The organism is Pseudomonas sp. SJZ079, from assembly GCF_007993865.1.
GTDB lineage: Bacteria > Pseudomonadota > Gammaproteobacteria > Pseudomonadales > Pseudomonadaceae > Aquipseudomonas.
Genome location: NZ_VIUH01000034.1, coordinates 1 through 47,036, shown reverse-complemented (window position 1 = coordinate 47,036; position 47,036 = coordinate 1). Strand labels below are relative to the sequence as shown.

At 64.5% G+C, this 47,036-nt stretch carries 35 protein-coding genes and 1 pseudogene; 24 read left to right on the top strand and 12 right to left on the bottom strand.

Annotation, left to right across the window (positions count from 1 at the left end):
• Positions 1–328: 328 nt before the first annotated feature.
• From putA to FBY03_RS21115, 14 genes and pseudogenes are all read left to right on the top strand, one after another.
• A complete protein-coding gene (putA, locus tag FBY03_RS21175; RefSeq protein WP_147174326.1) occupies positions 329–3,508 on the top strand; it encodes a bifunctional proline dehydrogenase/L-glutamate gamma-semialdehyde dehydrogenase PutA in 3,180 nt (1,059 codons plus the stop codon).
• Between the two features lie 215 nt (positions 3,509–3,723).
• Positions 3,724–5,241 carry a sodium/proline symporter PutP gene (putP, locus tag FBY03_RS21170; protein WP_147174325.1) on the top strand — a complete coding sequence of 506 codons (1,518 nt, stop codon included), beginning with the start codon at positions 3,724–3,726 and terminating at the stop codon, positions 5,239–5,241.
• 345 nt (positions 5,242–5,586) lie between these two features.
• The gene (locus FBY03_RS21165) at positions 5,587–5,877 is read left to right on the top strand and encodes a GYD domain-containing protein (protein ID WP_147174324.1); all 291 of its coding nucleotides are present in this window, start codon (positions 5,587–5,589) and stop codon (positions 5,875–5,877) included.
• Positions 5,878–6,243: 366 nt separating this feature from the next.
• A complete protein-coding gene (locus FBY03_RS21160) occupies positions 6,244–7,401 on the top strand; it encodes a redoxin domain-containing protein (RefSeq protein WP_147174323.1) in 1,158 nt (385 codons plus the stop codon).
• A gap of 110 nt (positions 7,402–7,511) precedes the next feature.
• Positions 7,512–8,447: a LysR substrate-binding domain-containing protein gene (locus tag FBY03_RS21155; protein WP_147174322.1), complete on the top strand. Its 936-nt coding sequence runs from the start codon at positions 7,512–7,514 to the stop codon at positions 8,445–8,447.
• 738 nt (positions 8,448–9,185) lie between these two features.
• Complete coding sequence (locus FBY03_RS21150) at positions 9,186–10,376, top strand: aromatic ring-hydroxylating dioxygenase subunit alpha (RefSeq protein WP_178090739.1); 1,191 nt, start codon at positions 9,186–9,188, stop codon at positions 10,374–10,376.
• A 10-nt stretch (positions 10,377–10,386) separates the two neighbouring features.
• On the top strand, positions 10,387–11,832 hold the full coding sequence (locus FBY03_RS21145; RefSeq protein WP_147174321.1) for an aldehyde dehydrogenase family protein: 1,446 nt from the start codon (positions 10,387–10,389) through the stop codon (positions 11,830–11,832).
• Positions 11,833–11,837: 5 nt separating this feature from the next.
• Positions 11,838–12,002 (top strand): annotated as a pseudogene (locus FBY03_RS23345) (rubredoxin); the annotation flags it as partial.
• A complete protein-coding gene (locus FBY03_RS21140; RefSeq protein ID WP_256678013.1) occupies positions 11,991–13,256 on the top strand; it encodes an FAD-dependent oxidoreductase in 1,266 nt (421 codons plus the stop codon). The pseudogene FBY03_RS23345 and the gene FBY03_RS21140, both read left to right, overlap by 12 nt.
• 10 nt (positions 13,257–13,266) lie before the next feature.
• Positions 13,267–14,595 (top strand): FAD-binding oxidoreductase, encoded by a 1,329-nt coding sequence (locus tag FBY03_RS21135; protein WP_147174319.1) that lies wholly within the window; start codon positions 13,267–13,269, stop codon positions 14,593–14,595.
• Positions 14,592–14,963: an ethanolamine utilization protein EutQ gene (locus tag FBY03_RS21130; protein WP_147174318.1), complete on the top strand. Its 372-nt coding sequence runs from the start codon at positions 14,592–14,594 to the stop codon at positions 14,961–14,963. The genes FBY03_RS21135 and FBY03_RS21130 overlap by 4 nt, the downstream gene beginning before the upstream one ends.
• 79 nt (positions 14,964–15,042) lie before the next feature.
• Positions 15,043–16,332, top strand: coding sequence for an MFS transporter (locus tag FBY03_RS21125; protein WP_256678012.1), 1,290 nt, complete (start codon positions 15,043–15,045; stop codon positions 16,330–16,332).
• Positions 16,333–16,381: 49 nt separating this feature from the next.
• Complete coding sequence (locus FBY03_RS21120) at positions 16,382–17,629, top strand: Xaa-Pro peptidase family protein (RefSeq protein ID WP_147174317.1); 1,248 nt, start codon at positions 16,382–16,384, stop codon at positions 17,627–17,629.
• A gap of 316 nt (positions 17,630–17,945) precedes the next feature.
• A complete protein-coding gene (locus tag FBY03_RS21115) occupies positions 17,946–19,499 on the top strand; it encodes a BCCT family transporter (protein ID WP_147174316.1) in 1,554 nt (517 codons plus the stop codon).
• Between the two features lie 130 nt (positions 19,500–19,629).
• Here FBY03_RS21115 and FBY03_RS21110 read toward each other — a convergent pair whose 3' ends face one another.
• Positions 19,630–20,283, bottom strand: a complete 654-nt coding sequence (locus FBY03_RS21110) for a peroxiredoxin (RefSeq protein ID WP_147174315.1) — start codon at positions 20,281–20,283, stop codon at positions 19,630–19,632.
• A 246-nt stretch (positions 20,284–20,529) separates the two neighbouring features.
• On the opposite strand from FBY03_RS21110, the gene FBY03_RS21105 reads away from it, so the two are divergent.
• Positions 20,530–20,748 carry a VF530 family DNA-binding protein gene (locus FBY03_RS21105; protein ID WP_147174314.1) on the top strand — a complete coding sequence of 73 codons (219 nt, stop codon included), beginning with the start codon at positions 20,530–20,532 and terminating at the stop codon, positions 20,746–20,748.
• Positions 20,749–21,329: 581 nt separating this feature from the next.
• On the top strand, positions 21,330–22,964 hold the full coding sequence (locus tag FBY03_RS21100) for a BCCT family transporter (RefSeq protein ID WP_147174313.1): 1,635 nt from the start codon (positions 21,330–21,332) through the stop codon (positions 22,962–22,964).
• 106 nt (positions 22,965–23,070) lie between these two features.
• Here FBY03_RS21100 and FBY03_RS21095 read toward each other — a convergent pair whose 3' ends face one another.
• A complete protein-coding gene (locus FBY03_RS21095) occupies positions 23,071–23,958 on the bottom strand; it encodes a LysR substrate-binding domain-containing protein (protein ID WP_147174312.1) in 888 nt (295 codons plus the stop codon).
• Between the two features lie 136 nt (positions 23,959–24,094).
• Between FBY03_RS21095 and FBY03_RS21090 the strand changes: the two genes are divergently transcribed.
• Positions 24,095–24,736 carry an FMN-dependent NADH-azoreductase gene (locus tag FBY03_RS21090; RefSeq protein ID WP_147174311.1) on the top strand — a complete coding sequence of 214 codons (642 nt, stop codon included), beginning with the start codon at positions 24,095–24,097 and terminating at the stop codon, positions 24,734–24,736.
• Between the two features lie 124 nt (positions 24,737–24,860).
• On the opposite strand, the gene FBY03_RS21085 is transcribed toward FBY03_RS21090, so the two are convergent.
• Entirely contained in the window at positions 24,861–27,968 is a 3,108-nt protein-coding gene (locus FBY03_RS21085; RefSeq protein ID WP_147174310.1) for a transglycosylase domain-containing protein, read from the bottom strand.
• Between the two features lie 264 nt (positions 27,969–28,232).
• On the opposite strand from FBY03_RS21085, the gene FBY03_RS21080 reads away from it, so the two are divergent.
• The 5 genes from FBY03_RS21080 (at position 28,233) to FBY03_RS21060 (ending at position 32,484) form a co-directional block, all read left to right on the top strand.
• Entirely contained in the window at positions 28,233–28,922 is a 690-nt protein-coding gene (locus FBY03_RS21080) for a bifunctional 2-polyprenyl-6-hydroxyphenol methylase/3-demethylubiquinol 3-O-methyltransferase UbiG (protein ID WP_147174309.1), read from the top strand.
• 96 nt (positions 28,923–29,018) lie between these two features.
• Positions 29,019–29,840: an aldo/keto reductase gene (locus tag FBY03_RS21075; protein ID WP_147174327.1), complete on the top strand. Its 822-nt coding sequence runs from the start codon at positions 29,019–29,021 to the stop codon at positions 29,838–29,840.
• A gap of 48 nt (positions 29,841–29,888) precedes the next feature.
• Positions 29,889–30,521: a hypothetical protein gene (locus FBY03_RS21070; RefSeq protein ID WP_147174308.1), complete on the top strand. Its 633-nt coding sequence runs from the start codon at positions 29,889–29,891 to the stop codon at positions 30,519–30,521.
• A gap of 125 nt (positions 30,522–30,646) precedes the next feature.
• Positions 30,647–31,135 carry a hypothetical protein gene (locus FBY03_RS21065; RefSeq protein WP_147174307.1) on the top strand — a complete coding sequence of 163 codons (489 nt, stop codon included), beginning with the start codon at positions 30,647–30,649 and terminating at the stop codon, positions 31,133–31,135.
• Positions 31,132–32,484 (top strand): GAF domain-containing protein, encoded by a 1,353-nt coding sequence (locus tag FBY03_RS21060; protein WP_147174306.1) that lies wholly within the window; start codon positions 31,132–31,134, stop codon positions 32,482–32,484. The genes FBY03_RS21065 and FBY03_RS21060 overlap by 4 nt, the downstream gene beginning before the upstream one ends.
• Before the next feature lie 11 nt (positions 32,485–32,495).
• On the opposite strand, the gene FBY03_RS21055 is transcribed toward FBY03_RS21060, so the two are convergent.
• The 7 genes from FBY03_RS21055 to metR all read right to left on the bottom strand — a co-directional run bounded on the left by FBY03_RS21055 (position 32,496) and on the right by metR (position 40,498).
• Complete coding sequence (locus FBY03_RS21055) at positions 32,496–32,867, bottom strand: cbb3-type cytochrome c oxidase subunit I (protein WP_147174305.1); 372 nt, start codon at positions 32,865–32,867, stop codon at positions 32,496–32,498.
• A 204-nt stretch (positions 32,868–33,071) separates the two neighbouring features.
• Positions 33,072–33,476: a GFA family protein gene (locus tag FBY03_RS21050; protein ID WP_147174304.1), complete on the bottom strand. Its 405-nt coding sequence runs from the start codon at positions 33,474–33,476 to the stop codon at positions 33,072–33,074.
• A gap of 36 nt (positions 33,477–33,512) precedes the next feature.
• Complete coding sequence (locus tag FBY03_RS21045; protein WP_147174303.1) at positions 33,513–34,397, bottom strand: GNAT family N-acetyltransferase; 885 nt, start codon at positions 34,395–34,397, stop codon at positions 33,513–33,515.
• A 156-nt stretch (positions 34,398–34,553) separates the two neighbouring features.
• Positions 34,554–37,703, bottom strand: a complete 3,150-nt coding sequence (locus FBY03_RS21040; RefSeq protein WP_147174302.1) for an efflux RND transporter permease subunit — start codon at positions 37,701–37,703, stop codon at positions 34,554–34,556.
• 1 nt (position 37,704) lies between these two features.
• Positions 37,705–38,787: an efflux RND transporter periplasmic adaptor subunit gene (locus tag FBY03_RS21035; RefSeq protein WP_147174301.1), complete on the bottom strand. Its 1,083-nt coding sequence runs from the start codon at positions 38,785–38,787 to the stop codon at positions 37,705–37,707.
• 6 nt (positions 38,788–38,793) lie between these two features.
• A complete protein-coding gene (locus FBY03_RS21030) occupies positions 38,794–39,450 on the bottom strand; it encodes a TetR/AcrR family transcriptional regulator (RefSeq protein WP_147174300.1) in 657 nt (218 codons plus the stop codon).
• A gap of 130 nt (positions 39,451–39,580) precedes the next feature.
• Entirely contained in the window at positions 39,581–40,498 is a 918-nt protein-coding gene (gene metR, locus FBY03_RS21025) for a transcriptional regulator MetR (RefSeq protein ID WP_147174299.1), read from the bottom strand.
• 215 nt (positions 40,499–40,713) lie between these two features.
• On the opposite strand from metR, the gene metE reads away from it, so the two are divergent.
• The gene (metE, locus tag FBY03_RS21020) at positions 40,714–43,032 is read left to right on the top strand and encodes a 5-methyltetrahydropteroyltriglutamate--homocysteine S-methyltransferase (RefSeq protein ID WP_147174298.1); all 2,319 of its coding nucleotides are present in this window, start codon (positions 40,714–40,716) and stop codon (positions 43,030–43,032) included.
• A 258-nt stretch (positions 43,033–43,290) separates the two neighbouring features.
• The gene (locus tag FBY03_RS21015; RefSeq protein ID WP_147174297.1) at positions 43,291–44,280 is read left to right on the top strand and encodes an alpha/beta fold hydrolase; all 990 of its coding nucleotides are present in this window, start codon (positions 43,291–43,293) and stop codon (positions 44,278–44,280) included.
• 70 nt (positions 44,281–44,350) lie between these two features.
• Here the strand turns inward: FBY03_RS21015 and glpD are convergent, their stop codons facing one another.
• Together glpD and FBY03_RS21005 are read right to left on the bottom strand one after the other, a co-directional pair.
• Positions 44,351–45,892 (bottom strand): glycerol-3-phosphate dehydrogenase, encoded by a 1,542-nt coding sequence (gene glpD / locus FBY03_RS21010; protein ID WP_147174296.1) that lies wholly within the window; start codon positions 45,890–45,892, stop codon positions 44,351–44,353.
• Between the two features lie 140 nt (positions 45,893–46,032).
• Positions 46,033–46,791, bottom strand: a complete 759-nt coding sequence (locus FBY03_RS21005; RefSeq protein ID WP_147174295.1) for a DeoR/GlpR family DNA-binding transcription regulator — start codon at positions 46,789–46,791, stop codon at positions 46,033–46,035.
• Between the last annotated feature and the right edge of the window lie 245 nt (positions 46,792–47,036).

Here is a 47,036-nt window from a genome sequence, read left to right as displayed (position 1 = left end):
TTTGGAACAACCAAACCGCGCTCCTCGTGCCTTGCCTCGCGCAAAAACAAGCTACGGCGCGGCCGCGAATGAAACGGCAACAGACCCTAGGCCGCACCTATCCGCCATAGCCGACTGTGCGCATGGCTGGCGCGCGTTCGTCAGAAGTTCCCCCGCTCGTAGCTTTCTGCAAAAACTCCGTAGGTTTTCGCAAGAAGCGGTCATCACTCTGCCACTAAATTTCACACCCACTCGCGCAGTCCGCCAGGTATAGCGCCCGATGTTATTGGGCAGACCGGTGTTACTGGGCTAGACCCATAACAACAGTATCCACAAGAGGATGGGCGTGATGTTTAAAGCCAGTCACGTCTTGCAGGACGAGTTCCTTACCCGGATCTCTGCCGCCAAGGCCGCCGATTTTTTCCCTGTCATCAGCGCTAATTACAGCGTTGACGAGGCAGCCTATCTCACTGAGCTGTTACAGCTCGCCGACTCCGGTGACGCCGGCATCGAGGCTATCCGCCGCAATGCCCGCACCCTGATTGAACAGGTGCGTAGCCGGGACAATGCCGTCGATACCCTCGACGCTCTGCTTCGTCAGTACAGCCTCGACACGCACGAAGGGCTGATGCTCATGTGCCTGGCCGAGGCTTTGCTGCGCGTGCCGGATGCCGCCACCGCCGACGCGCTGATCCGCGACAAGCTGAATGCCGCCGAGTGGGAACGCCACCTCGGCCAGAGCGACAACGTGTTGGTCAACTTCGCGGCCTGGGGCCTGGTGATGACCGGCAAGGTGGTCGACCCGGTAGCCGCCGATGGCCGGCCGAAGAACGTGATCGGGCGCCTGGTCAAGCGTTCCGGCGAACCGGTGATTCGCGCCGCGATGAACCAGGCGATGAAGCTGATGGGCAAGCAGTTCGTGCTCGGCCGCACTATCGCCGAGGCGCTGAAGAATGGTCGCCCGGAGCGCGAAAAAGGCTACACCTACTCCTTCGACATGCTCGGTGAGGCGGCGCTGACCGTCGACGACGCCGAGAAGTACATGGCCGACTACCGCAAGGCCATCGACACTGTGGGGGCCGAGCCGCAGGTCGGCCCGGGACCCAAGCCGTCGATCTCGATCAAGCTGTCGGCCCTGCACCCACGCTACGAAGTGGCGCAGCGCGAACGCGTGCTCACCGAGTTGTTCGCCAATGTCCGCGAGCTGGCCATTCGTGCGCGCAAGCTCAATGTCGGCATCTCGGTGGACGCCGAGGAAGCCGACCGCCTGGAGCTGTCGCTGGAACTGTATGAAAAGCTGATGCGCGACCCGGCCATTGCCGGTTGGGGCGAGTTCGGCCTGGTGGTGCAGGCGTACTCCAAGCGCTGCCTGCCGGTGCTGGTGTGGCTGACCCTGCTGGGTAAGGAACTCGGTGCGAAGATGCCGCTGCGCCTGGTCAAGGGCGCCTACTGGGACACCGAGATCAAGCAGTGCCAGGTGCAAGGGCTGGACGGTTACCCGGTGTTCACCCGCAAGGAAGGCACCGATACCTCTTACCTGGCTTGCGCGCGCTTCCTGCTGTCGGACTTCACCCGCGACGTGATCTACCCGCAGTTCGCCAGCCACAACGCCCACACCGTCAGCTGCATCCTGTCGATGGCCGCCGAGAACCAGACGCCGCGCGACTTCGAGTTCCAGCGTCTGCACGGCATGGGCGATGCGCTGTACGACACCGTGCTGGAACAGCACAAGACCACCGTGCGCATCTACGCCCCGGTCGGTGCGCACAAGGACCTGCTGCCCTACCTGGTGCGGCGCCTGCTGGAAAACGGCGCGAACTCCTCGTTCGTGCACCAGTTGGTTGACCCGAACACGCCGATCGAGTCACTTCTCGATCACCCGGTGACGCAACTGCGCAAGTTCAAGTCGCTTGGCAATGACAAAATTCCCCTCCCGTCGGCGTTGTTTGGCCGCACGCGGAAAAACTCCCAAGGCATCAACATGAACATCCAGCAGTCCTTGGCTGAGCTTGAGCTCGCCTATCAGCCGCACCTCAACCGCCAATGGCAAGCCGCACCGGTGATCAACGGGCAGAAACTGTCCGGCACCGTGCAAGAAGTGCGTTGCCCCTACGAGCTGAACAAGAAGGTCGGCAGCGCCCAGTTCGCCACGGCGGCCCAGGCCGCCCAGGCGCTGGACGCCCTGCATGCCGCCTGGCCGCGTTGGAACGCCACCGCGATCGACGTTCGTGCCACTGTGCTCGAGCGCCTGGCCGACCTGCTGGAAACCCATCGCGGTGAGCTGATGGCGCTGTGCACCCTGGAAGCCGGCAAGTCCATGCAGGACGGCATCGACGAAGTGCGCGAAGCCGTGGACTTCTGCCGTTACTATGCGCAGCAGGCACGTCTGCGCCTCGGCCGCGAAGAGCTGCAAGGCCCGACCGGCGAGCGCAACGAGCTGTTCCATGAAGGCCGTGGCATCTTCGTCTGCGTCAGTCCGTGGAACTTCCCGCTGGCCATCTACCTGGGGCAGATCGCCGCCGCCCTGGTCGCCGGTAACTGCGTGCTGGCCAAGCCGGCCGAGCAGACCAGCCTGATCGCCGCACGTGCCCTGGAGCTGATGTTCGAAGCCGGCCTGCCGCAGGATGTGATCGCCTTCCTGCCGGGCGACGGCGCCACCCTCGGCGGCGTGTTCTGCAGCGATGCCCGCGTCGCTGGCGTGTGCTTCACCGGCTCGACCGGCACCGCACGCATCATCAATCGTCAACTGGCCGAGAAAGACGGCCCGATTGCCGCGCTGATCGCCGAGACCGGCGGGCAGAACGCGATGATCGTCGACTCCACCGCACTGCCCGAGCAGGTGGTCAAGGATGCCGTGCAGTCGGCCTTCACCAGCGCCGGCCAGCGTTGCTCGGCCTTGCGTGTGTTGTATGTGCAGGCGGATATCGCCGAGCGCGTGCTGGACCTGCTCAAGGGCGCCATGGCCGAGCTGAAAGTCGGCCCGACCCACCTGCGCGAAAGCGACGTGGGCCCGGTGATCGACGCCGAAGCCAAGGCCGGCCTCGACGCGCACATCGCCCAGCTCAAAGGCGAGGGCAAGCTGATTGCCGAGACCCCGCTGCCGGAAGGTCTCGAGGGGCACTTCGTGGCGCCGGTGGCGTTCGAGATCGGCGGTATCAATGAGCTGAAGAAAGAGAACTTCGGCCCGATCCTGCACATCGTCCGTTACCAGGCGGCCGACCTGGAGAAGGTGGTCGCGGCGATCAACGCCACCGGCTATGGCCTGACCCTCGGCGTGCACAGCCGCAACGAGGAAACCGCCGAGCGCATCGAAGCGCTGGCGCGGGTGGGTAACCTGTACGTCAATCGTAACCAGATTGGCGCCGTGGTCGGTGTGCAACCGTTCGGCGGTTGCGGCCTGTCCGGCACCGGGCCCAAGGCCGGTGGTCCGAGCTACCTGCTGCGCTTCGTCAATGAACGCACGGTATCGGTGAATACCACCGCGGTAGGTGGCAACGCCTCCCTGCTGTCGCTGGGCGGCGAGGAGTAGGGTTTGAGCGGGTGGGAGTCTCAGGGCTCCCGCCCGTTGTCCTATTGGGGTCGTTAAAGCCCCGACAGTGGCAAGGCTGTCCACGGTTGCTGGTCGCAGTCAGTGAATGGTTCAGCTGCTTCGAGCGTTCGCCACAAGCGGGCGCGACTTTCCACGCAGGGCGCGGGTCTATCTCCCGTCGCCTGGATAACAACAATTGAGAGGGGAACCCCCCAATGACAGCTAGTACTCCAATGCTTGTCACCTTCGTGGTGTACATCGCAGCCATGGTGCTGATCGGGCTGATTGCCTATATGCGCACCAAAAACCTTTCCGATTACATCCTCGGCGGCCGCAGTCTCGGTAGTTTTGTGACCGCCTTGTCCGCCGGCGCTTCCGACATGAGCGGCTGGCTGCTGATGGGCCTGCCGGGCGCGGTCTACATGTCCGGTCTGTCCGAAGGCTGGATCGCCATCGGCCTGATCGCCGGTGCCTACCTGAACTGGCTGTTCGTCGCCGGCCGTCTACGCGTGCAGACCGAGCACAACGGCAACGCCCTGACCCTGCCTGACTACTTCACCAATCGCTTCGAAGACAACAGCCGCGTGCTGCGCATCTTCTCCGCCCTGGTGATTCTGGTGTTCTTCACCATCTACTGCGCCTCGGGTGTAGTGGCAGGCGCGCGGCTGTTCGAAAGCACCTTCGGCCTGTCCTATGGCACTGCGCTGTGGGCCGGCGCCGCTGCGACCATTGCCTACACCTTTATCGGTGGCTTCCTGGCGGTGAGCTGGACCGACACCGTGCAGGCGACGCTGATGATCTTCGCCCTGATCTTCACCCCCATCGTCGTGCTGATCGCCACCGGTGGCACCGACATGACCTTTGCCGCCATCGAGCTGCAGGACGCCACCAACTTCGACATGCTCAAGGGCGCCACCTTTGTCGGCGTGATTTCGCTGATGGCCTGGGGCCTGGGCTACTTTGGCCAGCCGCACATCCTGGCGCGCTTCATGGCGGCTGACTCGGTGAAGTCGATTCCGGCGGCCCGGCGCATTTCCATGACCTGGATGATCCTGACCCTGGCTGGTGCCGTGGCCGTGGGATTCTTCGGTATCGCCTACTTCGCTGCTAACCCGGACCTTGCCGGTGCGGTCAGCGAGAACCCGGAGCGGGTGTTTATCGAGCTGTCCAAGCTGCTGTTCAACCCGTGGATCGCCGGTATCCTGCTGTCTGCCATCCTGGCTGCGGTGATGAGCACCCTGAGCTGCCAGTTGCTGGTGTGCTCCAGCGCGCTGACCGAAGACTTCTACAAGGCCTTCCTGCGTAAAGGGGCCTCGCAGACCGAACTGGTCTGGGTCGGCCGCAGCATGGTGCTGCTGATCGCACTGGTTGCGATCTTCCTCGCCGCCAACCCGGAGAACCGCGTACTCGGCCTGGTGTCCTACGCCTGGGCCGGTTTCGGCGCGGCCTTCGGTCCAGTGGTGATCCTCTCCCTGGTGTGGCGTCGGATGACCCGCAATGGTGCGCTGGCGGGCATGCTGGTCGGTGCGTTCACCGTGATCCTGTGGAAGAATTTCCTCGGTCACCTGGGTCTGTACGAGATCATTCCGGGCTTTATCTTCGCCAGCGTGGCGATCGTGGCGTTCAGCCTGTTCGGCCGTGCACCCTCGGCGAGCATGCTCAAGCGCTTCGAGGAAGCCGAGCAGGAGTATCAGGAAGCTCAGGGCAGCTATGAGGCCGCCCCTAGCCGTTAAACCATTCAGGGTAGCTGGCTGGTCGCCCAGCTACCGTCGGGGCTATCCCCGATAGTTGTGCGTGTGACCCGATAGTGCTTCGCCGGCCCACACCTTGTTGTGTTGGGCCGGTTTTTTTTGCCTGTGCGGATCAGTGGTCATGCATGTGCTGCAGTAGCCTGCTATGCCTGACAAGACACACTGGCGGGGTGTGGCTGCGACCTCTGCCCGTCCAGTGCTGCGCAAGCAAAAGACGCAAGTGATTGATGGTCGGACTCGCGGATTTGGAAGAATGGCGGCCCTCTTCCAGGTAATCGCTGCCGGCTCTGTGACCGCCATTCAGCAACCCTGACAAGGGGTGTAATCATGGCAACTTTCATCTCGCTGGTTAATTTCACCGATCAGGGCATCCGGGCGGTCAAAGACTCACCGGATCGCTTTCAGGCATTCAAGGCGCTGGGCGAAAAGGTGGGCGTAACGGTCAAGGCGGTCTACTGGACCGTCGGCAGTTACGATCTGGTGCTGATCGTCGAGGGGGACGAGGAGGCCGCGACCTCCCTGCTGTTGAAAGTCGGTTCGCTCGGCAATACGCGCACGCAGACACTGCGCGGCTTCTCGGAGCAAGAGATGCGCAAGATCATCGGCAACATGCCTTAGAACCTGGCTCTGCCTGCAGGATTCGCCATAGCTGCAGGCGACTCGCTTGTGTTGTAGCGGCCCACTGCCTTGGTGCTGGGCCGTTTTTTTGTTGAGGGTCTGCCGGTCGCAGAGTTTCCCGCGCATGCCTGCACTCCCCACAGGCTGTGGGATGGCTACCGGCACGCTGGATAGCATCGGCCACCCAGGTGTTGCAGTCGCGCAGGCTGGGTTTAAGCCCGCCAATATGAGGTTCGTGGTGGGCCCAGCCTACAACGCTCGAGCCATCCTCTTCAGACGTGTCTCTATCCGCCAGCTATTCTTGTTAACGACCCCTTGGCTTAACCCTTGGGCGGCCTTGTACTGCCTGCATGGAGGCTGAACAGCATGCCTACTGCACTCATAGGTTTGGGTGAGCCTGCCCCCTGGTTCACCTGTCGCACCGAGACCCGCGATCGCTTCGTCTTCGATACCGTCGCCGGCCGCTACCTGGTACTGAGTTTTCTCGGCTCGGCCGCGGACCCCATCAGTGCGCAATTGCTTACCCTGCTGGCCGCGATCCGCCCGCGTTTCGACGATCAGAACCTGTCGTTTTTCGGCGTCACGGTCGACCCCGAGGACGAGCGCCTGCAGCGGCTGTCCACTTCGTTGCCGGGGGTGCGTTACTTCTGGGATTTCGAGCGCACGGTGAGTCGGCTGTACGGCGCGCAGCAGGAGGACGGCAGTTACCGCCGGGTCACCTACGTGCTCGATCCGCTGCTGCGGGTGATCGCGGTGCTGCCCTTGCATACCTCGGCCGAGGCGCACATGCCGGCCTTGTTATCCGTGCTGGATCGCCTGCCGGCGATTGGTCCGGCCTATCGGGCCAATCTGCAGGCTCCGGTGCTGGTCTTGCCGCGGGTATTCGAGCCGGCGTTGTGTCAGGCGCTGATGGACTACTACCGCAGTCAGGGCGGCGAGGCCTCGGGGTTCATGCAGGACATCGATGGCAAGACGGTGATGCGGCTGGGCCGCGATCACAAGGTTCGGCGGGACTGCGCGCTGGAGGACGAGGAGCTGCGTCACGCCTGCATGCGGCGCATTCGCCAACGGGTGGTGCCGCAACTGGAGCGGGCCTTCCAGTTCCGCGCCACGCGCATGGAGCGCTATCTGGTGGGCTGCTACGACGCCAGCGAGGGCGGGCATTTTCGCGCACACCGCGACAACACCACCAAGGGCACCGCGCATCGACGCTTCGCCATCTCGCTGTTTCTCAACAGCGGCGATTATGAGGGCGGCTTCCTGCGTTTTCCCGAATTCGGTCCGGGCCTGTATACGGCCCCGCCCGGGGGCGCGGTGGTGTTCTCCTGTGGCCTGCTGCATGAGGCAACGGCGGTCACCCAGGGCCAGCGCTTTATGTTTCTGCCGTTTCTCTACGACGAGGAGGCCCGGCGGGTCAGGCAGGAGAACCTGCACTTCCTGGAGGGCGAGGCCGCGGCCACAGGTACCGCCGAGGCCCAGCCCCAGCCCGAAGCCCAGCCCAGTGCCGAGAACGAAGCGGGTTAGCCATCGCTCGCGACACTTTTCAACCGCCGGCCAATCGCTTCTGTGCGCGCTGGGACCCAGGCACTAAACTGCGGGGATAAAATCAAAATACAGATGTGACCCTTGCCTGCATGAAAATCCATCCTCTGCCTCCGCTCAATAGCCTGGTGGCTTTTGAAGCGGCCGCGCGCCACCTGAGTTTTACTCTGGCGGCGCACGAACTGAACGTCACCCAGGGCGCGATCAGTCGTCAGGTGCGCCTGCTTGAGGACTACCTGGGCAAGACCCTGTTCGAGCGCACCACGCGGGCGATCAATCTGAGCCCGACCGGCAGCCAGTACTATGAGACGGTGCGTACCGCGTTGATGCAGCTGGCCCATGCCACCGGCGAAATTCGCCACTGGCAGGGCGCCCAGCAGGTGACCGTGGTCACCAGCACGGCGATGGCCTCGTTGTGGCTGCTGCCCAAGGTGGCCGAGTTTCAGCGTGATAACGAAGAGATCGACCTGCGCATCATCGCCTATGACCAGGTCAAGGATTTCTCCCGCCTGGATTGCGATCTGGCGCTGTACTACTGCCGCACCCCGCCCAAAGACATGCAGGTGACCCCGCTGTTCGCCGAGGAGGTGTTCCCGGTGTGCAGCCCGGCTTATCTGGCTAAGAACCCGACGCTGAGCACCCCCGAACAACTGGCCGACTGCACCTGGCTATGGCTGGAAGATCCGCAGCGCGACTGGATCGGCTGGTCCGAGTGGTTTCAGCGCCTTGGATTGAAAAGTGTCGAGCCGCGGCGGCGGATCAACATCAACAGCTACTCGATGCTGATCCAGTCGGCGCTCAGTGGTCAGGGCATCGCCCTGGCCTGGTCGAATCTGGTCGATAACCACCTGCACACCGGCGCCCTGGTGCGCCCCATCGACACCGTGCTGCAGTCGGATGCGCAGTTCTGCCTGCTCGAGCCGCTCGGCCGGGGCGTGATGCGTCAGAGCGTCAAATGCTTCCGCGCCTGGTTGCTCGAACAGTTGCCGCCTGCGTTGGACGACGCCACGCTCGGCAGCGGCGCATAAATGCCGGGCCGAAACGAACGCTGCCGCAGGCTTGTGGCCTGCGGCAGCGTTGCATGGAGCAGTCGCGGCGCTAGTTGTTGGACTATGCGCGGCTATTCCTCAGCAGGCCTTTCGCGCGGGTAGCGCGAGGGGAGTGGCCCCGCCCAGGGCAAACACAGGCGCAATGCCTGGGTCGTCCTGGGAGTGTTCCTGCGTTAGCGACTGGCATCCCGGTGGTGGCGTGGGAAGGCCAGTGGAGCTGCCTGACGCAAGCGACGCGTCGTGACAGGACTCAGGTGCAGGATGAATACGCCGATCGATGGGGGTTGGATGCTTTCCAGCCTGTCGGCATCACCTGCAACAGCCAATAAATCCGCTTAAAAACGCTCGAGTTTCGCCAGGGCAGGCAAACCCCGGTGGGCGTTTGTCGCGCGCTGCTGGATGCCGCGGTCCGGTCGCCTGCCGGTGCCGAATGGATGGCTTGATGGTGGCTAAAGTGGCGTTTCTTCGGCCCTTGGAGCAAGCCATTTATTGTCATGGATTGATGATCTTTACGCATATGCAGCCCCCGCTATGGGGCTAACAGCGACCAAGCAAGGCGCTGCGCGTGGCTTTTGAGATTAATGATTAAAAGTCATAAGTTCGGTTGTAAAAATCGTTTGTCGAACAATCCCCCGATTCTCGAAACTCGCTGCCAACGGAGCCTGGCCAGTGCGCCTGCCGATCATTACCCACCGTGCCCAGCAGGGGAGAACAACAATGACTTCGACCACTTCTCAACAAATTCCTGTGCATCATCTGGAAACTGTCCTCAACCCGATTCACCAAGCCACCGGGCTGAGCAACGAGTTCTACATCGAGCAGCGTCATTTCGAGCTGGAGCGCGATCAGGTGATGGGCAAGACCTGGGCCTGCGTCGGTTTCGCCAGCGACCTGACCCAGAACGGTTCGGTCAAGCCGGTCGACTTCATGGGCCTGCCGCTGCTGCTGATGCGCAATCGCGAGGGTCTGGTGCAGGTGTTCCACAACGTCTGCAGCCACCGCGGCATGAAGCTGGTGCAGGAAGAGGGCACCGTGCAGGGCGTGATTCGTTGCCCCTACCACTCCTGGACCTACGACCTGAATGGCGGCCTGCGCGGCACGCCGCACGTCGGTGGCATCGATGTGCACAAGGACGAGCGTTTCGCCTGCGAAAAGCACGGCTTGAAGGCCATCCGCAGCGCCATCTGGATGGACATGGTGTTCGTCAACCTGTCCGGCGATGCCCAGCCGCTGGAGGACATGCTCGCGCCGCTGACCGCACGCTGGAGCCAGTTCCTCGGTGAAGACGGCATGGGCCTGCTGCGCCGCCGCGCGCACATGGACGCTACCACCCTGGACATCAACTGCAACTGGAAGCTGGCGGTGGAGAACTACTGCGAGGCCTACCACCTGCCGTGGGTGCACCCGAGCCTGAACACCTATTCGCGCCTGGAAGATCACTACAACATCCTCTTCGACGAGCATTTCGCCGGTCAGGGCAGCTACGCCTACAACCTGTCTGACGTCGCCGGTACGCACCTGCCGCAGTTCCCGAGCTGGCCGCAGGACCGCCTGCGCAACGCCGAATACGTGGCCTTCTTCCCCAACGTGCTGCTCGGCATCCAGGCCGACCACGCCTTCGCCATGCAGCTGGAGCCGGTCGCGCCGGGCCGCACCATCGAGCACCTGCGCCTGTTCTACGTCGGCGACGAGGCTCTGGGTGACGAGTACGCGGCCTGCCGCAACGCCATCCTGGAGTCCTGGAAGGTGGTATTCGCCGAGGACATCGCCTCGGTCGAGGGCATGCAGAAAGGTCGTCACTCGCCCGGCTATGGCGGCGGCGCATTCTCCCCGGAGATGGACATCCCCACGCATTACTTCCATCAGTGGGCTGCGCGTCAGCTGCTGGCCACCGTACCGTCCGCCTGAGGAGGCCGCCATGTATCCGATTGCATCCCACTGGCTCAACTACATCGACGGCGAGTGGCTCGACAGCGAGTCGCGCCTGACGGTGAACAACCCCGGTACCGGCGAGCCAGTGGCGACCATCGCCCAGGCCAGCATCGCCGATGCCGAACGTGCCGTGCAGGCCGCCCGCCGTTGCGCCGACAGTGGCGCGCTGAGCAGCGTGCGCCCGGCGCAGCGGGTCACCTGGCTGCTGCGTATCGCCGCAGAGATCCGTGCGCTCGCCGACGAAGGCGCCTGGGTGCTGTGCCAGGAAAACGGCAAGAGCCTGAACGATGCCCGTGACGAGTTCACCGAGGCGGCGCGCTACTTCGAGTACTACGCCGGCATGGCCGACAAGATCGAGGGCACCTCGATCCCGCTGGGCAACGGTTACATGGATTTCACCCTGTACGATCCGATGGGCGTCTCGGCGCAAATCGTGCCGTGGAACTTCCCGGTATCGATCTGCGCCCGTTCGCTGGCTCCGGCCCTGGCCGCGGGTAATGCGGTGGTGATCAAGTCGCCGGAGCTGTCGCCGCTGGGCATGTGCGTGCTGATTCGCGCCATCGCCAAGGCTGGCTTGCCGAATGGCGCGGTCAACCTGATCTGCGGCCGTGGCCGTGAGGTCGGCAGCCATTTGGTCGGCCATCGCGGCGTCGATCAGATCGTCTTCACCGGTTCGGTACCGACCGGCCAAACCATCCTGCGTGACGCTGCCGAGCACGCCATCCCCAGCGTCATGGAGCTGGGCGGCAAGTCGGCGGCGATTGCCTTCGCCGATGCCGATCGCCAGCAGCTGCTGGCCAGCGTCAAGGGCGGCATTTTCTTCAATGCCGGCCAGGTCTGTTCGGCCATGTCGCGCCTGCTGGTGCAGCGCGAGATCTATGAAGACATCGTCGAGTCCGTCGTCGCCCTGGCCGAAGGCCTCAGCGTCGGCGTCGGGCAGGACAACCCAGACCTCACTCCGGTGGTCAGCGCCGGGCAACTGGCCAGCATCGAAACCTTGTGTCGGCGCGCCATCGATGAGGGCGCGGTGGCTGCCACCGGTGGTGAGGCTTTCAGTGACAGGGCCGGGCATTTCATGCGCCCGACCGTGTTCCGCGACGTTAGCCCCGAGATGTGCATTGCCCAGGAAGAGGTGTTCGGCCCGGTACTGGCGATCATCCCTTTCGATACCGAGGAACAGGCCATCGCCATCGCCAATGGCACCGAGTTCGGCCTGGTCGCCGGCGTGTTTACCCAGGACATCAGCCGCGCCATGCGCTGCTCGCGCCGCCTCAAGGCCGGCCAGGTGTTCGTCAACGAGTGGTATGCCGGTGGCATCGAGACGCCGTTCGGCGGCGTCGGCCTGTCCGGTTTCGGCCGCGAGAAGGGCCAGGAAGCCTTGTACAGCTATGTGCGCACCAAGAACGTAGCGATCCGCGTAGCGGGGGAGTAAACGACATGTTCAAGACCTGGCTCTGTGTAGTCTGCGGTTTGATCTATGACGAGGCGCTCGGCTGGCCGGATGACGGCATCATCGCCGGCACCCGTTGGGACGATGTGCCGCAGGATTGGAAATGCCCCGAGTGTGGCGTCGGCAAGGATGATTTCGAGATGCTCGATATCAGCCCGGTGGTTGCCGCGGCCTCGGCCGCCGCCAGCGCGCCGCTGCCGTTGGCACCGCAGGCGCTGACACCGGCGGCCAAGCCGCTCGCCACTCAGCCGCGTCAGCCCATCGTGATCATTGGCAGCGGTTATGCCGGCTATGGCTTGGCCCAGGCCTTGCGCCGCGCCGATCCGCTGGTGGAGATCCGCGTGCTGACCCAGGAGTCCGGTCATCTGTATTCCAAGCCGGCGCTGTCTATCGGTTTGGCCCAGGGTAAGAGCGCTGCGGCGCTGGCGGGCGAGTCGGCCCTGGCCATCGAGAAGCGCCTGAAAATCCGCGTCTATCCCTATTGCAGGGTCGAGCGTATCGATGCCGAAGCGCGGCGCCTGCACACCAATATCGGCGAGATGGACTACGGCCAGTTGGTGCTGGCCAGCGGCGCGGCGCCGATTCGCCTGCCGATCGAGGGCGACAGCGCGGCGCTGCTCAGCGTCAACAATCTGCATGACTACCAGAGCTTTCGCGAGCGCCTGGTCGGCGTGCGGCGGGTGGCCATCCTCGGTGACGGCCTGATCGGCTGCGAGTTCGCCAACGACCTGGCCAGCAGCGGGTTCGAGGTCAGCGTTATCGGCCTCGGTCAGTGGCCGATGGAGCGCCTGCTGCCGGTCGAAGCCGGTCAGCAGTTGCAGACCGCTCTGGGCGAGCTGGGCGTGAGCTGGCATTTGCAGAACACAGTGCAGCGCATCGACTCGGCCGAGCAGGGCTATCGCCTGACGCTCGCTGATGGCCAAAACCTGCAAGCCGATCTGCTGTTGTCCGCCGTAGGCCTGCGCCCCAACCTCAGCCTGGCCGAGACGGCCGGGGTAGAGGTGGCTCGCGGCATCCAGGTGGACGCGCAGTTGCAAACCTCGCAGCCGGGGATCTTCGCCCTGGGTGACTGCATCGAGATCGACGGTCAGCTGCTGCCGTATCTGGCGCCGATCAACCAGGGCATTCAGGCGCTCACCAAGACCCTGCTCGGCCAGCCGACGGCGGTCAGCTATCCGCTGATGCCGGTGACGGTGAAGACCCCGGCCGCGCCGCTGTGCCTGCTGCCGCCAGCCGCAGGCGTGGCCGGCGAATGGCGCTGCAGCAGCACCGACGATGGTCTGAGCGCCGGTTATTACGATAGCGAGGGGGCGCTGCATGGCTTCGTCCTGCTCGGTCGCCAAGCACAACAGCAGCGCAATGCCTGGCTGCAGTCCTGTCAGAACGCACAACGGGCCGTAGCCTGAGGGCAGTCGCATGAAAAACACCATCAAGTTGCCTTATGACGACGCCAGCTGCGGCTGGTATGCGGCGCTGCCCGAGCAACCGGCTTGCACCCGCTTGCAGGGTGAGCAGCGCGCCGATTACACGGTGATCGGCGCCGGTTTCGCTGGTTTGGCTGCGGCGCGGCGGCTGGCCGAGCACCACCCCGAGGCGCGCATCCTGTTGGTCGACGCTCAGCGTGTGGCCTATGGCGCCTCCGGGCGTAACTCCGGCTTCGTTATCGACCTGCCGCACAAGTTCGCCCTCGAGCATCCGGACCCGGCGCACAAGCAGCGCCTGCTGGCGCTCAATCGCGCCGCCATCGCCCAGTTGCAGGGGCTGATCCAGAGCCACAAGATCGACTGCCAGTGGTCGCATGCCGGCAAGTATCAGGGCGCGGTGGGCCCGCGCGGCCTGGCCTACCTGGATCATTTCGAGAAGCTGATGAGCGACCTCGGCGAGCCGTTCCACCGGGTCGAGCGTGCCGAGCTGGCCAAGGTGCTGGGCACCGGCCATTACAGCGGGGCGATCTACACCCCCGGTTGCTACCTGATGCAGCCGGCGGCGCTGGTCACCGGCCTCGGGCGTTCGCTGCCGGGCAACGTCGAGTTGCTGGAAGAGTCGCCGATCCAGCGTCTGCAACGTGACGGTCAGGGCGGTTGGATTCTGCACGGCAACAACGGCCGCATCCGCACCCCGCAGCTGTTGCTCGGCACCAGCATCTTCACCCAGGAGTTCGGCTACCTGCGCAACCGCCTGCTGCCGGTGATGACCTTCGCCAGCTGGACCCGGCCGCTGACCGACAGCGAACTGCAGGTGTATGGCGGCCAGCTCGACTGGGGCCTGACCCCGGCCGACCACGCCGGCACTACGGTGCGCATGACTCAGGACCGCCGTCTGATCATTCGCAACACCTACAAGCACGTGCCCAAGTACGGTCAGAGCGCCAGCGATGCCATGCGCGCCAGCGTGCGTGAGGACCACCGCAAGGCCTTCCTGGCGCGCTTCCCGCAACTGGCCAACGTGCCGTTCAGCCACACCTGGGGCGGCGTTTATGCCATCTCGCGCAACTTCACCAACTTCTTCGGCGAGCTGGAGCAGGGCGTGTACGCCTCGGCCTGCGACAACGGTGTCGGCGCGGCCTGGGGCACCATCTCCGGCACCCTGCTGGCCGATCTGGCGGTCGGCGCGGATTCGGCGCAGTTGCGCGACATCCAGGCGGTCACCGGCATGCCGTCGTTGAACCCGCCGGAACCCTTCCTCGGCCTCGGCGTGCGTTCGCGCATTCGCCTGGCGGCCTGGAACAGTCGGAGCGAGCTATGAGCCAGGTCGTTTCTGGCAAAGGCCCGGTGTTGCTGGTCGATCACCATGACCTGGAGTTCATCCCGCGTGGCGGTCCACCCGGCGCTGCCTTCGTCGCCCGCGCCATCAGCAATGAAGTGTCGCCGAATATCGGTATCGGCTTCGCCCGCTGGGAGGGCGCCGAGGTCAACTGGACCCTGCTGTATGACGAGGTGATCTTCGTCATCGAAGGCTGTTTCGAGCTGCAGGCCAACGGCGAGCTGTACCGGGTCACGCCGGGCCAGCTGCTGTGGATACCGGAAGGCACCGAGCTGGTCTACGGCGGCCATGCGTTGTTCGGTTACGTGGTGCATCCGGGCGACTGGAAGCAACGTCACGGTTTGGCCTGAGTCTTTGCCCTAGTCATTCTGCCGCCGCATTCCCTAGCCGGGAGCGGCGGCTTTCTTCATTCTGGCCAAGGAGCCACGCATGCTAGGACTGACTAAGACCTTCGGCGCCCTGTACCTGGCCAGCCTGTTGATGCAGCTGGGTTCGACCCTGCTGATGACCTACCTGGCCCTGCGCCTGAGCGCCGACGGGGTGGCCGAATTCTGGGGTGGCGCGCTGATGGCTGCCAACGCCCTGGGCATGGTGGCCGGCGGAAAGGTCGGGCGGGTGCTGATCCAGCGGGTCGGACATATCCGCACCTATGTCGCCTGTGGCGGGGTGATTTCCGCCGCCGTATTGGCCCACGAATTCAGCAGTGCCTTGCCGCTCTGGCTATTGCTGCGCGCGTTGGTCGGCCTGGCGATGATGTGCCAGCTGATGGTGCTGGAAAGCTGGCTCAACGACCGCGCCCGCAGCGACCAGCGCGGCAAGGTGCTGGGCATCTACATGGTGGCGATATACGTCGGCATGGTGCTCGGCCAACTGGCCCTGAGCTGGAAGGGCGATCTGGGCATCCACGCGCTGCTCGGCGTGGCCATGGCCTTTGCCCTGTGCCTGGTGCCGGTGGCCCTGACCCGCAGCATGCACCCGGCGGCGCTGCAGCCGGCGCCTGTGGATATCAGGTTGTTTATCCAGCGGGTGCCGCAGTCGCTGGTCACCGTGTTGATGGCTGGGATGATCTACAGCGCCTTCTTCGGCCTGGCGGCCATCTATGCCAGTCGCCAGGGCCTGGATACCACCGAGGTCGGCCAGTTCATGGCGATGATCATCGGCGCCGGCCTGCTCGCCCAGCTGCCGCTGGGCTGGCTGTCCGACCGCTTGCCGCGGGCCAGCCTGATCCGCGGCGTGGCGGTGCTGCTGGTCCTCGCCTGCCTGCCGCTGGGTTTCTCTGAGCAACCGTCCTTCGGCGTCCTGCTGCTGGTTGGCGCCTGCATCGGTTTTCTGCAGTTCTGCCTGTATCCGCTGGGCGTGGCCCTGGCCAACGACAATATCGAAGCCGAACTGCGCGTGTCCCTGGCCGGCCTGTTGCTGGTGACCTACGGCGTCGGCGCCGCTATCGGCCCGTTGCTGGCCGGCGCGCTGATGGAGCACTTCGGTGCATCCAGCCTGTATCTGTTCTCTGCCGCCTGCGCCGCACTGCTGGCCCTGGCGGTGGGGCAGGGCAAGGTCAGCGGCGCGCACTTGCAGGAGGATGCGCCGCTGCATCACCAGGCCACCCCGGTTGGCCTGGCCTGCGCGACGCTGCCGGCTGCGGTGGAGCCAGCCGCACCGCTGGTCGGCACGACTAGCCCCGGCGAGCCGCTCGCGGCGTGCGAGCCGCGGGGCGGTTGAGCACGTTGCGTTTCTTTGTGCCTGAACTCACCTAAGTGGAAGCCCAGTCATGTTCGACAACAAGAATAAGTACCCGAGCGGCGAGTCCGCTAACCAGCCGTTGCGCAACCCGGTCAGCGCCCAGACCCTGGAGGCGGCGCGCACCTATCGCCTGCAGCGGGTGCGCGAGCAACTGTTGGCCGCCGATTGCGCGGCGATCCTGCTCTACGACCCGGTGAACATCCGCTACGCCACCGACACCTCAAACATGCAGGTGTGGACGCTGCACAACTTCGCCCGCTACGCCCTGGTGTTCGCCACGGGCCCGGTGATCCTCTTCGAGTTCCACAACTGCGAGCACCTGCACCAGGGCAACGGCCTGCTCGACGAGATCCGCCATGCGGTGAGCTGGAGTTACTTCGGCGCCGGCTCGCGGATCTCCGAGAAGGCCAAGCTGTGGGCCGCGGAAATCGTCGAGCTGCTGCAGCAGCACGCCGGTGCAGGCGCCCGGCTGGCGGTGGACAAGGCTGATTTCGAGGGGCTCGAACTGTTGCAGGCGCAGGGCCTGACCCTGGTCGAGGGCCACAGCCTGATGGAGGAGGCGCGCAAGATTAAGTCCGCCGCCGAACTGGAGCTGATGCGCTGGACCATCGCCGTGTGCGAGAAAGGCATCCAGCGTATGCACGACGAGCAGCGCCCGGGCATGAGCGAGAACCAGCTGTGGGCCTGGCTGCACTTCGAGAACATCCGCCACGGCGGCGAGTGGATCGAGACCCGCCTGCTGGCCTCCGGGCCGCGCACCAACCCCTGGATGCAGGAGTCCAGCGAGCGGGTGATGCAGCAAGGTGAAATCGTCTCGTTCGACACCGACCTGATCGGCCCCTACGGCTACTGCGCCGACATCTCGCGGGCCTGGACCGTCGGCCACGTCGCGCCCACCGCCGAGCAACGCAAGCTGTATGCCCTGGCCTTCGAGCAGGTGCATCACAACATGGACCTGCTGCGCCCCGGCATCAGTCAGCGCGAGTTCGTCCAGCGCGCCTGGGACATTCCCCAGCCCTACCAGCACAACCGCTACTGCTGCGTGGTGCATGGCGTCGGCCTGGCCGACGAGTATCCGGCCCTGGCGCACAAGGGCGCGGACTGGGACAGCAGCGGTTACGACGGGATCATCGAGGAAAACATGGTGCTCTGCGTCGAGAGTTACATCGGCGAGCGCGGCGGCAAGGAAGGCATCAAGCTCGAACAACAGGTGCTGATCACCCGCGATGGTTGTCAGGCACTGTCGAACTACCCCTGGCAGGACGATTGGCTATGAGCAGTCGAGGGCGTACCGGCGCTGAGGGGGTGGATATAACACAATAAAAATAACTCGGTGGTCAGTTTGAAGTGCGGATTAACAGGCGTTAATAGCGGCAGGTATGACCCGCGCCAGCGCCTGTTAATAATGCGGTTGTTAGTTGCGCGTATGGATGATCAAAAGTCATTAATGCCGCACATAAAATGATTTGTGACGAGCGCTTAGCTACCCGACCATCACTCATCTGTTCAATTCGGCTGGCCAGCGTTTTACGTTTTTAAAGTGCTAGCCGTGATTGGCATGACTACAAAAACAATACAGTGAGGACCCTTGCGTGAAAGACATTGCTGCCGATGCTTCAGTGCCCCGGAATTTCAATATCCAGATAATGGGTTTGAACTTCCATCGGGTTATTTTTCCTGCTTCATTCTCTATCGTGCTGGCCCTGGTGTTGCTGGCCCTGAATGACCCCGCGGCCTTCGGCCAGGCCCTGGAGGGCACCAAGGGCTGGATCCTGAAGAACTGCGACTGGTTCATCATGATCATGGGCAACCTGGCCGTGCTGTTCTGCGCCGGCCTGGCGCTGTCGCCGTTCGGCAAGATCCGCCTGGGCGGTAAAGACGCCAAGCCCGAGTTCAGTACCCTGTCCTGGTTTTCCATGCTGTTCGCCGCCGGGATGGGCGTCGGCCTGCTGTACTGGGGCGTGGCGGAGCCGGTGGCGCAATACACCGAATGGTGGAAAACCCCGCTCAACGTACCCAAGCAGACCCCTGAAGCGCTGCATGCGGCCATGGGTTCGACCATCTTTCACTGGGGTTTTCATCCCTGGGCGATCTACCTGACCAGTGCGCTGGTGGTGGGCTTCTTTGCCTACAACAAGGGTCTGCCGTTCTCCCTCAGTTCCGGCCTGCAGCCGCTGATTGGCAAGGCGCACAAGGGCCTGCCCGGGCAACTGGTGGATACCTTCACCGTGGTGCTGACGGTGTTCGGCCTGGCCACCTCGCTGGGCCTCGGCGCCATGCAGGCGACCGCCGGGATCTCGCATGTGCTGGGCATTGCCAACTCCTTCGGCCTGCAGCTGCTGTTCATCCTGGTGGTCACCGGCGTGGCCGGACTCTCGCTGTGGCGCGGCATGGATGCCGGGGTCAAGCTACTGAGCAATATCAACATGCTGCTGGCGCTGGGCCTGTTCCTGTTGGTGGTCGCGGGGATCGGCGTGCTGAGTTTCTTCTCGGGCGTGCTGGATACCACTGTCGACTTTGCCGAGTTCTTCCTGCCGTTGGCCAACTGGGTCAACCGTCCGGATCAGGACTGGTTCCAGGGCTGGACCGTTTTCTATTGGGCCTGGTGGTGCACCTGGGGTCCGTTGGTCGGGGTGTTCGTCGCCCGCGTCTCCCGGGGCCGCAGCCTGCGGCAGATGGTCGGGGTGGTAATGGTGGTGCCGACCATAGTGGCGATCTTCTGGTTCAGCGCCTTCGGTGGCGGCGCCATTGCTCAGGTCATTGACGGCACTGGTGCGCTGGCGGCCGGTCTGGCGGACGTCAACATGGCGATCTTCCAGTTCCTCGAAGTGCTGCCGCTGGCGGCCGTCACCTCGGTGCTGGTGGTTATTCTGCTGGTCATCTTCATGGTCACTTCCATGGACTCCGGCGCCCTGGTGGTCGACAACCTGGCGGCGGGTGGCGACCCGGACACCTCGCCGGTGCAGCGCGTGCTGTGGCTGGTGATGATTGCCCTGGTGACCATCACGCTGTTCGTGATTGGCGGCGATACGGCGCTCAAAGGCATTCAGGCCGGGGCCGTGGCCATGGGCTTGCCGTTCATGGCGCTGATGCTGTTCTTGATGATCGGCTTTCTCAAGGCGCTGAGCCAGGAGCCACGCGGCTAAGCGGACTCGCCTCGACGCTGGCCGGTGCGCCTGCTGCGCTTGCCGGCCAGGCCCGGCGAAATGCTTGCCTGACCTTTGCCGACCCACGCCTCAGGGTGTGGGTCGGCTTTTTTACGTTGCGCCCAACTGGCTACTTGGGCTGCGCCACCGTGCGCAGGTAGGGCTTCAGCGTCTTGAACCCCCCGGGGTACTTGCGCTGGGCTTCCTCGTCGGACACCGAGGTGGGGATGATCACGTCCTCGCCCGGCTTCCAGTTCACCGGGGTCGCCACCGTGTGCTTGGCATTCAACTGCAGGGAGTCCAGCAGGCGCAGTACCTCGTCGAAGTTGCGCCCGGCGCTCATCGGATAGACCAGCATGGCCTTGACCTTCTTGTCCGGGCCGATGATGAACACCGAGCGCACCGTGGCGTTGTCCACGGCGGTGCGCGGGCCGCCGCTGGCGTTCGGGTGAATCATGTCGTAGAGCTTGGCCACCTTGAGGTCTTCATCGCCGATCATCGGGTAATTGACCGCATGGCCCTGAGTCTCCTGAATGTCGGCGGCCCAGGCCTTATGGTTGCTGACCGGGTCGACGCTGAGGCCGAGGATCTTGGTGTTGCGCTTGTCGAACTCCGGCTTGAGTTTGGCCATGTAGCCGAGCTCGGTGGTGCACACCGGGGTGAAGTCCTTCGGGTGGGAGAACAGGATGGCCCAGCTGTCGCCGATCCAGTCATGAAACTGCAGGGTGCCTTCGGTGCTTGCGGCGCTGAAGTCCGGCGCTTCGTCGCCAATACGAATGGTCATGTGCAACCTCCTTGCGGGTGATGCCTCGCGGTTTTGGGAGTGACTGTCCGCTGGTGCGGCCCGGCTGGTGCAGCTGTGGCCTTGCGGTAATCATTCAGTGTAGGCGCTGGAAGAGCGCCGCGAGCGGGGTAGGGGTGCGCCTGGTCGGGAGCCGCTGTCTGGCTGGCCCAGGCTTCCCCCGTGCGTTGCACTCGGCTAAGGTGCCGGCCCATCGACTCCCGCGTTGCGGCAACAGTTAAGGCGCTTATGACTCAACACCCGAACAACCCCCTGCATGGCGTGACCCTGCAAACCATCCTCAGCGAACTGGTGGCTCACTACGGTTGGGACGGCCTGGCCCGCTTGATTGATATCCGCTGCTTCAAGAGCGACCCGAGCATCAAGTCGAGCCTGACCTTTCTGCGCAAGACCCCCTGGGCGCGGGAGAAGGTCGAGGCGCTGTACCTGCAGATGCACAAGGGCTGAGCTTGCGCGCGCCACCTCCAGCGAGGCGCAGCAAAGCATCGGCACGTTCGCGGCCAAGGCGCTTACCTCGCGCCGAACCCGCTGTCTGGATCGACCATCGCGCACACCTCTCGCCCTGCCTGCGTCGCGGAGGGTTTTTACCGAGACGGCCCGCCACTAAAATCAGTGTCCATGGCGCGGATGGGCTCGTGCATGACGCCCAGAGAACGCTGCGGGGGTGTTTCGCGACCCTATAGTCAGCCGCGCAGAAATAACCTGTTCTGTCCTGGAATGGATTTCCCTTAGTTAGCCTCGCGATACTTACGGTTCGACGTTATGCGTCGATGCCGGGGGCCTCGGCTTAGCTAAAGAAAAGTGCAACTACATGGGCTGTTAGTACAGTGCGGCGCTCGCCGAAGTAGTCGGTGGATTAATGACAATAACTCACTAATCCTGCTCGGATAAATCATTTGTCAAAGGTCCCGCGTTGGAGAATTCTTGGGCCGCAAATATAACTTGGAGATTAATACGAAGTTGCCGGTGACTCGCCGTTGGCCGAGCGTGCAGTGATACATATCGACTACAACAATGGAGAAAATGATATGAGTAATTCCAGTGGGTTATGGCGGGGCGTCGACGCCCGGATAACCTTGGTTTCGACCTTTATAATCGTGGCTTTTGTCGCCTTCTGCGGCGTCATGGGCGACCAAGCCGGTGCCATATTCGGCGAACTCTCCACCAGTATTCTGCTGAACTTCAAGTGGTTCTACCTGGCGATGGCCTCGGGCGTGCTGGTGTATCTGCTGTATTTGATGATGAGCCGTTACGGCAATATCACCCTGGGCCGCGACGGTGAAAAACCGGAGTTCAGCACCACCTCCTGGCTGTCGATGTTGTTCAGTGCCGGTATGGGCATCGGGCTGCTGTTCTGGTCGGTGGCCGAGCCGATGTGGCATTACGCCGGCAACCCCTTCAGCGCCACGGCGCTGACCGACGAAGCGGCCGAGTCGGCGATGCGCGTCACCTTCTTCCATTGGGGCATGCACGCCTGGGCCCTGTACCTGATGCCGGCCCTGTGCCTGGCCTATTTCTCCTTCCGCAAAGGCAAGCCGTTGTCCATCCGCTCGACCCTGGTCCCGCTGTTTGGCGAGGCACGGATGAACGGCTGGCTGGGCGCCATCTTCGATATCCTGATCGTGGTGGTGACGGCGTTCGGTATCGCCACGTCCTTCGGCCTCGGCGTCGAGCAGATGACCACCGGGATCAAGACCCTGACCGGTTATGAGGCCGGCATCGGCGTGAAGATGCTGCTGATCCTGAGCATTTCCCTGATAGCCATCATGTCGGTGGTGTCCGGCGTGGATCGCGGCATCAAGCTGCTGTCGCTGTGGAACATGGCGCTGTCCCTGTTGATCCTGGCCGCCGTCATGGCGTTCGGTCCGACCCGTTACATCCTCAACACCATCCTCGAGGGCACCTCCGGCTACGCGCAGAGCGTGATCGGCATGAGCCTGTGGAGCGACGCACAGAAAGACGCGGGCTGGCAGAACTGGTGGACCGCGTTCTACTGGGCCTGGTGGCTGACTTGGGCGCCCTTTGTCGGCACCTTTATCGCGCGCATCTCGCGTGGCCGCACCATCCGCCAGCTGGTGATGGGTTCGCTGATCATTCCGGTGCTGTTCAGCTTCGTCTGGATCGGTACCTTCGGTGGCGCCGCACTGAATTACGAGAAGGCCGATCGGGTCGCCCACCAGGCGCAGGTGGAGAGCCAGGCGCTGCAGGGCGAAGCGGCCGAGTTCAAGGGCGGCGAGGTGCTGCTGGCAACCAAGGCGGACGCGACCAACTCGCTGTTCACCCTGTTCGACAAGATCGAGCAGTCGGCCGGGGTCGGTATCGGTGGCCTGCTCAGTGCACTGGCTTCGTTGCTGATCGTCACCTACTTCGTCACCTCGGCGGACTCCGGCACCCTGGTGGTCAGCACCCTGGCGGCGCGTGGCAGTCTTAACCCGCCGACGGCCAGCCGAGTGGCCTGGGGCCTGATGGTCGGTGCCATCGCGGCGGGATTGCTGTGGTCCGGCGGCCTGAAGAGCGTGCAGACGGCGAGTATCTGCGCTGCGCTGCCGATCGCGGTGATCCTGATCCTGATGGCCATGGCCCTGCACCGTACGCTGTTGGCCGAACCGGCCAAGAGCCTGACGCTGAACAGCGCCGATGACTATGAGCCGACGCTTGGCTGAGTCTCGCTGAAACACCCGAAAAGCCGTCACTGATCCTGAAGTGGCGGTTTTTTTTTTTGCGAGTGGTCACGGTGCGTTAGGCGAGTGCTGGCACCGGCGCAGGTGTTCAGCCGGTCTCCCGGCTTAACCAGTCGAAGAACGCTTTGACCGGCGGATGACGTTCGCGTCCTGGCACGCACAGCACACTGTAGCCGGCGCCGGGCACGCAGACCTGCGGCCGATAGGGCTGCAACAGGCCGCTGCTCAGGCTTTCTGAAACCAGGATCGAACTGGCCAGCACCAGGCCCTGACCGGCAATCGCCGCCTGTAACGCATAGTGTTCGTCGTCGTACTCGCGGATGGTTGCCGCGTTCTGCAGCCAGTCTTCGCCGGCCTGCTCGCACCACGCCTGCCAACCTAGCGAGTAGAGCTCGGAATTGTGCCAGAGCACGCTGATCAGCGTCGGCGTCGGCGTCTGTTGCTGGGCTCGCGCCACTTGCGCCGGCGAGCCATAGACCCCGAAGTGTTCCTCGAACAGGCGGATGCCGTGGAGGTCGCCGGCGGGCTCGAAGCCGTAGCGGATGGCCAGGTCGACGCTGGCATCCTGGTGCAGGTCGATGACGGCGCAGTTGGTGTCCAGGCGCAGCTTGATGTTCGGTTGCGCGGCATAGAAGCGTCCGAGCCGAGGCACCAGCCAGAGCGCCGCGAAGGCCGGCGTGGTGGAGATCGTCAGGTGGCCGGCGCTGCGTTGTGGGCGCAGGGTGTCGACGCTCTGCGCCACTTCCAGCAGGGCGCCATGCAGGCTGCGGAACAGACGCTCGCCGCCGTCGGTCAGGCGCACTCGGCGCGGTAGGCGCTCGAACAGAGGGGCGCCGAGCCAGGTTTCCAGCGAGCGGATTTGGTGTGAGATCGCGGTTGGCGTCACCGCCAGCTCCGCCGCCGCGGCCTTGAAGCTCAGGTGGCGGGCGGCCGACTCGAAGGCGCGCAGGGCGTTGAGGGGCAGGGATGCGAACATCTTGGCTCCATGGATGAGTTCAGGTCATCCAGAATAACTACTTCTCATTTGTTCTGGCGCCTCTGTATGCATAGCTTTATCCCGTAGCAGAGAGCCAGCCTGGCTATCTGAGTGTATCTCGGGAAATGACTAACAGATGAACAGAATTCTTGCAGTGCACGGCAGTCCACGGGGAGAGCGCTCGCATTCGCGGCGCCTGACAGAGGTTTTTCTAGACGCTTGTCTGGCCGCTCACCCTGAGGCCGAACTGACCCGGCGCGAGGTGGGCCGAGGGTTCATTCCGCATGTCAACGAGGCCTTCGTGGCGGCCGCCTTCTACCCTCAGCCAGAGTCACGACCGCTGTCCATGCAGGCCGATCTGGCCTTGAGCGATGTGCTGGTGGATGAGGTGTTGGGTCACGACCTGCTGGTGATTTCCGCACCGATGTACAACTTCAGCATTCCCAGCGGGCTCAAGGCCTGGATCGACCAGATCGTGCGCATGGGGCGCACCTTCGACATCATTGAGGACAATGGCGTGGCGCAGTACCAGCCGCTGGTGCGCGGCAAGCGCGCGCTGATCGTCACCAGCCGCGGTGGCCATGGCTTCGGCCCCGAGGGTGCCAACGCCGCGTTCAACCATGCCGATCCCCTGTTGCGCACGGCGCTCGGCTTCATTGGCATCGAGGACATCAGTGTGGTGGCGGCAGAAGGCGAGGAGTCCGATAGCCAGGCTTTTCAGGCGTCCTGTGTGGCAGCCGAGCGGCAACTGCGGGCACTGGCCGCGCAGCTGAGGTGAGGCGAGCTTGGCGTGAAGCAATTGCCTAGCGTCGCCTGCTGGGTTGCCTTGAGAGGGAACTCAGGAGTGCTGTGGCAGAGCGAGTCGCCGCGTTCACGTGAGCGCAGACAGAGGCGGCCAGCCGTTACCGCCAGCTGGCCTGCACCGGTGCCAACGGCGCCTGGCACTGGCTGTTATTGCCCGGCTCCAGATAAGGCGCGAGGATCGGCGCCATACCCTTGAGCACCTGCACCGGCAGCGCCGAGGTGAAGGTGAAACCCTCCGCCGCCTGGCCGGGGACGAAGGCGGTGAGCGTGCCGTAGTGCCGTGGGCCGAGGTAGAAGACGAAGGTGGCGGTGCGGTTGATCGCCCGCGAGCTGAGCACCTGGCCGCCGCGACCGACGGTTTCGACGCGGTTGTCGCCGGTGCCGGTCTTGCCGCCGAGGGTCAGTTGGCGGCCGTCGGCCAGGCTGAAGCTGCCTTGCAGGCGCCGCGCGGTGCCGCCTTCGACCACTTGCGAGAGGGCGCCGCGCAAAGCCGCCGCCACTTCCGAGGCCATTACTCGTTTGCCAGCGAGAGCCTTGCGCCCCACCAGGGTGTCGTAAGGCGTGTCGGCGGCGAAGTGCAGGCTGTCGATGCGCAGGGTCGGTTGGCGCACGCCATCGTTGAGGATGATGCCCATCAGTTCGGCCAGCGCGGCCGGGCGGTCGCCGGAACTGCCGATGGCGGTAGCCAGCGAGGGCACCAGGTACTCGAAGGGATAACCGAGGCGTTGCCAGCGACTGTGGATGTCGAGGAAGGCTTCGACCTCCAGCATGATGCGCAACCGGCTGTCGCGGGCGCTCTTGTGCCTGCTTCGGAACAGCCAGCCGTAGACTTCCTGGCGCTGGTCGTGGCTGGCGGTGACGGCATCGGTGAAGGTGGCCTGTGGATTCTCCAGCAGGTAGCCGAGCAGCCACAGTTCCAGCGGGTGAGCGCGGGCGATGTAGCCCTGATCGGGCAGGCTGTAGGCACCGGGGCCGTAGTCCAGGTAGAGCTGGGTGATGCGCTTGTCGGTGAGCTTCGCCTGCGGCAACTGAGTGTGCAGGAAGGCGGCCAGGGTCGCTTCATCGGCTTCCGGCATCAGGTAGCGGTGCACCGCGGCGAGGCGAATCGGGGTGGCGCGCAGGCCGCTGAGAAAGGTCTCGAGGCGCTGCGCGGCCGGCTGGCCCCGGTACTTGCGCCAGAAGCGCAGGAGGAAGGTCTTGCCTTCGCGGTCGGCAAAGCGGCTGAGGTAGACCTGGCGCCGCGGGTCCTTGTCGTCCTTCAGCAGCTCGGCGCTGTTGCCCGGGGCCTGGTAGGTGCTGTAGCGCACCAGATCACGCATCAGGCGGATGAACGGCAGGTTGATCGACTCGCGCAGCGCTTCGCGCAGGGTCGGGATGCGGCCGTTGTCTTCTTTGCGGAAGTTGGCAAAGCTGTGCAGCCCGCCGCCGGTGAAGAAGCGCTCATAGGGGCTGGCCGAATACTTGCGCTCCAGCGCGGCTTCGAGCATGGCCGGCAGGCTGCTCTCGGGGTTGGCGAGTAAAAAATCGATAGCCCAGCGCGTCAGGTAATCCTGCTCGGCGACCTCCACGTTGCGCAGGTCTGCGGCGGTTTGCCCGCTGTAGCGCTGATGCAGTTCGGCGATGATTTCCAGGTAGGTGGACAGCACCCGCAGCTTGGCGGTGGAGCCGAGCTCCAGCTTGCTGCCTTCGTTGATGTCGAACGGCTGATCGGTGCTGTCGGTTTGCACGCGTACCCGGCTGCCATCCGGCGTACGCTCGATCAGGGTGAAGCTGTAGCGTACATCGGCGGTCTTCTCCGCTGACAGCAGGCGCTCACCGAACAGGCCTATCTGTTCGGCAAAGGTTGGGTCGGCGAGGCGCTGCAGGTAGTCGGTGACCGTTTGTTGCAGCTGGTTATTCAGGGTGGTGCTGGCGCTCAGGTCGAGGCGGTCGAGGTCATACAGCGGCATGTTCAGCAGCCCGGAGAGGCGCGAGCGGGCCACGCTGATGCCTTTGTTGCCATCGACCGTTTGCAGGTTCGGCTGCAGCTCCCAGTTGCGATAACGCAGTTGGCTGGCCAGGGCCGCGTCGCGCAGCGGCGTATCGATCAAGCCGCCGCCCGCCAGCAGGCGGATATGGCTGTCGATCAAGTCATCCAGCTCGTCCCGGCCCTGGGCCAGGTAATAGGACGGTCGCCGTTGGGCGATCATAAATGACAGCACCTGACGCAGGGCCAGGCCGCGCTCGGCATTGCTCGCCTCGGGCGAGCGGCTGGGGTCGAGCAGGCGGTTGACCTCGGCGAAGTCGGCGCCGTACCAAATGCGCAAACCATCGGCCAGGCCATTCACCTCGCCATGCCCAGGTGCGGCGGAGAGCGGCACGCTGTTGAGGTAGTCGCGCACGATGTTTTCCCGCGCCGTCTGCGTCAGTGGCCCGCCTTGATAGGCGCGCACGCTGGCGGAAACCATCTGGCGCAGTTTTTCCGAGGCGGAAGAGGTTAAGCCGCCCGGCGAATGCCGGTATTTCTCCAGCTGGGTGGCCAGCGTGCTGCCGCCAGCGGACTGATCCTGGACATCCAGTACCTTGCCGACCTGCGACCAGGCGGCGATGGCGAAGCGCGGCCAGTCCACCGCCGGGTTGGCCTGTGCCGGTTCGGGGTCGAGCAGGTGGCGGTTCTCGATGAACAGCAGGCTGCCGACCACCAGGGGCGGGATGGCGCTGAAGCTCGGGTAATACTGCTGGGGGTAGCGGAACTGGTAGAAGGGCGTGCCACGGCAGTCGCTGATGCTCAAGCCCGCCTGGATTTTTTCCGGGTAGGGGGGGAAGAAGCCGCGCAGGCTGTAGTCGATCAACGCCGGGGAGAAGCGCGCTTGTTGCAGGATGCTGTAGTCGCGCTGCATCAGGCGTTCGAGCATCGAGGGCAGGTAGGCATAGCCTTGGCGTTTATCGAAGGGGCCGCTTGTGGGGTAGATGATCGCAGGGCTGGGACCAGGCTCGACGCTGTAGCTCAAGCGACTGGCATAGCGGCTGATTTCCTGAGCCTGGAAATGGGCGCTGCGCAGCTCGTAGGCGAGTAACAAGGCGCCTGCCACCAGAACGAACGCCAACAGCAGCCAGAACAGCGTCCACCGCTTGCTACGCGGCTTGGCCGGTTTTAGGAAAACCACCGGCCGGCTGCTCGAGGGCGCGGCAGTCTTTTCTGTATCGGATTGGTGTAATGCACCCATGGTCGCTCTGCCTGGCTAAGTCGCGGCAACGTTTACACAAGCGTAGTCGTTGGCCGACTAAATAGACGCAATGGCTATTAAGGACGGTACAAAAATATCCGCAGCACTCGGTGCCGTCCGTCGACCCAACCTGCAACCGCAGGAGAGCTTCAGTAGCCCTCGGCGATGTGCCGGATGCCGTTGCCAAAGGTCGTAGGTGAAACGCCCGTTTTCGCTTCAGGGCACTACAATCGACTGCATCGTTGAACTGGCAGCGAGTGGCTTATGCAGCGCGATCACCGGGAACAACTCAACCTCAGCTGGCAGGCCAATGCCGATGCCTGGACCGCGGCGGTGCGCGAGCAGCGTATCGAAAGCCGCCGGCTGGTCACCGATGCGGCGATCATGCAGGCGGTCCTGGCCCTGGCGCCTGAACGGGTGCTGGATCTCGGCTGTGGTGAAGGCTGGCTGTGTCGCGGCTTGGCCGAGCGTGGTATCGAGTCGGTCGGGGTGGATGCCTCGGTGCCGTTGATCGATAGCGCGCGAGCAGCTGCCGGCACGCATGGCAATTACCGCGTGTGTGGTTATGCCGAGCTGCACAGCCAGGCGGCGCAGCTCGGCCAGTTCGACCTGCTGGTGTGCAATTTCGCTCTGCTCGAGGAGCCGCTGGTGCCGACCTTGCAAGCCCTGCATGGGGTCTTGGCGCCGGGTGGCCGGCTGTTGGTCCAGACCCTGCACCCTTGGCGCGCCGGCAACGATGTGGCGTATCGCGATGGCTGGCGAGTGGAAAGCTTCGCCGGTTTTGGTGAGGGTTTCCGCGAGCCGATGCCCTGGTTCTTCCGGACCCTGGAGTCCTGGTTGAGCCTGTTCGGTGAAACCGGCTGGCGCTTGCAGTGGTTGCAGGAGCCTTTGCACCCGGAGAGCGAACAGCCGGTGTCGCTGCTGCTGTTGTTGAGTGCGGACGTGTCGCGCTAGTTCAGTCTGCAGGCGACTGCTGACTGTATTTGTAGCGCAGCGGACAGGCAAGCTGCGCGGGTGATACGGATAGGCTGTGAAACAAGAGGTGGCATGATGCGTACGCTTGAATTGGCTGGCATTCAGGTGCCAGTGATCGGCCAGGGTACCTGGCGCATGGGCGAGCGCCCGAGCGAGCGGCGTCGGGAAGTGGCTGCGCTGCAGCAGGGCATCGAGCTGGGCTTGCGGCTGATCGATACCGCCGAGATGTATGGCGAGGGCGGTGCCGAGGTGGTGGTGGGGCAGGCTATCGGCGGCCGCCGCGAGCAGGTGTTTCTGGTCAGCAAGGTGTATCCGCACAACGCCAGCCGGCAAGGCATGGCGGCAGCCTGCGAACGCAGTCTGCAACGCCTGCAAACCGAGCGGATCGACCTCTATCTGCTGCACTGGCGGGGTCAGTACCCCTTGGCGGAGAGTGTCGAGGCCTTCGAGCGCTTGCGCGAGCAGGGCAAGATCGGCCGCTGGGGTGTGTCCAATTGCGATCTGGACGACTTGCTGGAACTGCACGAGCCGAGCTGCGCGGCCAACCAGGTGCTGTACAACCCCGAGGCGCGCGGTATCGAGTTCGACCTGCTGCCCTGGCAACAAAGGCAGGGCATGCCGCTGATGGCCTACTGCCCACTGGGGCAGGCCGGGCGGTTGTTGCGCCAGCCGAGCCTGGGGCAAATAGCCGAGCGGCATGCGGCGACTGCGGCGCAGGTCGTACTGGCCTGGTTGCTGCGTCAGCCTGGAGTGATCGCCATTCCCAAGGCGGTCGAGCCGGCGCATCTGCGCTTGAATGCCGCAGCCGCTGCCTTGCAGCTGACGACCGAGGACCTGGCGCAGATCGATGCGGCCTTTGCCGCGCCGACGCGGCGCAGTCCCTTGGCGATGATCTGAGCGCGCTGTAATGGCTGTTAGCGAATGAACCGATTCGAGAGCGCGAACATGAAGAAGCTGTGGCTGTTCATCTGTGTCCTGTTGGCGGGCTGCGCCGGTTATCGCGCTGGCGAAGTCAGTCAGGCCTACGTCGACGCCACGCCGGCGGTCGCCTCCGTCGCTCGGGGGACGCCAACCTGGCTGGATATTCCCGGAGCGCGGGTGCGGATCGAATTGGGTAACGAGATCCAGCAACGCGAACATCAGGTGATGCTGTTCATCGTTCCGGTGATGGTCGATCCGCGCGACAAGCCGCTGTACCCGGTCGAGCAGGGTGCCCGCCTGCTGCTGGAAATCAGCCCCGCCGTGCACGGGGCGAGCTTTCGACCGGAGGCGGTGGTCCTCACGGTTGACGAGCGTGAGTACCGACCGAGCGGGGTGCAGCGCTTGGCGGTCTTCGATCCGGGTGAGTATCCCCTCGAGGCCTTGCGCGATGCCGAGCCAGGTAGTCCGGCGAACCTCAATTACAGCCTGGATAAGCCGGGGCGGCATCATCAGTTCTGGCTGCGTTTCGATGCGCCGATGCCCGCGCCGACCCAGGGTATTGGTCTTGACCTGTCCCGCGCCTTGCATCTGCCAGGTCAGCCGCCGGTGCCGCCGATACGTTTTCGCGCCGTGCGCTGGAAGCAGGGCTATACCTGACAGGTGACCCAGCCTATTTCAGGGGTGCGGTTGGGTATCTCGAATCGCCTAACTGCCCGGCGGTGGCTTCTCAGCCGCGTGGGGATGTTGCAGGATAATCATCTTCCCGTTCTGAGCCGAACAGCATGAGCGGCACGACACTGAGCGACGAGCAGGTCCGCTTTATCGAGAGCGGGGTATCCATCAGTGTGGCCTCGCGCGACGTGCGCCGGGTGCCTTCGGTGAGTAAGGGCGTGGGCTGTCGGGTCGCCGCCGACCGGCGTCAGGTCACGGTGCTGATCGACGCGGCGCAGGCCGCTCAACTGCTGCAGGACGTGGCCAGTAGCGCGACCCTGGCCGTGGTCTTCTGCCTGCCCAGCAGTCACCGCACCTTACAGCTCAAGGGCCGCGACGCCCGACCGGTCGCCCTCGCCGCGGACGATGTCGAGCGGGCGGCGCGGCATCGCGAGGCGTTCGCCGAGGAACTGCTGCCCCTGGGCTATGCGTTGCCCTTCGCCCGCGCCACCCACGGCTTTCAGGCGGACCAGCTGCAGGCCCTGTGTTTCACCCTGAGCGATCTGTTCGAGCAGACCCCCGGCCCCAATGCCGGCATGCGCCTGGAGCAGAGCCGGTGAGCCCCGGGCCGAGCCTGGACGCCATTCGCCCCTGCCTGGAAGGTGCGGTGCCGGCGGCGATCGCCACCTGCGATGCGGAAGGCACGCCGAACGTGACCCTGGTGTCCCAGGTGCACTATGTCGACGCCAACCATGTGGCGCTGTCCTTCCAGTTTTTCAACAAGACCCGCGAGAACATCCTGGCCAATCCCCAGGCCACGGTGTTTCTGCTGCACCCGCAGAGCAGCGCGCGGTTTCGTCTGGCCTTGCTGTATCGGCGCACCGAGGTCGAGGGGCCGCTGTTCCAGAGCATGAAGGCCAAGCTGGCTGGGATCGCGTCGCACACCGGCATGAGCGGGGTGTTCCGCCTGCTCGGCGCGGATGTCTACCAGGTGCTGACCATCGAGCATGTCGCGGGCGAGGAGGTGGCGCCGACGCAGTGCGCGCCCAGCCATATCGCCCGGCTGCGCCAGTTGAGCCAGCGCCTGGGCGGCTGCGCCGATCTGGCCAGCCTGTTGGAGGAGTGTCTGCAAGGGCTGGCCAGCATCCTGCAGATGCCGCAGGCGATGGTGCTGTTTCTCGACAGTCAGGGACAGAAACTCTACACCGTGGCCAGCCATGGTTATCCGCGCTCGGGCGTCGGCTCGGAGTTCCCCTTGGGTCGCGGCATCATCGGCGTGGCGGCGCAGTTTCGCACGCCGATCCGCATCGCCCACATGGCCTCGGAGTATGCCTACAGCCGGGCCATTCATGAGCATCTGGCCGAGGCCGGACTCGGCGATCGACTGGAGACCGAGATTGCGTTCCCCGGGCTGGCCGAACCGCACAGTCAACTGTCGGTACCGATCCTCGCGGCCGGTCGTCTGCTCGGTGTGCTGCACGTCGAGGATGCCGAACCGCATCGTTTCGGTTACGACGAAGAGGACTGCCTGCTGAGCCTGGCCAGCCTGCTCGGCGCGCTGAGCCTGGCGCTGCAACAGGCCGCCGAGAGCCAGACCGAGGAGCATGACTCGCCGCTGGCCGCGCCGCCGCTGCAGGGCACGCCGCTGCCGGTGCGCTATTACCCGGCCAACAGCAGCGTGTTCCTCGGCGACGATTACCTGATCAAGGGCGTCGCCGGCGCGATCTTCTGGCGCCTGCTGAGCCTGTATGTGGACGAGCAGCGTCGCGAGTTCAGCAACCGCGAACTGCGCATCGACCCGGCGCTGAAACTGCCGGAACTCGACGACAACCTCGAGGCCCGGCTGATCCTGCTGCAGCGTCGGCTGGCGGAGCGCAGCCGCGACATCCTGCTGGAGAAGAGCGGGCGTGGGCGCTTGCGTCTGGTACTCAAACGCCCGGTGCTGTTGCAGGAGATCGCCGCCCGCTGAAAGACTCGGGTTCAGGCGCGGCGCCACAGCACATTGCCGGCGAACAGCAGCACCGCCAGCAACATCACCACCGCGGCAGCGCCGAGCACCGGTCCGGCCTGTGGCGTGCCGGTGATCACCAGGGTCAGCGCTACCATCATCACCGGCAGGCACAGGTTGTGCAGCCAGAACTGCAGGCTGGCCAGGCGGCTGGCGGCGGCCTTGGGGAAGTAGTGATAGATGACCCCGATCAGGGTCAGGGTCACCCAACCGAGCAGGTTGAGGTGGGCATGCACGCTCATCAGGCGGTGGTCGCCACTGGTGCCCATGAACACGCCCAGGCTGACGGCCAGGCAGAAATAGACGATGGCGACATAGATCCAGCGACGGGAAAGGGCACTCATCACATAACTCCTCATTAGGCTTGGTTTTGGGTGGCATGCCGGCTCAGGCCGGCAGGTCCGCCGGCTCGACCGGCCGGGAAGGGCCCGGCGCGGCATCGAGACGGGTACGTTTATCCAGGTTCATCCGCGGCTCCTGGGGCGCTTGGTTGGTCGCACTTGCAGAATTCCGGGAATGCCCCCGAACAACTTACTGGGAGAGCACACCTAGCTCATGCCCGGCGGCCATTCGCCGTGTTGGGGCAACTCGTCGGTGATGGCATGCCAGGTGGCCTTGGAGTTCACGAATATGTGCTCTATGGGCCGCGCCCCTGGATCGCCGTCGACACTGCCGAGCACGATTTCCGAGACCCGGCCGGCATGCCGGCTGGCCAGCGACGAGCCGCATTTTCTGCAGAAGCAGCGATAGCGTTCGGCAGAGGTTTGGTAGCTTTCGATGCACTCCTGTCCCGCCGTCCAGCGGAACTGCTCGGGGTCGATGATGCCCCAGGTCACATAGGCGGCGCCGTTGGACTTGCGGCAGATGGAGCAGTGGCAGTTGCCGATGAAGGCAAAACTCCCGGCGATCTCGTATCGAACGCTGCCGCACTGACAGCTGCCACGTATGGTCATGGCGTGTTCCTCGATTTGCGCTGCAGAAGCAGCTGGTTAGTAAAAAATCGAAGGCAGGTAGGCGCCCGCCGGCTCGTTGTACAGGCCGATACTCATCAGCGTCATTGGCTGGACCACGCGCAGGCCGTTATCCAGGCACCAGCGAAACAGCTCCGCATTGCGCGTCGGCACATGGAAGCCCGGCCCCGGATACGCCTCGGCCGCGGCAATCAGGGCCTTCACGGCGTCGTTGGTTTCGCCCACGCTGTGGCCGAAGAAGGCAATGATGGTGGTGTAGCCGACGATCCGCCCCTCGTGCTCGACGACCCTGGCGCTGCCCTGGCCGATCGCGTCACTCAGCTCGCCACCGCGATCGTGCCCGTGCACCCGGACGCAGAGCCGATTGCAGTGGGGCAGATCCTCGAGTGTGGCCGGTCTGACCCGATGGCCGGGCAGGCTGACTTTCGGTGGCGTGCCCTGCAGGGTGGACAGCGGTTCGCGCGCGACGAAACCGAGCTTGCTGTACAGCGCAAGGGAGCGACCGTGATACGCCGCCTGCAGCAAGCGGGCGCCGGGCAGGCGCTTGTCGACAACCCGCTCGAGGACGTCTTCCATCAGGCGCCGGCCTATGGCCTGGTTCTGAATCTGCGGGTCGACGGTGATCGGCCCTATGCGGCCAATGCTGTTGCGCTCATCGAGGAAGTTGCTGCCGGCGATGCGTCCGGCGGACTCGGCAATCACCGAGTAGAAACCGGGATGGCTGAGGAGCCCGGAGAGCAGCTCGCTGGCCACCTCCGCCGAGGGGAAGTCAGCTGGAAAGTTGTGCCTGCCGGCGATGGCGCTGAATGCGTCGTAGCAGATCTGACCGCATGCTGCGGCATCCCCTGCAGTGCCGGGCCGAAGCCTGACATCGCTATCGAAGAACTGTGGATTTGCCGCCATTTTTGACCTTCCTCTGTGGGCGTTGAGGAGGTCCATGCTAGGGCGCAGCGAGGCGGTGGATTGCGAAATAACCCCTAGGCAATCCCTAAAACTTTCCTAAATACGGCTGCGCGGGGTGGTGCCGTAGCCGTTCGGGGACAGGCGGTCGAATGCGCTTTATTCCAGGCTGCGTTGCAGTTGCGCTCGCGCCGGGGCGCTGGGCAGCAGGTGTTCCGGCAGGTCGAGCAGGTCGGCGTCATAGGTATCCAGTGGCTCTGGGCGGCGTTCGAAGCGCGCGCCGAGTACCAGCAGGCAGGGCGTCAGCAGCAGGGTCAGCACGGTGGCGAAGCTCAGGCCGCCGGCGATGGCGCTGGACAGCTGGGTCCACCACTGGGTCGAGGGAGCGCCGACGCCCAGGCTCGGGCTCAGCAGGTCGACATTCACCCCGAGCACCATGGGCATCAGCCCGAGCACCGTGGTCACCGCGGTGAGCAATACCGGGCGCAGGCGCAGACTGCCGGTTTCCAGCGCCGCTTCACGCGGTGCCAGGCCCTGGTGGCGCAGCTGGTTGTAGGTGTCGATGAGGATGATGTTGTTGTTCACCACGATGCCGGCCAGGGCGATCAGGCCCATGCCGACCATGACGATGCCGAACGACTGGCCGTTGACCAGCAAACCGATCAGCACCCCGGCGGTGGACAAGACGATGGCCGAGAGCACCAGCAGGGCCTGGTAGAGGCTGTTGAATTGGGTCACCAGTATGATGGTCATCAGGAAGATCGCCATCAGGAAGGCGGTGGCGAGGAAGTTGGCGGCCTCGCGCTGGTCGGCATCCTCGCCGGCGAATTTCAGCTGCACCCCGGCGGGAACTTCGCCCATGGCCTCGCGCAAGGCCTGCAGGCGTTCGTCCAGGCGTGCGCCGTCGGCCAGCTCGGCCTGCAGGGTGATGGTGCGGGTGCCGTCGACCCGGCGCAGGGTGCCGACCTTGGGCGCCGGCTGCAGGCTGACGAAGTTCGCCAGCGGCACCTGGCCGCTCGGCGTATTCAGGGTCAGGCGGCCGAGTTGGTCGAGGGAGCGCCAGTTACCCGGCAGGCGCACGCGAATATCCACTTCGTCTGTGGCGTCTTCGGGCCGGTAGGTCGCCACCTTGAGGCCGTTGGTCACCAGCTGCACGGCATTGCCGACACTCAGCACATCGGCGCCGAAGCGCGCCGCCGCCTCGCGGTCGACCTGCAGGCGCCACTCGATGCCGGGCAGGGCGCGGTCATCCTCGATGTCCTTGAAGCCGCCGAGGCGCTGCATGGTGGCGCGCAGCTGCTCGACCCAGCGGTCGGCCTGGTCGTGATCCAGCGAGCTGATTTGCAGCTTGACCGGCTTGCCGCCGCTGGGGCCTTCCTCCTGCGCGCGGAACTCCAGCACGACGCCGGGAATGTCGGCGCTGCGGCGGCTCATGTCGGCGAGGATCTGCTTGGCCGGGCGCCTTTGGTGCCAGTCGACGAACTGGAACTGCAGGGTGCCGATCACATCGGCGCCGAGCTGGCCGTCCGGCTGCGCCAGGGAGCGGGCGTACAGGGCCTTGACCTCGGACATGCCGAGCAGGCGTTGCTCCACCCGCTGGAGCAGGGCGTCCTTTTCCTGCACCGACAGGTCGCCGCGGGCGCGCAGCCAGATCTGCGCGCTTTCCGGTTCGACCTCGGGGAAGAACTCCACGCCATGGTTGAAACGGCTGTAGCCCGCGTAGATCAGGGCAATCAGCGCCAGCATGCCGAGCAGGGTCAGGCCGGGGCGCTTGAGCAGCTTGTCGAGCAACTGGCGGTAGGCCTGGCCGCCACGGCTGGCCTGGCTGGGCAGCGGTTGTGGTTGGCCACCGCTCACCGCGCCCAGCACCGGCAGGAATACCAGGGCCATGGCCAGGGAGGCCAGCAGGCAGAGGATCACCGTGGCCGGCAGGTATTTCATGAACTGGCCGACCACCCCGGGCCAGAACAGCAGCGGCAGGAACACCACCAGGGTGGTGGCGGTCGAGGCGATCACCGGCCAGGCCATCCGCGTCGCCGCGTTGGCCCAGGCCTGGCGTGGGCTCTGGCCCTGATGCAGGTAGCGGTCGGCCAACTCGGAGACCACGATGGCGCCGTCCACCAGCATGCCGGCGACCAGGATCAGGCTGAACAGCACCACGATGTTGAGGGTGAAGCCGAGCGCCCAGATCAGCAGGATGCCACTGAGAAACGCCCCGGGAATGGTCAAGCCGACCAGCAGCGCCGAGCGCATGCCCATGCTCGCCACCACCAGGATCAGCACCAGGACGATGGCGGTCAGCACGTTGTTCAGCAGGTCGTCGAGCATGCTCTTGACCTGCTGCGATTGATCCATGATGTAGCTGACCTGCAGGCCCTCGGGCAGCAGGGGTTGAGCCTGCTGCATCAGCGTCTTGACCTGTTCGATGGTGGCGATGATGTTGGCGCCGCTGCGCTTGGACACTTCCAGGACGATGGCCGGCTGGCCGTTGATTCGGGCGAAGCCGGTCGGGTCCTTGAAGGTGCGCTGGATGCTGGCCACGTCGCCGAAGGTCACCACGCTGTCACCGACTACCTTGATCGGCAGCGACAACACGTCCTGCAGGTTTTCGATGACCCCTGGCACTTTCATGCTCATGCGCCCGGCGCCGGTGTCCAGGCTGCCGGCGGCGACCAGGCGGTTGTTGCGGGTGACCAGATTGAACAGCTCGTTGTAGTCGATGCCGTAACTGTCGAGCACCTGCGGGTCGACGACAATCTCCAGCAGGTCTTCGCGGTCGCCGCCAATCGCCACCGACAGGACCTCGGCGATGCCCTCGATGTTGTCTTTCAGCTGGCGGGCGACGTACACCAGTTCCGGCTCTGCAATCGGCCCGGACAGGCCAATCGACAGCACCGGGAACAGCGCCACGTTGACCTCGTTGACCCTTGGTTCTTCGGCCTCTTCCGGCAGCTTGCTGCGCGCGCTGTCGACTTTCTCGCGCACGTCGGCCAGGGCCTGCTTGGCGTTGAAACCGGCATCGAACTCCAGGGTCACCGAGGCACTGCCCTCGCTGGCCACCGAGCGCATTTCCTTGATTCCTTCGAGGCTGCGCAGCTCCTGCTCCAAGGGTCTGACCAGCAGCCGCTCGGCGTCTTCCGGGCTGATCCCTTCCAGGGTGACCACGACGTAGATGATCGGGATGCTGACGTCCGGATTGGATTCCTTGGGGATCGCCACGTAGGCGGCCAGCCCGCCCACTATCAGAAACAGCAAGAGCAGTAGGCTGGTGCGGCTGCGATCCAGCGCCGCGGCGATCAAGGTACGCATCTCAGCTGCCCTCTTTGGCCGTCTGGGTGAGGACCTGTTGCCCCGGTTCGACTAGGCCCTGACCGAGGGTGATCAATGCCACCCGCGATGGCAGGCCGCTGACCCAGGCGCCCTGGTCGTCGACGCTGATCAGCTGTACCGGGCTGAACTCGACCTGTTGCTGCTGGTTGACCCACTTGACCCCGTGTCGGCCGGCTTGATCGAGGCTGAGCAACGCCGGCGACAGGCGGTGCGCCAGGGCTTCACCGGTCTGGATCTGCAGCGTGGCGCTGGCCCCGGCCAGGCGCAGGCGTTCGGGGTTGGCCACCCGTACCTCGATGCGGAAGCTGCGCGAGCCGGGGTCGGCCGCGGCGGCAATGAAGTGCAGCTCACCCTGCAGTTCGCGGCCGTCGAGCGTTTGCACCCGCACCGCCTGGCCGAGGCGTAACTGCGCCACCTGCTGCTGGGCGATCTGCGCACTGACCTTGAACTGACTGATATCGACCAGGGTCAACAGGCCCTGGCCGGGCTGGACCACGTCGCCCAGCTCGACCTGGCGCTGATCGTAGACCCCGGCGAAGGGCGCGAGGATGCGGGTATGGCGCAGCTGCAGGCGAGCGCTGTCGAGTTCGGCACGGGCCTTGGCCAGCTCGCTTTGCAGGCGCATCAGTTCGTTGGCGGAGATCAGCTTGCGCTCGCGCAGACGCGTGGCCGCCGTCACCTCGCTGTCGCGTTGGCGCACATCGGCCTCGCCGCGGGCGACCTGCGCGGTGCGGTCATCCGGCGCCAGGCTGAGTAACAGCTGGCCCGCATCGACGCGACTGCCTTTGTCCTGATCCAGGCGCATCACGCTGCCACTGACCTGGGCGCGCAGTTCGACCCGGCGCCAGGGTTCGACCTGGCCCTGGACCACCAGTTGGCGTTGCATCGGGCTGGCCTCCAGCCACTGGATCTGCACGCGCGGCAAACCCTGCGCGGCCATCGGTTGGTCGGCAGCGGCGGTTTCGCGGGCCTGGAACAGCGTGCCGCTGAATAACCAGAGCAGCAGCAACAGGCTGATGACGATGGCGATCAACCAGGGACGTTTGCTCAGTTGACTGAACATGGACAGTTACTCCTGACTGGCAGCCAGGCCGCACAGGGCCTCGGCCTGGCCACGCAGGCCGGCGATGATGAAGTCGGTGACGCGGTCGAAGTAGTCGCTCAGGGCGATGGGTTCGGCCCAGTGTTCGAAGCCGCCCGAGGCGATGCGCGCCATCACCCCGTTGAAGCAGGCTTCCACCCCCCACAGCAGGTGCTGGCAGTCGGCGCTGGAGAGCGGGTGTTCGCCGAGGGTGGCCTTGAGCAGCTGACCGAAGAAGGCGATGTAATCGTGCTCCAGCTGCAGGAACTGTTCGCGGTATGGGGCGTCCAGACGCTCCTGAAAGGCTGGTCGATCGCAGTGTTGGCAGAGTTGCACCAGGACCGGGTCGGCGAGCATCTGCTCGAACGCCTGGCGGATTACCAGGCGCATGGACTCTTGCGGCGGGTGGCTGGTGTACAAGGCCTGCAGCTCGGCGAGGTTATCCCGGGACAGGTTCAGCGCCAGCTTGGCGTAGAGCGCCTCCTTGCTGGGGAAGTGCTTGTACACCGTGCCCTTGCCTATCGCCGCCTGGATCGCCACCTCGGCGATGGTCACGCGATCCCAGGAGCGTTCGCAGAACAGCTGGCGGGCGGCGGCGAGGATGGCGCCTTCGCGCTGCTGAAAGAGTTGTTCGTGGTAGCGCATGTCGAGGTGCCAAGGTAATTGTGACTGCTGGTCATGCTATGACTGTTGGTCACGATGGGCAACCCGGCAGTTGTAACAGCGCATCTGGCCACATGGTTCTGCGCGACGACTGCTGCGCGTTGCGGTGGCTTTAGCGCGCCACGCTGACCCCTTCCAGGTTGGCGAAGGAGGTGTCCTTGGCGGTCAGCAGAAAGTCACGCATAAAGGGCGCGTCGAGCATATCGGTGCGGATGGCGGCATACAGGGTGGCGAACAGGCCCTTGCTGCCCAGGCGTTTGGCGGTGACGTAGCCGCGTGAGCTGTATTCGTGCAGGGCCCAGTTGGGCAGGCCGCAGACACCGCGGCCGCTGGCCACCAGTTGCATCATCATCACCGTCAGTTCCGAGGTGCGCAGTTGCGCCGGCTCGACGTCGGCTGGCTCGAGGAAGCGGGTGAAGATGTCCAGGCGTTCGCGCTCCACCGGGTAGGTGATCAGGGTTTCGCCGATCAGGTCCTCGGGGACTACGTAGGGCTTGCCGGCCAAGGCGTGCTGGTTGGCCACGGCGAGCATGGCCTCGTAGGTAAACAGCGGCACATAGGTGATGCCGGCCAATTCCAGCGGGTCGCTGGTCACCACCAGATCCAGGTCGCCACGGGCCAGGGCCGGCAGCGGCGCGAAGGAAAAGCCCGAGGCCAGATCCAGCTCCACCTCCGGCCAGGCGTCGCGGAACTGGTCGATGGTCGGCATCAGCCACTGGAAGCAGCTGTGGCATTCGATGGCCATGTGCAAGCGGCCGGCGGTGCCGCCGGCCAGGCGTGCCAGGTCGCGCTCGGCGCCGCGCAGCAGAGGCAGTACCGCATCGGTCAGTTGCAGCAGGCGCAGCCCGGCGCTGGTGAAGCGCACCGGCTTGGTCTTGCGCACGAACAACTGCATGCCCAGCCGTTCCTCAAGCTCCTTGAACTGGTGTGAGAGGGCCGACTGGGTCAGGTGCAGGCGTTCGGCGGCGTCCACCAGGCTGTCACTCTCGCGCAGGGCATGCAGGGTTTTCAGGTGGCGCAGTTCGAGCATGGCGGGCCTCGGTCTCATTGTTTTGCTTGCAGTAGGAGTGAGCTGGCTCGCGATGCGTTATAGCGATAGCGGCGTATCGCGAGCACGCACGCTCCTACGGACGGGTTGGTAAGCTGAACATGAGGGAAATTATAGTTCAAGACAAATATGTTGAGTTTGTTTCACTGTTAAGGGCTGGCGACAATAGCGCCATCATTTGTATGGAGCGTTTCGACATGGCCCTGTCCCATTCCCTCGGTTTCCCCCGTATCGGTCGCGATCGGGAGTTGAAGAAAGCCCTGGAAGCCTACTGGCAAGGCGAGCTGGACGAGAGCGGCCTGCGTGCCGTCGGCCGCGAGCTGCGCGCCGCCCACTGGCAATTGCAGAAAGACGCCGGTCTCGACCTGCTGCCGGTGGGTGACTTTGCCTGGTATGACCAGGTGCTGGGCCACTCGCTGACCTTCGGTGTGATTCCCCGGCGTTTTCGCCCCGACACGGGCACGCCGACCCTGCAGACGCTGTTCGCCATGGCCCGCGGCGGCGTCGACGCTCAGGCTCATGAGCACTGCTGTGGCGCCGCTCATGCGCAGCCGCAAGTGGCCGAGGAACTGACCAAGTGGTTCGACACCAACTACCACTACCTGGTCCCGGAGTTCACCGCCGATCAGCAGTTCCAGCTGAGCTGGGAGCAGCTGTTCGAGGAGGTCGACGAGGCCCATGCCTTGGGCCACAAGGTCAAGCCGGTGCTGATCGGCCCGCTGACCTTCCTCTGGCTGGGCAAGGCCAAGGGCGAGGCTTTCGACAAGCTGGAGCTGCTCGAGCGCCTGCTGCCGATCTACGGCGAAATCCTCGGGCGTCTGGCCGCTCAAGGCGTGGAGTGGGTGCAGATCGATGAGCCGATTCTCGGTCTGGACCTGCCGCAGGATTGGAAGAACGCCTTCGAACGGGCTTACCACCTGTTGCAGCACGCGCCGCTGAAGAAGCTGGTCGCCAGCTATTTCAGCGGCCTGGAAGACAACCTCGGCCTGGCGGTGTGCCTGCCGGTGGATGGCCTGCATGTCGACCTGGTGCGCGCCCCGGAACAGTTGCCGCTGCTGCTCGACCGTCTGCCCAGCTACAAGGTGCTGTCGCTGGGCGTGGTCAATGGGCGCAACGTCTGGCGCTGCGATCTGGACCAGGCTCTGGCGCAATTGCAGCAGGCGCAGGTACGCTTCGGCGACAACCTGTGGGTCGCCGGTTCCTGCTCGCTGCTGCACAGCCCGGTCGACCTGGCGCGCGAAGAGCAACTCGACAATGAGTTGAAAGGCTGGCTGGCTTTCGCCGTGCAGAAATGCGCCGAAATCGCCACCCTCAGCGCGGCGCTGAACGACCCGCAGTCTGCCGCCGTGCAAGCCGCCCTGGCCGAGAGCCGGGCCGTGCAGGCCAGTCGGGCGAGCTCGCCGCGGATTCACAAGGCCGCGGTGCAGGCACGCCTGAATGCGATTACTGCGGCCGACAGTCAGCGTCTTTCGCCGTTCGCCGAGCGCATCGAAAAACAGCGTGCGCGCCTGCAGTTGCCGGCGTTCCCGACCACCACCATCGGCTCCTTCCCGCAGACCCCGGCGATCCGCCAGGCGCGCCAGGCGTTCAGGCAGGGCAGGCTGTCCCAGGCCCAGTACACCGAGGCCATGCAGGCTGAAATCCGCCATGCCGTGACGCTGCAGGAACAGCTGGGCCTGGACGTGCTGGTGCACGGTGAGGCCGAGCGCAACGACATGGTCGAATACTTCGCCGAACAGCTCGACGGCTATGCCTTCACCCGTTTCGGCTGGGTGCAGAGCTACGGCTCGCGTTGCGTCAAGCCGGCGATCATCTATGGCGACCTGAGCCGCCCGCAGCCGATGACGGTGGCCTGGACCCGTTACGCCCAGGGCCTGACCCAGGCGGTGATGAAGGGCATGTTGACCGGTCCGGTGACCATGCTGATGTGGTCGTTCCCGCGTGAAGACCTCAGCCGTGAGCTGCAGGCGCGCCAATTGGCGTTGGCCATTCGCGATGAGGTACAGGACCTGGAGGCGGCCGGCATCCAGATCGTGCAGATCGACGAGGCGGCGTTCCGCGAGGGCTTGCCGCTGCGCCAGGCGCAGTGGGCCGCTTACCTGGACTGGGCCACCGAGGCCTTCCGCCTGTGCGCCTCGGGGGTGCGCGACGAGACGCAGATTCACACCCACATGTGCTACAGCGAGTTCAACGACGTGATCGAGTCCATCGCCGCCATGGACGCCGATGTGATCACCATCGAAACCTCGCGTTCGGATATGCAGTTGCTGCAAGCCTTCGAGGCCTTCGACTACCCCAGCGATATCGGCCCGGGCGTCTACGACATCCACTCACCGCGGGTGCCGGAGACTCAGGAGATGGTCGCGCTGATGCGCAAGGCGGCCCAGCGCATCCCCGCCGAGCGCCTGTGGGTCAACCCGGACTGCGGCCTGAAAACCCGTGCCTGGCAGGAGACCGAAGCCGCCCTGGTCAACATGGTCGCCGCGGCCCGCCAGTTGCGCCGCGAACTGGCCTGAGAAGGCGCGGTCCTGTAGGAGCCAGCTTGCTGGCGATGCGTCCTCTCAGGGGCTGATCGCCAGCAAGCTGGCTCCTACACATTTATCGAGGAAGCCGGCCCCTGCCATGCCCGGTGTGCGGCCATCAGCGCTTCAGGTTAAGGGTGGCGCGACGACCGCTCGGCAAGATTCATCAAATTGTCATGCTTATGTGGCAGCGCGCTCGACTGAATATCAGCAAACTCAGGTCTCAATGGGGTTCTGCGTTCTGGTGTTTTCATGCGTGTTGTAATTTTTCTCGCCGCACTGCTCTGTGGCTGGTCGGCTGTTGCGGCCGAGCGCTGCGCTGTGCGGGTGCCGACCGAGACAATCACCGTGGGCGATGTGCGATTGGCCTATCAAAGCATCGGTCGCGACAGCGATCCGCTGTTGCTGCTGATCATGGGCCTCGGTGGGCAGTTGATCCACTGGCCGGACGAGGTGGTCGCGCGCCTGTGCGGGCAGGGTTTCCGGGTGATCCGTTTCGATAATCGCGACGTCGGACTGAGCAGCTGGACGCATGCTGCGCCGCCGGTCAATCTCGGCTACGAGGCGCTGCGCTATCGCCTGGGCTTAGCGGTGTCGGCGCCTTATCGACTGCGCGATATGGCCGGCGATGCGCTGGGCTTGATGGATGCTTTAGGGGTTCAGCAGTTCCACGTGCTCGGTGCCAGCATGGGCGGGATGATTGCCCAGCACCTCGCCGACTTGGCGCCGAGGCGTGTGCAAAGCCTGACCCTGATCATGACCAGCTCGGGCGCCGCGGGCTTGCCTGCGCCGAGTCCGGCGCTGCTGGAACTGCTGGCCCGACGTGAGGCGCCCAGTCGAGCGGTTGCCCTGGCACAGCAGGCCGATCTGCTCGCCGCCTTGGGCAGCCCGAGCGTCAGCGACGACCGCGTGCAGCTGCTGCAGCAGGCCGAGACCGCCTACGAGCGCGCCTTCAACCCGGAGGGCGTGCAGCGACAACTGCTGGCGATTCTGGCGGAGCCGAGCCGGGTCGAATTGCTCAACCGCTTGCAGGTGCCAACCCTGGTGGTGCATGGCACCGCCGATCCATTGCTGCCGGTGATGCATGGCGTGCACGTGGCGGCGCATATCAAGGGCGCGCAGCTGAAATTGATCCCCGGCTTGGCCCATCGTTTCCAAGAGGCGTTCAAGGAGCCGCTGCTGGCGGCGGTGCTGCCCTATCTGCAGGCTCATCGCCAGGAAGGACACTGGGCCCGGCTTTGAAGCCTGAGGGGCGGCATTGCCCCTAAACACCGACAGACGTCGGTGCAGTGAAAGGATTGCTAGTCACGGCTCAGGCTATATGCGCATCGTTCGGGCAGTGGGGTGATTCGACGTGCAGGTAGCGGCTCAGGCCGGCCTGCTGCGTGGGGGTCATGAACAATCCCAGTTTGGTCCGGCGCCAGAGGATATCGGTGGCCTCGATTGCCCACTCCGCCTGACGCAGGTAATCGACTTCCCGCGCATAGAGTCCGGCGCCGAGGTGTTCGCCGAGGTCGCGCAGGTTGTTGGCGCCGTCCACCAGCACCCAGCTGCGGCTGCCGTAGCAGCTGGCCCAGCGGCGGGCCAGTGTGCGGGGGAGCCACTCGAAGCGGCTGCACAAGGCGTCGACCAGCGCGTGTCGGCTTTCCATCTGCTCGGCGCCGGGCAGCGGGCTGGCCGCGGTCCAGGTCGGACCCATCTTCGGGAAAGTCGGGGCCAGTTGCGCCAGTGCCGATTCCGCCAGCTTGCGGTAGGTGGTCAGCTTGCCGCCGAACACCGAGAGCAGGGGCGCCTCGCCCGGTTGCCCGGAAAGCGACAGGGTGTAGTCGCGGGTGACGGCGGAGGGTTCGTCCGACTCGTCGTCGCACAGCGGGCGCACGCCGGCGTAGGTGTGCAGGATGTCGTCGCGGCTCAGTTGCTGTTTGAAGTGGGCGTTGACCACCTTGAGCAAATAGTCGGTTTCCTCTTCGCTGATGCTCACCTTGGCCGGATCGCCCAGGTACTCGCGATCGGTGGTGCCGATCAGGGTGAATTGCTCCAGGTAGGGGATGGCGAAGACGATGCGGCGGTCCTCGTTTTGCAGGATATAGGCCTGCTCGCCGTCGAACAGTTTCGGCACGATGATATGGCTGCCCTGAATCAGGCGGATGCCATAAGGCGATTCCTGCTTGAGGTCGTCGCGGATGAAGCGTGCCACCCAGGGGCCGGCGGCATTGACCAGGGCGCGGGCGCGAATCGAGTAGAGGCTGCCATCGGCGCGCTCCAGATGGATATGCCACAGGCCCTTGTTGCGCCGTGCACTCACGCAGCGGGTGCGCGTGTGGATATGCGCACCTTGCTCGCGGGCGGCCATGGCATTGAGCACGACCAGACGAGCATCGTCGACCCAACAATCGGAGTACTCGAAACCGCGCTGGATCTCGGCGTTGAGTGGGCTGTCGGCAGTGAAGCGCAGGCTGCGCGAGGCGGGCAGCTTTTCACGCTTGCCGAGGTGGTCGTAGAGAAACAAGCCGGCTCGAATCATCCAGGCCGGCCGCAGGTGCGGTCTGTGCGGCAGGATGAAACGCATGGGTTTGACGATATGCGGCGCCTTGGCCAGCAGGACTTCGCGTTCGGCCAGCGCTTCGCGTACCAGGCGGAACTCATAGTGTTCCAGGTAGCGCAGACCGCCATGGATCAGTTTGCTGCTGGCCGATGAGGTGTGTTCGGCCAGGTCGTCCTTTTCACAAAGGAACACCGACAAACCACGACCGGCCGCGTCCGCAGCGATCCCGACACCATTGATGCCGCCGCCTACGACCGCCAGGTCATAGACTTCGGCGAGAGGGGCATTGTGCTTGGGGCGAGTAGGCATGGCGGCACCGATATAGTCGAAAGCGAACTTTGTTATGTTCATTTGCGAAGATATGCTAGTCGAATACGCACGGCCTCGCCACCCCGGCGGGAAAATTCACGCCGAATGGTGGTGCGGATCGGAGGAGCCGTGGAGGTGTGTTAGACCACATCCAGGTGGATTTTATTCTCGGCGAGCAGGCGAACGATCGTTGCGGCGGGCGCGGTATCGGTAAATACGCGGTCGACCAGGGTTATCGGGCCCAGGCGTACCACGGCATTGCGGCCGAACTTGCTTGAGTCGGCCGCGAGAAAGGCTTGCCGGGCGTTGCCGATGATCGCTTGCGAGACGCGGACTTCCTGATAGTCAAAATCGAGCAGGCTGCCGTCTTCGTCAATCCCGCTGATGCCGACCAGGGCGTAATCGACCTTGAACTGCTGGATGAAATCCACCGCAGCCTGGCCGACGATACCGCCGTCGCTGCGCACCGTGCCGCCTGCCACCAGAACCTCGAAGTCTGCTTTGGCGCTGAGCTGGGCGGCAACGTGCAGATTATTGGTGATGATCTTCAGGCCTTTGTGGTTCAGCAGTTCGCGGGCAATGGCCTCGGTGGTGGTGCCAATGTTGATGAACAGCGAGGCGTGATCGGGTATGTGCGCGGCGATGGCTTGGGCAATACGTTGCTTCTCGTCACGCATCTGCCCGGCACGCATGGCGTAGGCGGTGTTCTGCGTGCTCGAGGCTTCGCTCGCAGCGCCGCCGTGGGTGCGGCGCAACAGGCCTTGCTCGGCTAATTGATTGATGTCGCGGCGGATGGTTTGCGGCGTGACGCCGAAGGCCTGGACCAGTTCGTCGATGCTGACGTAGCCGCGCTCGCGGGCGAGCTCGAGGATGTCGTGTTGGCGCGGCGCGAGGGTCATGGGCGAGGTCCTTGTGTTGCGCGGCAGTATACAGGTTGGTGGAAATCTACCGGAGCTGCTGGTGTGCTGTCAGCGGCAGGCGCGATAAGCCACTTGCCGCCACGGCACTTTAGCGCAGTACACAAGTCCGATTGAAATAGCCACGCAGGCCACTAGGGTCTGTTGCCGTTTCATTGCGAGCCGCGTTGCCGCGAGAAATGGCCCCCGATTAGGCGCAGGACGCAGGTAATGGTCATTCCCTTGCC

What these genes read in the sequence shown, in the direction of transcription:
- metE (WP_147174298.1), top strand. Translation starts at nt 40,714, where the DNA reads ATGGCCCTGTCCCATTCCCTCGGTTTCCCCCGTATCGGTCGCGATCGG.
- putP (WP_147174325.1), top strand. Translation starts at nt 3,724, where the DNA reads ATGACAGCTAGTACTCCAATGCTTGTCACCTTCGTGGTGTACATCGCA.
- FBY03_RS21100 (WP_147174313.1), top strand. Translation starts at nt 21,330, where the DNA reads ATGAGTAATTCCAGTGGGTTATGGCGGGGCGTCGACGCCCGGATAACC.
- FBY03_RS21135 (WP_147174319.1), top strand. Translation starts at nt 13,267, where the DNA reads ATGAAAAACACCATCAAGTTGCCTTATGACGACGCCAGCTGCGGCTGG.
- FBY03_RS21165 (WP_147174324.1), top strand. Translation starts at nt 5,587, where the DNA reads ATGGCAACTTTCATCTCGCTGGTTAATTTCACCGATCAGGGCATCCGG.
- FBY03_RS21155 (WP_147174322.1), top strand. Translation starts at nt 7,512, where the DNA reads ATGAAAATCCATCCTCTGCCTCCGCTCAATAGCCTGGTGGCTTTTGAA.
- FBY03_RS21160 (WP_147174323.1), top strand. Translation starts at nt 6,244, where the DNA reads ATGCCTACTGCACTCATAGGTTTGGGTGAGCCTGCCCCCTGGTTCACC.
- FBY03_RS21015 (WP_147174297.1), top strand. Translation starts at nt 43,291, where the DNA reads ATGCGTGTTGTAATTTTTCTCGCCGCACTGCTCTGTGGCTGGTCGGCT.
- FBY03_RS21040 (WP_147174302.1), bottom strand. Translation starts at nt 37,703, where the DNA reads ATGCGTACCTTGATCGCCGCGGCGCTGGATCGCAGCCGCACCAGCCTA.
- FBY03_RS21080 (WP_147174309.1), top strand. Translation starts at nt 28,233, where the DNA reads ATGCAGCGCGATCACCGGGAACAACTCAACCTCAGCTGGCAGGCCAAT.
- FBY03_RS21140 (WP_256678013.1), top strand. Translation starts at nt 11,991, where the DNA reads ATGCTCGATATCAGCCCGGTGGTTGCCGCGGCCTCGGCCGCCGCCAGC.
- FBY03_RS21075 (WP_147174327.1), top strand. Translation starts at nt 29,019, where the DNA reads ATGCGTACGCTTGAATTGGCTGGCATTCAGGTGCCAGTGATCGGCCAG.
- FBY03_RS21110 (WP_147174315.1), bottom strand. Translation starts at nt 20,283, where the DNA reads ATGACCATTCGTATTGGCGACGAAGCGCCGGACTTCAGCGCCGCAAGC.
- FBY03_RS21005 (WP_147174295.1), bottom strand. Translation starts at nt 46,791, where the DNA reads ATGACCCTCGCGCCGCGCCAACACGACATCCTCGAGCTCGCCCGCGAG.
- FBY03_RS21030 (WP_147174300.1), bottom strand. Translation starts at nt 39,450, where the DNA reads ATGCGCTACCACGAACAACTCTTTCAGCAGCGCGAAGGCGCCATCCTC.
- FBY03_RS21105 (WP_147174314.1), top strand. Translation starts at nt 20,530, where the DNA reads ATGACTCAACACCCGAACAACCCCCTGCATGGCGTGACCCTGCAAACC.
- FBY03_RS21095 (WP_147174312.1), bottom strand. Translation starts at nt 23,958, where the DNA reads ATGTTCGCATCCCTGCCCCTCAACGCCCTGCGCGCCTTCGAGTCGGCC.
- FBY03_RS21055 (WP_147174305.1), bottom strand. Translation starts at nt 32,867, where the DNA reads ATGAGTGCCCTTTCCCGTCGCTGGATCTATGTCGCCATCGTCTATTTC.
- FBY03_RS21065 (WP_147174307.1), top strand. Translation starts at nt 30,647, where the DNA reads ATGAGCGGCACGACACTGAGCGACGAGCAGGTCCGCTTTATCGAGAGC.
- FBY03_RS21045 (WP_147174303.1), bottom strand. Translation starts at nt 34,397, where the DNA reads ATGGCGGCAAATCCACAGTTCTTCGATAGCGATGTCAGGCTTCGGCCC.
- FBY03_RS21035 (WP_147174301.1), bottom strand. Translation starts at nt 38,787, where the DNA reads ATGTTCAGTCAACTGAGCAAACGTCCCTGGTTGATCGCCATCGTCATC.
- FBY03_RS21150 (WP_178090739.1), top strand. Translation starts at nt 9,186, where the DNA reads ATGACTTCGACCACTTCTCAACAAATTCCTGTGCATCATCTGGAAACT.
- metR (WP_147174299.1), bottom strand. Translation starts at nt 40,498, where the DNA reads ATGCTCGAACTGCGCCACCTGAAAACCCTGCATGCCCTGCGCGAGAGT.
- FBY03_RS21070 (WP_147174308.1), top strand. Translation starts at nt 29,889, where the DNA reads ATGAAGAAGCTGTGGCTGTTCATCTGTGTCCTGTTGGCGGGCTGCGCC.
- FBY03_RS21090 (WP_147174311.1), top strand. Translation starts at nt 24,095, where the DNA reads ATGAACAGAATTCTTGCAGTGCACGGCAGTCCACGGGGAGAGCGCTCG.
- putA (WP_147174326.1), top strand. Translation starts at nt 329, where the DNA reads ATGTTTAAAGCCAGTCACGTCTTGCAGGACGAGTTCCTTACCCGGATC.
- FBY03_RS21050 (WP_147174304.1), bottom strand. Translation starts at nt 33,476, where the DNA reads ATGACCATACGTGGCAGCTGTCAGTGCGGCAGCGTTCGATACGAGATC.
- FBY03_RS21120 (WP_147174317.1), top strand. Translation starts at nt 16,382, where the DNA reads ATGTTCGACAACAAGAATAAGTACCCGAGCGGCGAGTCCGCTAACCAG.
- FBY03_RS21130 (WP_147174318.1), top strand. Translation starts at nt 14,592, where the DNA reads ATGAGCCAGGTCGTTTCTGGCAAAGGCCCGGTGTTGCTGGTCGATCAC.
- FBY03_RS21145 (WP_147174321.1), top strand. Translation starts at nt 10,387, where the DNA reads ATGTATCCGATTGCATCCCACTGGCTCAACTACATCGACGGCGAGTGG.
- glpD (WP_147174296.1), bottom strand. Translation starts at nt 45,892, where the DNA reads ATGCCTACTCGCCCCAAGCACAATGCCCCTCTCGCCGAAGTCTATGAC.
- FBY03_RS21085 (WP_147174310.1), bottom strand. Translation starts at nt 27,968, where the DNA reads ATGGGTGCATTACACCAATCCGATACAGAAAAGACTGCCGCGCCCTCG.
- FBY03_RS21125 (WP_256678012.1), top strand. Translation starts at nt 15,043, where the DNA reads ATGCTAGGACTGACTAAGACCTTCGGCGCCCTGTACCTGGCCAGCCTG.